Origin of the sequence: Streptomyces sp. A0642 (assembly GCF_004795105.1) — a bacterium.
GTDB lineage: Bacteria > Actinomycetota > Actinomycetes > Streptomycetales > Streptomycetaceae > Streptomyces.
Window position 1 is genome coordinate 1 of sequence record NZ_SSBL01000041.1, and the last position, 41,077, is coordinate 41,077.

Here is a 41,077-nt window from a genome sequence, read left to right on the forward strand (position 1 = left end):
GGGCCGCCGCGTAGCCGCTGGGTCCCGAGTCCTCTGATTCGGTGGTCACTTCGATGCTCGTCACCCAGCTGCCTTTCCGTGTGCGGAACAGTCGGTCAGAGTGCGTCCGGGCCGCGTTCCCCGGTGCGTACCCGGATCGCGGTCTCGACGGGGACGCTCCAGACCTTGCCGTCACCGATCTTGCCGGTCCGGGCGGCCTTCACGACGACGTCGATGAGCTGTTCGGAGTCCTCGTCCTCGACGAGGACCTCGATGCGGATCTTCGGGACCAGGTCGACGGTGTACTCGGCACCGCGGTAGACCTCGGTGTGGCCGCGCTGACGCCCGTAGCCGCTGGCTTCCGTGACCGTGAGGCCCTGGACGCCGAAGGCCTGGAGGGCCTCCTTGATCTCGTCAAGCCGGTGGGGCTTCACGACTGCGGTGATGAGCTTCATGCGTCCACCTTCTTGTTCGTCGGGGCTGCTGTGGTGCCGGGTGCGGGGGGCGTGGAGCGCGAGGCCGAGCCGCCGCCCGCACCGCTGAAGTCGTACGCGGTCTCGGCGTGTTCGACCTGGTCGATGCCGGAGACCTCGTCGTCCTCCTCGACGCGCATCCCGATGGTCTTGTCGAGCAGGAAGGCGAGGATCGCGGAGACGACCAGAGAGTACGCGAGGACCGCGAAGACGCCGACGGCCTGCTTGCCGAGCTGGTCGAGTCCGCCGCCGTAGAAGAGGCCCTTGGCGTCGGACTGGACGCCGCCGGTGGCGAAGAGGCCGATGAGGAGGGATCCGGCGACACCGCCGACGAGGTGGACGCCGACGACGTCCAGGGAGTCGTCGTAGCCGAACTTGTACTTCAGGCCGACGGCCATGGCGCACAGGACACCGGCGATGGCGCCGACGGCGATGGCGCCGAGCGGGCTGACCGCGCCGCCGGCCGGGGTGATGGCGACGAGTCCGGCGACGGCGCCGGAGGCGGCGCCCAGGGTGGTGAAGGAGCCGTGGCGGAGCTTCTCGTAGCCGAGCCAGGCGAGCATCGCGGCGGCGGTGGCGACCTGCGTGTTGACGAACATGACCGCGCCGACGCCGTCGTCGTTGCCGAGCCACGAGCCGGCGTTGAAGCCGAACCAGCCGAACCAGAGGAGACCGGCGCCGAGCATGACGAGCGGCAGGCTGTGCGGCCGCATCGGGTCCTTCTTGAAGCCGACGCGCTTGCCGATGACGAGGATCACGCCGAGGGCCGCGGCACCCGCGTTGATGTGCACGGCGGTACCGCCGGCGAAGTCGATGACTCCGAGCTCGAAGAGCCAGCCGCCCGCGCCCCAGACCCAGTGGGCGACCGGGAAGTAGACGACGGTGACCCAGAGGGTGATGAAGAGCGCCCACGAGGTGAACTTGACCCGGTCGGCGAGGGCGCCGCTGATCAGGGCCGGGGTGATCACGGCGAACATCAGCTGGAACACGGCGAAGACGTACACCGGGATCGTGTAGCCGTCCCAGAGTTCCGTGACGCCGATCCCGCTGAGGCCGACGAAGTCCTGGCTCCATCCGATGACCGAGCCGGCGTCGGTGCCGAAGGCGAGGCTGAATCCGTAGAGCACCCACAGGATCGTGACGATCCCGAGGCTGATGAAGCTCATCATCAGCATGTTGAGGGTGCTCTTGACGCGGACCATGCCTCCGTAGAAGAAGGCCAGGGCCGGGGTCATGAGCATCACCAGGGCCGAGCAGATGAGCATGAACCCGGTGTTGGCGGCAGACAGTGTCGGGGCGTCTGCTGCAAGCGTCGTGATGCCTGGGGGCATCGGCGTCTCCTCGTCGTCGGTGCGGCCGCGTGCGGGGGCGGTGGGGACGTAACCACGTGCGGGACCACTGGGGAAAAGGTGCGGGCCGGTTGGACCGCCCTCCACTTGCCGGTCGGTCCTTATGCGCCATGAGATTCGCCCAGCGCCGTTTCGGCCGATGCCGCACGATGTTTCGCCGCAGTGACTAAGAGGAGCGCCGTGTTACGTCCCCATGAACCGCCCGTGCCGTACCCACGCTCCGGCCTACTCTGCGGCCGGAGCCGCATACGGTGCGGTTACGACTCTCCGGCAGGGGAACGACCACACGAACCGGCCACGGCGACCACCCGCTGACCAGGCAATCGGGGGAGCCGAAGTCGGTCGGTGCGGGGTGGCCGTCGTGGCCGGGGCAGGGGCTGCTCAGACCGCTTCGGCGGTCTCGGGCAGTTGTTCGGTGAGGAGATCGGTGAGCCGGGCGACCTCGGGAATGTCCCCGAAGTCCCTGGCGGCGGTGTCGACGGTCTTGCGCAGCCGGGTGTTCACGCGTTCCGAGCGGACCTTCCTGGCGACGCGCAGAGCCTTCTCGGCCAGCACGGTGGACTGCTCGGGCTCGCGCTTGAGGAGGTGGACCGTGGCGAGGCCCACCAGGTTGAGGGCGTACGACCGCTGGTGCTCGTCGTCCTCGCCGAAGAGCTCGACCGCCCTGCGCATGACAGGTTCGGCCAAGGAGGCGTAGGTGGGGCTGCGCCCGGCCACATAGGCCAGGTCGCGGTAGGAGTGGGAGTTCTCGCCGTTGAGCTCGGCCTCGGAGAAGAAGCGGATCCAGTCGGGCTCGGGCTCGCCGTCCATCCCCGCGTCGAGGAAGGTGTCCTCGGCCATCCGCACGGCCCGCTTGCACTTGCTGGGCTGGCCCATGTTGGCGTAGGCGCGGGCCTCCATCGCATACAGCATGGCCTGGGTCCGGGCGGTGGCGCAGTCGCGGCTGCCGTACTGCGCGAGGTGGATGAGTTCCAGGGCGTCGTCGGGCCGGCCGAGGTGGATCATCTGACGGCTCATGCTCGACAGGACGTAGGAGCCCAGCGGCTTGTCGCCGGCCTCCTTGGAGGCGTGCAGGGCGAGCACGAAGTACTTCTGGGCGGTGGGCTGGAGACCGACGTCGTAACTCATCCAGCCCGCCAGTTCGGCCAGTTCGGCGGCGCAGCGGAACAGGCGCTTGGCGGTGGCGGCCGGCTGCGGTTCCTGGAGCAGGTCGGTGACCTCGTGGAGCTGGCCGACGACGGCCTTGCGGCGCAGTCCGCCGCCGCACTGCGCGTCCCACTGGCGGAACATCGCGGTGGTGGACTCCAGCAGGTCGAGCTCCGGACCGGAGAGCCGGGAGGGGCGGCGGGCGGCGGCGGCCGACTCCGGTTCGACGGAGCCGCCGGAGGCGACGGGCACCAGCCAGCGCTGCATGGGCTCGATGAGGGCGGGTCCGGCGGCGAGCGCGAGTGAGCTGCCGAGGAATCCGCGGCGGGCCAGCATCAGGTCGCTGCGGGAGAACTCGCTGAGCAGGGCGACCGTCTGGGGCCCGGCCCAGGGCAGATCGACGCCGGCCACGGAGGGCGCCTGGTGGGCGGTGCGCAGCCCCAGGTCCTCGACGGCGACGACGGATCCGAAGCGCTCGGAGAACAGCTCGGACAGGATGCGCGGGATCGGTTCGCGCGGCTGCTCACCGTCGAGCCAGCGCCGCACCCGTGAGGTGTCGGTGCTGATGTGGTGGGCGCCCATCTGGCGCGCTCTGCGGTTCACCTGCCGGGCGAGCTCGCCCTTCGACCAGCCGCTGCGCACGAACCATGATCCCAATTGCCCGTTGGGGCGCTTACCGGCATTCGCATCGCCTGCGCCGCTGCCACTCACTGAACGCCCCCATCCGCCGAATACTGTCGCGCGAACCTCTATCAGAATGCCGTGAACCGATGCTGTCCGTATGCGGGTTGCCCACCATCGAACAGAAAATCGGGTTGCCTCCGGCATACCCATGGGCGCACATACTTCCATGGTTCGTGTACCGACGGTAATCCTACGATCACCCGTCGGGCGAGCGTGTTTACAGAAACGCCACCATTCGCCACCCCTTCGAATGAACGCCACCTCGGCCGGGCGCGATTCACTTGACAGACAGCGATCAGCGGGAGGCGCAGAGATGCGCTCAGGGGCGCGCGCCGAGTCTCGCACCCCGGGGGCGCGCACCTTCGCCGCGACGGTCGTCAGGGCGACGGAGTGTCACGCGTCTCTCCGGTTCGTAACCACCGGCGAGCTGGACCCGTTGGAGGGGGCATGGGCTTCACGATCGGCATCCGTGAGAAGCGGTCCGGCGCACGGCGTCGCGGCCGGGCCGCCGAGGGCACCGCGGTGGCCGAGTACACGGGACTGTGGGGCTGGGCGGTCGTCCCGGGCGCCCGCGCCCGGGACGGCGCCTGCTCGTGCGGGGACGCGGGCTGCCCCTCCCCCGGGGCGCATCCGCTGGACTTCGCGCGGGAGGTTCCCGCCGGGGCCACCCTCGACGCGGCGGCGCGCGCCTGGGCCGAGGTGCCCGGCGCGTCGATGCTGCTGCCGGTCGGGCGCAGCTTCGACGTCCTCGACGTCGCCGAGCAGGCCGGGCGCCGGGCGCTCGTGCGGATGGAGCGGATGGGGCTGCCGCAGGGGCCGGTGACGGTGACGCCGGACGGCCGGGCGCAGTTCTTCGTCGCGCCCGGAGCGGCCGCCGAGCTCCCCCGGCTGCTGTACCGGACGGGCTGGGACGACACGGGCCTGGACCTGCGGGCGTTCGGCGCCGGCTCCCACATCACCGCGCCGCCCTCGGACCGGGGCGGTCTCGGCCCGGTCCGCTGGCTGCGCGCGCCGGCCCTGGACACGGCGGCGGCGCCGCCGGAGGCGCGGCTGCTGCTGGGGACGCTGGCGTACATCTGCCACCGGCTGGCCCCCTGCGGCTGAGCGACCGCAGCGAGGATCTGGGCCGATCGTCCCACGCGGCCCAGCGACCCCAGCAAGGAGCCCGGCCACTCGCCCCACGCGGCCCAGCGACCCCAGCGAGGAGCCCGGCCGCTCGTCCGATGCGGCCGGGCTCCTCGCTGTACGGAGTGGGGCTGGGGTCAGTCCCCGATCAGGGCGTCCACGAACGCCTCCGGTTCGAACGGAGCCAGATCGTCCGGCCCTTCGCCGAGTCCGACTAGCTTCACCGGCACGCCCAGCTCGCGCTGGACGGCGATGACGATGCCGCCCTTGGCGGTGCCGTCGAGCTTGGTGAGGACGATGCCGGTGATGTCGACGACCTCGGCGAACACCCGCGCCTGGACCAGGCCGTTCTGACCGGTGGTGGCGTCGAGGACGAGCAGGATCTCGTCGAGCGGTCCGTGCTTCTCGACGACCCGCTTGACCTTGCCGAGCTCGTCCATCAGCCCGGTCTTGGTGTGCAGCCGGCCCGCGGTGTCGATGAGGACGACGTCGGCGCCCTCGGCGATGCCCTCCTTCACGGCGTCGTAGGCGATCGACGCCGGGTCGCCGCCCTCGGGGCCGCGCACGGTGCGGGCGCCGACGCGCTCGCCCCAGGTCTGGAGCTGGTCGGCGGCGGCGGCACGGAAGGTGTCGGCCGCACCGAGCACGACGCTGCGGCCGTCGGCCACGAGCACCCGGGCCAGTTTGCCGGTGGTGGTGGTCTTGCCGGTGCCGTTGACGCCGACGACCATCACGACGCCGGGGGTCTCCGCCCCGCCCTCCGTCCTGACCGCACGGTCGAAGTCGGTGCCGAGCAGGGTGAGGAGCTCCTCGCGCAGCAGGGTGCGCAGCTCGTCGGGGGTACGGGTGCCGAGGACGCGGACGCGCTCCCGGAGGCGTTCGACCAGTTCCTGGGTGGGGGCGACGCCGACGTCGGCGGTGAGGAGGGTGTCCTCGATCTCCTCCCAGGTGTCCTCGTCGAGGTTGTCCCGCGACAGGAGCGTGAGCAGCCCCTTGCCGAGGGTGCTCTGCGAGCGGGCGAGCCGGGCCCGCAGCCGTACGAGACGGCCGGCGGTGGGCTCGGGGACGTCCAGCGCGGGGGCCGCGGGCGTCTCCGGTTCAGCGGTTTCCGGGGCCTCCTCGGGCGGAAGGCCGACCTCCTCGATGGTGCGGCGCGAGGTGTCGCGCGGCGTCTCGGCCTCCTCGCCGACATGGGGCTCGGCGGGAGGAGTGAGGGTCGGCGTGCTCGACGGTGCCGGGGGCAGCTGCTTCTTCTTGCGGCTGCTGACCACGAGCCCGCTGATCACGCCGACCGCGACCAGGGCGATGACTACAGCAAGGATGACGAATTCCATAACCCACCCAGTATCGGTCACGTGCGGCGGCAAGCGAGGGACGCGCGGTCCGGCAGGGGGCCGCGTGCGTGCGACGGCCTCCTGCCGCGGTGCCCGACGGCACCCCGCCCGGCGGGCGGAGGACGCGCGGCACCCCCGGACACGGAGGCGGTATATACCGTATGCCGGGAAAGGTACGATCCGGCCGTGGAAACCCGTGGGCTGGACCCCGTGCCCGACAGTGAGCGCACCGGCCGGGTACGGGCGCTCCTGCCCACCTGGGCGGCCGCCAACATGACCGTGCTGCTGCTCACCATCGGGGCGGGGTTCGTCGTCCTCGACAAGCTGGGCTTCTGGCAGGTGCTGACCGTCGCGGTCGTGGCCCCGGCCGTCGCGTTCGGCATGGTGGGACTGATCTCGGTCGCGGGCCGCAGCGGCGGCGCCCCCGGCATGGCCCTGTCCCGGGCCGTCTTCGGGCAGCGGGGCAATCTGGCGCCCGGTGCGCTGATCTGGATGGCCCGTTGGGGCTGGGAGACGGTGAACGCGGTCACCGGGGCCTACGCCCTGCTGGCCGTGCTCCGCCTGCTCTTCGGCGTCCGGAGCACCACGCCGCTGATCATGGGGACGCTCCTCGCGTTCGTCGCGGGCGGTTTCCTGCTGTCGGGGCTGGGCGTGCGGGCGCTGCGACTGTGCTGCACCTGGTCGGCGTACCTGTTCGGCGGGTTCAGCGTCCTGGTCCTGGCGCACCTGGCGGGGGCGACGGCCTGGCGGGCGGTGCTGGACCGTCCGGCCGGTCCCACTTCGGCGGTGATCGCGGGGATCGGCACCCTGGCGGCGGGCGGGATCAGCTGGGCGCCCACCGGACCGGACTTCACCCGCTATCTGCCGCGCACCGCGCCGGGCAGGGCGGTGGTCGCGGCGACCGTGGGCGGTGCGGGCATCGTGTTCGTGCCGATGGTCCTGATGGGGGCGGTGATGGCGGTCGGCGCGCCCGGGCTCGCCGTCACCCGTGATCCGGTCTCGTTCATCGGCGAGCGGCTGCCCGACTGGATCTCGGTTCCCTATCTGGGGGTCGCCGTGCTCGGCATGGTGGTGATCAACGCCATGTCGATGTATTCGGCCGGATTCACCGCGCAGACGCTGGGATTCACGGTGCCGCGCGCCTGGGCCGTCGGCGTGAACGCCGTGATCAGTCTGTTCCTGGGGGCGCTGCTGATGCTCGTGGCCAGCAGTTTCGTCGATGCGTTCGTGTCCTTTCTGCGCCTGCTCGCGGTGACGTTCTCGGCCTGGATCGGGGTCTTCGGCGTGGATCAGCTGCGAGGACGCGTGTACGACCCGGTGGCGCTCATGGACACCACGCGGAGCAGCGCCTACTGGTACGCGGGCGGTTTCGCGTGGAGCGCGGTGGCGGCCTGGGCCGCGGGCCTGGTGGTGGGGCTGCTGTTCACCGGCGTGGAGTGGTTCACCGGCCCGCTCGCGACGAGCTGGGCCGGGCGCAACGGGCTCGGCTGGGCGGTCACGATCGTCGTCTCGGGCGGTCTGTACGCGATGCTGCCGCGGCCCGGCGAGGGGGAACGGGCCGCATCCCTACACTTCTGACGCTTCGTCAGCTAGGGTCCGGCCTCCCCCGGCCCGCTCGGCGAAGGAGACAGCGTCATGGCCTTCACAGTCGTCCGGTTCAACCTCGTCGACCCGGACGCCACCCCGGATTCCCTGTCGGCCCGCTACCGTGCGGCGCTGGACATGGCCGCGTACGCCGACGAGCACGGCGTCGACACGGTCCAGACCGAGGAGCACCACGGGGCCGCCAACTCCTGGCTGCCGTCGCCCTTCGTGCTGGCGGGGGCCGTGTTCGGGGCCACCCGCCGGATCGCGGTCACGGTCTCCGCGGTCATCGGGCCGCTGCACGACCCGTTGCGCCTGGCCGAGGACATCGCGGTGCTCGATCTGCTGAGCGCCGGCCGGCTGGTGACGGTCGCGGGGATCGGTTACCGGCCCGAGGAGTACGAGCGGGCCGGCGTCGAGTGGGGCAGGCGCGGCCGGCTCCAGGACGAGGTGCTGGAGACGCTGGTGCGGGCGTGGACCGGGGAGCCGTTCGAGTTCCGCGGCCGCACGGTCACCGTCACCCCGCGGCCGTACACCCGCCCGCATCCGCTGCTGCTGGTGGGCGGCAGCTCGCGGGCGGCGGCGCGGCGGGCGGCCCGGCTCGGACTGCCGCTGTTCCCGAGCGCGCATCTGCCGGAGCTGGAGGCGTACTACCACGAGCGGCGCGCGGAGCACGGCACGGAGGGCTTCTGCATGATGCCCGCCGCCCAGACGCCGTTGCTGCACGTGTCCGAGGATCCGGACCGGACGTGGGCGCGGTACGGGGAGCACTTCCTGCACGAGGCGCGTACGTACGCCTCCTGGCAGTCCAAGGACATACGCTCGGCCGTCCGCTCGGCGGCGACGACGGTGGCGGAGCTCCGGGACGAGGGCGTCTACCGGGTGGTCGCACCCGAGGAGTGCGCGGCTCTCGCCGGGGAGCTGGACAGCCTGGTGCTGCACCCGCTCTGCGGCGGAATGCCGGTCGAGGAAGGGTGGCGCAGTCTGCGGCTGTTCTGCGGGGCACTCGGGGGCTGAGCCGCGTACGGCCCCGGTGCGCGGGTGCGCGCCGGGGCCGTACGGTTTTCGAGGAGAGCGGGGCAGCGGGGTTCAGCCCATCTCCTCCAGCGCCTTGCCCTTGGTCTCCTTGACGAACTTGATGACGAAGGGGATCGAGAGCGTGGCGAAGCAGGCGTAGATGATGTACGTGCCCGACAGGTTCCAGTCGGCGAGGCTCGGGAAGCTCGCGGTGATCGCCCAGTTGGCGATCCACTGCGCGGAGGCGGCGACGCCGAGTGCGGCGGCGCGGATCCGGTTCGGGAACATCTCGCCCAGGAAGACCCAGACCACGACGCCCCACGAGAGGGCGAAGAAGAGCACGAAGACGTGGGCGGCGACGAGGGCGACCACGCCCTGCGCGGTGGGGAGTTTGCCGTCGACCAGATCGGCGGAGAAGGCCCATGCCTCGAAGGCGAGGGCGACCGCCATGCCGCAGGAGCCGACGAGGGCCAGCGGGCGGCGGCCCACCCGGTCCACCAGGATCATCGCGATCACCGTACCGATGATGTTGATGATCGACGTCGTGAACGACCAGAAGAACGAGTCGGTCGGGTCGATGCCGACCGACTGCCACAGCGTCGCCGAGTAGTAGAAGGCCACGTTGATGCCGACGAGCTGCTGGAACACCGACAGGCCGATACCGACCCAGACGATGGGCAGGAAGCCGAAGCGGCTGCCGAGCAGGTCCCTGAAGCTCGACTTGTGCTCGCGGTGCATCGCGGTCTCGATCTCGGTGACCCGGGCGTCGAGGTCGATGTTCTTCCCTTCGACCTCTTCGAGGATCTGCCGGGCACGCTCCTTCTTGCCGACGGAGATCAGGAAGCGCGGCGACTCGGGGATCGCGAACGAGAGGAGCCCGTAGAGCACCGCGGGCACGACCATCACGCCGAGCATCCACTGCCAGGCTTCCAGCCCGCCGATCTTGCCGCGCTGGTCACCGTCGGCGAGCTGCAGGATGCCGTAGTTGACCAGCTGGGAGATGGCGATGCCGATGACGATCGCCGCCTGCTGGAAGGAGCCGAGCCGGCCGCGGTAGGCGGGCGGGGAGACCTCGGCGATGTAGGCCGGGCCGATCACCGACGCCATCCCGATGGCGAAGCCGCCGATGATGCGCCACATCGCCAGGTCCCAGAGCGCGAAGGGAAGCGCGGAGCCCACGGCGCTGATGGTGAAGAGCACCGAGGCGATCTGCATACAGCGGATGCGGCCGATGCGGTCGGCGATGCGGCCGGCTGTGGCGGCGCCGATCGCGCAGCCGATCAGCGCGATGGCGATGACCTGGGCGAGCGTGCCCGAGCCGATGTCGTACCGGCTGCGGATCGCCTCGACGGCGCCGTTGATCACGGAACTGTCGTAGCCGAAGAGGAAGCCACCCATGGCGGCCGCAGCGGTGATGAAGATGACATGGCCGATGTGGTCCGGATGAGCCGACCGGGCTCCGGACGCCGGTCCCTGCGAGGTGCTGGTCACATGAACTCCTGGGGCCTGGCCGCAACGTCAGGCGTGGGGGGTGAGCTCTTCTAGTGGCGCACAACTTCACAAGTGCCACCACTTGAAGCTAAAAACGACGTTGCAGAGACTATGCGTTCAAGTTTTGAAGTCAACAGTGGGGTCCTGACCGAGCGGATACCCCCAGTTCGTCAGGACTCACGTTGAAGACTTGAAAATTATGTGAAGCCTCAGCGCAGCCGCTGGCTGATCACCTTCGAGACGCCGTCGCCCTGCATGGAGACGCCGTACAGCGCGTCGGCGACCTCCATCGTCCGCTTCTGATGCGTGATCACGATGAGCTGGGAACTCTCCTGGAGCTCCTCCATGATCCGGATCAGACGCTGCAGATTGGTGTCGTCGAGCGCCGCCTCGACCTCGTCCATCACATAGAACGGGCTCGGCCTGGCCTTGAAGATCGAGACCAGCAACGCCACTGCGGTCAGCGACCTTTCCCCGCCCGACAGCAGGGAGAGCCGCTTGACCTTCTTGCCGGGCGGCCGGGCTTCCACGTCCACACCGGTCGCCAGCATGTTGTCCGGATCGGTCAGGACGAGCCGGCCCTCGCCGCCCGGGAAGAGGCGCGAGAAGACGCCCTCGAACTCCCTGGCCGTGTCCCGGTACGCCTCGGTGAAGACCTGCTCGACCCGCTCGTCGACCTCCTTGATGACCTGCATCAGATCGGCCCGGGTCTTCTTCAGGTCCTCCAGCTGCTCGGAGAGGAACTTGTGCCGCTCCTCCAGCGCCGAGAACTCCTCCAGGGCGAGCGGATTCACCTTCCCGAGTTGCTGATACGCCCGTTCGGCCGACCTCAGCCGCTTCTCCTGCTCGGCCCGGACGAACGGCTTCGGCTGGTTGCGCGGGTGCTCCGGGTCCTCCGGGAGCTCCTCCCCCTCGGCCGCCGGGGACGGCGGGACGAGCTGGTCCGGGCCGTACTCCGCCGCCAGGCCGGCCGGCTCCACCCCCAGTTCCTCCAGGGCCTTCGCCTCCAGCTGCTCTATCCGCAGCCTCTTCTCGGCGCCGAGCACCTCGCCCCGGTGAACGGAGTCCGTCAGCTTGTCCAGCTCCCCCTTGAGCTCGCGGCCCCGGTGGCGCTCGGCCGCCAGCTCCCGCTCCCGCTCGGCCTTCGACGCCTCGGCGGCCGCCCGCTCCTCCCCGGCCCGCACGACGGACATCTCGACGTGAGCGAGCAGCTGACGGGCGCCCGACGCGACGGCCGATGCCACGGCGGCCTCGTGACGCAGCCGGGCGCGGCGCCGCTCGGCACGGGCGCGGGCCTCACGCTCGGCGCGGGCGCCCCGGTCGAGGGAGTCGGCGCGTCCGGCGAGGGCCTTGACGCGCTCCTCGTGCGTACGGACCTGGAGCCGGGCCTCCATTTCGGTCTGGCGGGCGTTGGCGCCGTCGGCGGCCAGCCGGTCGCGCACGGCGGTGTCCGGCTCCTCGTCCGCGCCGTCCTCCGCCGCCTCCTCGGCCACCAGCAGCCGCTCGGCCAGCTCCTCGGCCTCCAGCGTCGCCCGCTCCAGGGCCTCCTGGGCGCGGGCCGCCGATGCGGTCATCCGCTCGGCCTCGCCCGCCGCGCCGCGGGCCTGCCCGGCCAGCCGGCCGAGCTGCTGGGCCACCCCGGACTTCTCCCGCTCCGCCGTCCGGCGGCGCTCCCCCAACTCCTCGACGAGCGCCGCGCAGGCGCCGCGCCGCTCCGCCGCGCTCCGCTGCGTCCCGGACAGCTCCTCGCACCGCACGGCGAGTTCGGCCAGCTCCGCCGCCGCCTCGTCCACGGACGCCTGGACCTCCAGGAGGCTGGGCGCACCCGCCGAGCCGCCGTGTGCGAAGTGCGCCGAGAGCACGTCTCCCTCGTGGGTCACCGCCGTCAGCTCCGGACGGGCGGCGATCAGGTCCTCGGCGTCCTCCAGCGTGGCGACGACCACCATGTCCCGCACCAGCCTGCGGACCGCGGCCATCAGTCCGGCCGGACCGCTGACGAGATCGGCGACGGCGGGGGCGGCCACCCGGTTGCCGGCGAGGACCAGTGCGGTCGTCCCGGCCGGCTCGGCTTCGGCCGCGGCCGATGCGCCGGAGGGGAGGTGTGCGGCGGTCTCCGGTGGCGCGGGCACCGCCCCCTGTACCGGAACATGCGCGGCCGCCGCGGAGTGCGGCTCCGGCCCCTGCTCCGGGACCTGGCCCACCGCGTCGGACCCGCCGGGCGCCTCCGCCCCCTGCTGAGGGACATGGCCCGTCCCGTCGGACCCGCCGGGCGCCGGGCCGTCCGCGCTCGCGCCACTCCCGCTCCCGCTCCCGCCGCCGAGCAGGAGGGACGCCCGCCCCGCGTCCTGCTTGCGGAGCAGCCGGATCGCCTCCGCCGCGGTCGCCGCGTCCGTCACCGCGACCGCGTCCGCCGCCGCACCCAGCGCCGCCGCCACCGCGACCTCGTGTCCCTGCGCCACCGTGAGCAGTTCCGCGGCCGGGCCGAGCAGACCCGTCAGCCGGTCCCGGGCGCCGAGCAGCGCGCCCGTGCCGTCCTTCCGGCGCAGCCCGAGTGCCAGCGCGTCGTGGCGGGCCGCGACCGCCGCGCGCTCGCGTTCGGCGGTGGTCAGGTCCTCCCGCGCCGCGGAGAGCGAGCCCTCGGCCTCCTTCAGTTCACGCCGGGCCGCCTCGTACCGCTCACCGAGCTCCGCGTCCCCTGCGTCCAGGCCGTCCACCTCGGCCTTCAGCTGCTCGTACTCCTCCTGGGCGGCGACCGCCCGCTCCCGCGCCTCGTCCCGCGAGGCGGCCAGCCGGTCGATCTCCGACTGCGCCGAACCGGCCCGGCTGCGGGCCGCGTTCACCTGGCCGTGCAGCCGGGCGAGCCCTTCGCGGCGGTCCGCGAGGGCACGGGCGGCGTCCTTGAGCCGGCGTTCCTCGGCCGCCAGTTCCCTTTCCAGTCCGGCCCGGTGGGACGCGGTGTCGTCCAGTGCGTGCTCCGCCGCCTCCAGCGCCGCGGTGAGCTCCGCCTCCTGCTCGCGGATCCGGGCCGCCTCGCGTTCCATGTCCTCGGGATCACGCCCGCGCCGTTCCTCCTCGGGCGGCGCGGTGGCGCTCTTCACCCGGGCGTCGGCGAGCGAGACGGTGCCGCGCACCCGTTCGGCCAGCTGCGACAGTTCGTACCAGGTCTGCTGGGCCCGCTGGAGCCTCGGCGTCAGCCGCCGTACCTCGCCCTCCAGTTCGGCCTCGCGCGCGAGGGCCGCTTTCAGTTCCGTCTCGGCCGCCTCCCGGCGCTGCTTCAGGGCCGCCTCGTCGGCGATCTCGCTGCGCAGCGCGGTGTGCAGGCGTACCAGGTCGTCGGCGAGGAGGCGCAGCCGGGCGTCGCGCAGATCCGCCTGGATCACGGCGGCCCGGCGGGCCACCGCCGCCTGCCGGCCGAGCGGTTTCAACTGCCGCCGCAGTTCGTCGGTGAGGTCCTGCACGCGGGCCAGGTTCGCCCCCATCGCGTCCAGCTTCCGCAGCGCCTTCTCCTTGCGCTTGCGGTGCTTGAGGACGCCCGCGGCCTCCTCGATGAAGGCGCGGCGCCCCATCGGGTCCGCGTGGAGCACGGAATCCAGCTGGCCCTGGCCGACGATGACGTGCATCTCCCGGCCGATGCCGGAGTCCGAGAGGAGTTCCTGGATGTCCAGCAGCCGGCAGGTGTCGCCATTGATCTGGTATTCGCTGCCGCCGTTGCGGAACATGATGCGGGTGATCGTCACTTCGGCGTACTCGATGGGCAGTGCGCCGTCGGAATTGTCGATGGTCAGCGACACTTCCGCCCGGCCGAGCGGGGGGCGCCCGGTGGTGCCGGCGAAGATCACGTCTTCCATCTTGCCGCCGCGCAGGGATTTCGCGCCCTGCTCCCCCATGACCCAGGAGAGCGCGTCCACCACATTGGACTTTCCCGACCCATTGGGGCCGACCACACAGGTGATCCCGGGTTCGAACCGCAGGGTGGTGGCGGACGCGAACGATTTGAAACCACGCAGGGTCAGGGCCTTGAGGTGCACGCCGCCGGACTCTACCTTTCGCTCTCGGTTTCACTGATGAAGGTGCAGGGCACATCAGACGGTAAGGGAAGGGATGTACGTCGGGGGCGGGCGCGGAAGAGCGCGGTTCGACGGGATGCGGGGGAAAAGCAAAAGGGACGCCGAAGCGTCCCCTGCACATCGCGTGCAATGCTGTGTCGCCGGATCGGCCGTCTCCACGAAGGCGTGAAGGCGCGCGTGCCCGGATCAGTGACGAGGCACATGACGAAGCAGATCAAGAGCGATTGATCTTCAATGATCCGGTGACGATCCGGCGATGTTCCCGTGCGGCTGACGCGCGCAGCCCGACCGGCCCCTGGGGGCCTTCGGTCAGGTCAGCGCCGGCTCCGCCTGAGGTACGTCGATGTCGATGCTGTCGAGCAGCGACTCTTGGTGCTGAGCGGCGGCGTTGAGCGCGTCGTTCTCGTCCTGAATCCGTACGAGCTCGGACTCAAGATCCTGGACGCGCTGCTGAAGCCGTCGCATCTCGGCGAGGAGTCGCGGGTCGGAACCGCCGACGTAACCGAGAAGCGCCTTTGCCATGATGGATGGTCCTCCACACTGAGTGACCGACCGATGCGGTGTGGGTCGTGAGGGAATCGCACCCGCGGTGCTCGGCAGTGCTCCGTGTTGCTCTGTGTTCACTGCTGTTCTGCTGCCAAACAGCTCTGCCGAACAGCTAAGGTGCGCGGGGATTTCAGCGTCTCACCAAAAAGTTTGACGGTCAACACGATCACGCGCCGCAGAGGCGGGCGTCCCGGGGGCGCGCCGCTCGACGATCATGCGGCGCGACTCTCCAGCGGGGCACTCCGGGGCGCGGAAGTCATCCTTACTGCCGCAGCCTGGCACGGCATCCGAATCTTGGCAACCATCGGTCATTCCGCAGGTCATTTCATGTGTACGCATGACCGGACCCTTCGCGGTCACGCCCCGGGGCACCTCGAACACGGCCCGAACACGAGCCGCGTTCGCCGGCCTCCCGGGGACCGGATCAGCGGATCGCGAATCCCTCGTATCCACCCCGCGGCGTGTCCCAGATCTCAGTGACTCCGTCAACGCGGCCGGGTGTGTCGTCCGAACGCAGCCAATCCAGGAGACGGTGGCAATTCTCACGCGCCCCTTCCGCCACGACCTGCACCCGGCCGTCCTCGAGATTGAGCGCGAATCCACTGAGGCCGCCGATCTCCAAAGCGTTTGCCCTGGTGAACCAGCGGAACCCTACTTGCTGTACTCGACCGCGTACCCAAGCGGTGAGTCGCACCTCTTCATTCATACCCGAACGCTAACCGGCCAATTGCTCTCGGAGCACTTCCGGCCGATGGGCCATGGCGTACAGTCCCCTCGCAATAGCTTCACTCGATCGGGTGAGTCAGGGTGCGCCGACAACGGCGTCCAGATCGTCAGAAGGGCACAGCAGATGGGACGCCATCGACGCTCCGCCGCAGCTCCCGCCGCTGAACAGTCCGCGGAGGGAACGGCGGGCCGGAACCAGGGAGCGCGCCGCAGGAAGCGGTCCGGCTTGCCGGTACGCACGGGACTGCTAGGCGTCTCCGCGGCCATGGCCGTGGGGGCCGTGGCGGTGGCCTCCGGACTGCTGCCGGGCGGCGACACGTACCACGTGAGTGGCGGCCCGGCCGCTGACCACGTGCGCTCCGAGGGCGCCCCGGACCTCCTGACGCAGGGCGGCTCCACGACCGCCCCGGCCGGCCGCGCGTCCGCGTCCGCCTCCGCGCGGGCATCCGCGTCCGCCGCGGCGAGCCGGGGTACCGACCGCACCGAGGCGCCCGCGAAGTCGGCCTCCCCCAAGGCCGGCACGCCGTCCGCTTCCCCGTCGAAGACCTCCGGGCCGGCGAGGACGAAGGCAGCGGCCGCCACCGAGCAGGCGCGGCGCTCCGCCTCGAAGACTCCCTCCGCCGCCGCACCCACGAAGAGCTCGGCCCCGGCCACCGCGTCGAGCCCGGCCGCACCCAGGACCTCGGCCTCCGCACCGGCCGCCCCCAGGCCCGCCACGTCGGCCGCCCCCACCTCGGCCCAGGCCGCCGTGCTCGCCCTGGTCAACCAGGAGCGGGCCAAGGTCGGATGCAGCCCAGTGACCGCGAGCACCTCGCTGGCCTCGCTCGCCCAGAACTTCAGCGACGACATGGCGGCCCGCGGGTTCTTCGACCACACCGACCCCGACGGACAGTCCCCGTGGGACCGCGCCGCCAAGGCCGGCGTCTCGGGCCTCGGCGGGGAGAACATAGCCCGCGGCCAGGCCGATGCCGAGGCCGTGATGGAGGCCTGGATGAACAGCGAAGGCCACCGCGCGAACATTCTCAACTGCGACTACAAGACGCTCGGAGTCGGTGTCCACTTCGGCTCCGGCGGCCCCTGGTGGACGCAGGACTTCGGCTTCTGACACGTCGCGGGACGCCCCCGGGCCCGCTCCCACCCCGTACGCCCCACTCGCTCACCCACGGAATGCGCAATCCCGTGGAAAGCGCTGTGCGGGCGTACGCTGGTTTTCATGGAAGAGACCGGCGGCAGCGCACCGGCCGGGAGCGGCCCGGACAGCACCCTCCCCTTCGACGTGTTCTCCCGGCAGTGCCCCTCGCGCGGCACCCTGGAAAACGTCACCGGTCGCTGGGGAAGTCTGACCCTGGGCGCGCTGTACGAGGGCAGCCTCCGGTTCAACGCCCTGCGGCGCCGGGTCGACGGGGTGAGCGAGAAAATGCTCTCCCAGACCCTGCACGCCCTGGAGCGCGACGGACTGGTGCACCGCGAGGCCCGGCCGACCAACCCCCCGCGCGTCGACTACGAGCTCACCCCGCTGGGGCGGCAGGTCGCCGGGCAGCTCCTCGGCCTCATCCAGCTCGTCGAGGGCCGGATGTCCGAGGTCCTGGCGGCGCGGGGGCGGTACGACGAGGCCCACACGCACCAAGGCTAAGCGCGCGGCGGTCGCTGGCAGCGGGGGCAGAAGTAGCTCGACCGGTTCATCCAGGCGCGGCGCCGCATCGGCGTACCGCAACGGTTGCAGGGCTGGTCCTCACGCCCGTAGGCGTCGAGCGAGCGGTCGAAGTAGCCCGACTCGCCGTTCACGTTCACGTAGAGGCTGTCGAAGCTCGTGCCGCCCTGCGCCAGCGCCGCGTTCATCACGTCGCAAACGTGACCGAGCAGTTCGGCCGACTTGGGGCGGGTCAGGGTCGCCGTCGGCCGGTCGTAGTGCAGCCGGGCGCGCCACAGCGCCTCGTCCGCGTAGATGTTGCCGACGCCGCTGATCAGTGACTGGTCGAGCAGGGCGCGTTTGACCGTCGTGCGCCGCAGTCGCAGCGCGGTGTGGAAAGCGGCCTCGTCGAAGGCCGGGTCCAGGGGGTCGCGGGCGATGTGCGCGATGATGTCCGGCAGTCCGTCGGCGGTGTTCTCGTGGAGGGAGAGCCCGCCGAAGGTGCGCTGGTCGACGAAGCGCAGCTCGGTACCGACCGCGTCGTCGAAGCGGATCCTGATCCGCAGATGCTTCTCGTCGGGTGCGCCCTCGGGCTGCACGAGCAGCTGACCGCTCATGCCCAGGTGGCCCAGGAGCGAGGTGGCCGCGTCATCGAGCGGCACCCACAGGTACTTGCCGCGGCGCATCGCCGTCCCCAGGCGGACGCCGCCGAGCCGGGCCGCGAAGTCCGCACCGCCCGCGAGATGCCGGCGGACCGCACGCGGGTGCAGCACGTCGACCTCGCCGACCGTGCGCCCGGCGACCCAGCGCTCAAGACCGCGCCGGACGACTTCGACCTCGGGCAGCTCGGGCACGGTGGCGCTCCTGTATCTGTGGCTGGACCTGGATGTGGACAGGAAGAACCCCCCGGCGCGCTGGGCACCGAGGGGTTCTCGAGGTCAGGCAGGAGCAACGTCCGTGGACGCCGGGTCGGCAGGGGTGTCGGCGGCCCCTCCGTCGGCAGCGGACTTCGCCGCGGCCTCCCGTGCTTCCGCGGCGGCGCTGATCTCGCGCCAGGCGGACTCGGCCGCCTGCTGTTCCGCTTCCTTCTTGCTACGGCCGGTGCCGGTGCCGTACGAGACACCACCGACGCGAGCAGCAGCAGTAAAGGTCTTCTCGTGGTCCGGGCCGGTCTCCGTGACGAGGTACTCGGGGACTCCGAGACCCTCGCTCGCGGTGAGCTCCTGGAGGCTGGTCTTCCAGTCCAGGCCGGCGCCGAGGTTCGAGGACCGGTCGATCAACGGGTCGAAGAGCCGGTGAACCAGCTCCGAGGCCACGTCGAGGCCCTGATCGAGATAGACCGCACCGATCACCGCTTCAAGGGTGTCGGCGAGGATGGACGCCTTGTCCCGGCCACCCGTGCCCTCTTCACCCCGGCCGAGCCGGATGAAGGAGCCGAGTTCGAGGCCGCGGCCCACTTCCGCAAGCGCACGCGAGTTGACCACCGCGGCCCGCAATTTGGCCAGCTGGCCTTCAGGCAGGTCGGGGTGAGTGCGGTACAGCGTGTCCGTGACCACCAGGCCGAGCACCGAATCCCCGAGGAATTCGAGCCGCTCGTTGGTGGGCAGACCGCCGTTCTCGTACGCGTACGAACGATGGGTCAGCGCACGCACCAGAAGGGCGGACTCGAGGTGGTACCCGAGCCGCCCTTCCAGAAGCGTGTGGGACGAGGCTGTGTTGACGTTGTCTGCCTGCTTCTTGGCGTGGGACAACTCAGACATCGGGCCTCTCACCAGCCGCTCAGACCTCGAGGACCTGGCGCTTGTTGTACGTGCCGCAGCTGGGGCACGCGATGTGCTGCAGCTTCGGCTCCTGGCAACGCTCGCACGAAACCAGGGTGGGGACCGCAGCCTTCCACTGCGACCGGCGGTGGCGCGTGTTGCTGCGCGACATCTTCCGCTTCGGAACAGCCACGGCTACTTCTCCTGCTTCTCGTCGGCGCCTGCTTCGGCGCCGCCCATGTTGTCCTTCTCGCCGTCCTGAACGGTCTCGGCGAGTCCTTGCAATGCCGCCCAACGAGCATCGACGACATCGTGGTGGTGGCCCGGATTCTCGTCCAGCCTGATCCCGCATTCGGAACACAGGCCGGCGCAGGTCTCCGTGCACACCGGCTGCATCGGCAGTGCGAGCACCACCGCATCACGCAGCACCGACTCGAGGTCGAACAAGCCGTCCTCGAGGAAGTACCTGTCCTCGTCGTCCTCGGCGTCGTCGACCGGGTCCGCGGTCTTGCTGCGGTTCCGGTCATCGGCGTCAGGGTACGAGAACATTTCCTGGAAATCCGCCTCGACCTCAAGGGTCAGCGGCTCCAGACACCTTACGCACTCCCCCTCGGCGGTCGCACGGGCGGTGCCTGTGACAAGCACACCTTCCATGACCGATTCGAGGCGGACGTCCAGCTCCACGGGTGCGCCTTCCGGCACACCGATGACCCCGTCGATGCCGAGGTCCTTGGGGGCGTCCGCCGAGCGGGTCAGCCGCTTGAGGGCACCCGGACGCCGACCCAGCTCGTGCGTATCGAACACGAGGGGGTTGCGGTGGTCGAGGTGGCCGTTCAGGGCTTCTCCTGCTTTCGAAATCGTGCGCATCACGCGGGGTGGGGGTGGGGCCGGCCCGTTCGGAGTCGAAGCGGGCAGCCGGGATCGCGGACATACGCGCGACCGAAGAACCAGGATACTGGACACACCGCCCAGCTCCCAATCCGGCCCGGAGGCAGGACCGGGACCCGGCTCCCGGTGGGACTCAGCGCTCCTGTTCGTACCGGCGGAGCTGCTCCAGGTCGATCATGCCGGTGTCGAACAGGCTGGTCTCGTCCAAGGCGCCCTCGCCGTGCTGCTGCGGGGGCTGCGCCGGCTGCTGCCAGGCGTCGTAGCCCTGCGCCGGCATCGGGGCCTGGGCCTGGTTCGGGTCGTAGCCCTGTTGCTGGTACCCGGCGTACGGATCGGGCTGCTGCTGGTACCCGTACGGGTCGGGCTGCTGCGTCTGATCCTGGTACGCGTCCTGCCGCGGCTGCTCCTGGTAGCCGTCCTGCTGCTCCTGGTACGCGTACGTCTGCGCGTACTGCGGCTCCGGCTGGGCCGCGTACCGCGGCTCGCCGTGCTGCCGGGGCACCGGAAGCGGTTCGGGGGCGGCGAGCTCGGCCAGCCCGGCCCAGTGGTCCTCGTCGCTGGTGTGGCCCTGGGCGCCGGCGGCGTCCTGCGCGGCCATGTGCGCGCCGAGATCGTCGGTGGCGACCCGGCCGTGCAGCTTCTGCCGGCCCCGGCCGACGGCCTCCAGCGTCTTGGCGAGCACCGCCTCGAAGGCGCCGAGCTTCGTGTCGACGTACTCGTCGGCCCGGCGCTGGAGCGTGGCCGGGTCGGAGCTGCGCTCGGGGGCCTCGGCGAAGTCCGGGTCCTCGTAGCCCTGCTCGTCGAAGCCCTGGCCGCGGCCGAGGAGCTTCTCGCGGCCCCGGTCGACGGAGCCGATCGTCTTGGTGAGGACGACCTCGAAGTTGGCGAGCTTGCTGTCGACGTACTCGTCGGCCTCGGCCCGGACCTCCTCGGCGTCCTTGCGGGCCTCGCCGAGGATCCGGTCCGCCTCGGCCTGGGCCTGCCGGGCGATCTCCGTGCCGGCGATGAGCGAGCCGCGCTCGGCGTGGGCGCTCTCGATGATCCGGCCGGCCTCCTGGCGGGCCTGCTCGACGAGCTGCTCGTGGCCGCCGATGACCTGCGCCGCCTGGGCGAGCGAGCCGGGCAGGGCCTCGCGCACCTCTTCGAGCATCGAGAGCAGTTCGGCGCGGTTGACCACGCAGGATGCCGACATGGGCATGGATCGGGCGTTCCCGACCGCTTCGACGATCTCGTCGAGCTTCTTCTGCACGTCCACCGTGTGCTCGCCACTCTCTACTGCCGATTGGAGACGGACGGGACGACTGTACGGCCAGTCGGCTCCCGCCCGACACCTGGTGACGGACCGTCAGTGCGTCACTGCTGAGCGAGGCGCCCGGTCAGTGCCTCGTGGACCAGCGGCGGTAGCAGGTGCGAGACGTCCCCGCCCCAGGCCGCCACCTCCTTGACCAGGGAGGACGACAGGAAACTGTAGGTCGGGTTGGTCGGCACGAAGAGCGTCTCGACCCCCGAGAGCCCGTTGTTCATCTGGGCCATCTGAAGCTCGTAGTCGAAGTCGCTGACGGCCCTCAGGCCCTTCACGATCGCCGGGATGTCGCGCTGCTTGCAGAAGTCGACCAGCAGCCCGTGGAAGGACTCGACCTGGACGTTGCCGAAGTCCGCGGTGACCTGGCGGATCAGCTCGATCCGCTCGTCGACCGTGAACAGGCCCTTCTTGGACTGGTTGATCATCACCGCGACATGTACGACGTCGTACAGCTTCGAGGCACGGCCGATGATGTCGAGATGTCCGTTGGTGATGGGGTCGAACGACCCCGGGCAGACGGCGCGGCGCAACTTGATTCCCTCGCTCTCCGGTCCGGTCATCGTGCGTCTTCGCACGTAGCGGCGGCGCGACCGTACCAAAGCGTTCCCTCGCCGTAGCGACGGGCCCGCAATGGCTCGAATCCCTTGGGCCAGCCGAATTCTCCGCCTCTGGTGCTGCGTTCCACCGTGACGAGCGCATCGTCTGTGAGCCACCCCTGCGTACGGAGTGTGAGCAGGATCTCGCGAAGATCGTCGTCGGTGACGGCGTACGGAGGGTCGAGGAAGACCACGTCGTACGGGTCCGCGGGCGCCGGTCCCGTCACGATCTGTTCGGCTCTGCCGGCACGGACCTCGGCGCCGGGCAGGCCCAGGGTGCGGACGTTGTCCCGGACGGTGCGGACGGCCTTGGCGTCGGCCTCGACGAGCAGGGCGTGGACCGCTCCGCGGGAGAGCGCTTCGAGGCCGACGGCCCCCGAGCCCGCGTAGAGATCGGCGATCCGGATGCCGTCGAGGGTGCCGAGGAGCGCCTGCCAGGTGGAGAACAGGCCCTCACGCGCGCGGTCGGAGGTGGGGCGGGTGCCGGTGCCGGGCGGGACGGCCAGGCGGCGTCCGCCTGCCACGCCTGCGATCACGCGGGTCATGGGTGTCTGATCCTCGGGTCGGGGCGGCGCGCAGGGTGCTGCGGGCGCCGTGCCACCCACGATATGGCGTCGGGCCTGCCGGGGCCCGGCCGGCCGCCTCCGTCGGTCACGGCCCGCCCGGCCCGGTCAGCCCTTGTCGAGGTACTCCTCACGTTCCTTGTCCAGCAGGGCGTCCAGCGCGACGCGCAGTTCGGGCAGGCGCTCCAGGTCCGGGTCGGCGGCCACGACCGTGACGGCCTCCTGGCGGGCGGCGGCGATGACCTCCTCGTCGTCGATGACGCTCAGCACCCGGAGCGAGGAGCGGACCCCGGACTGGGCCTGTCCGAGGACATCGCCCTCGCGGCGCTGTTCGAGGTCGATCCGGGAGAGCTCGAAGCCGTCGAGGGTGGCGGCGACGGCGGCGAGGCGGGCGCGGGCGGGGCTCGCCTCGTGGGCCTCGCTGACCAGCAGGCAGAGCCCGGGGGCCGATCCACGGCCGACCCGGCCGCGCAGCTGGTGGAGCTGGGAGACCCCGAAGCGGTCGGCGTCCATGATCACCATCGCGGTGGCGTTGGGGACGTTGACCCCGACCTCGATGACGGTGGTGGCGACCAGGACGTCGACCTCGCCCGCGGCGAAGCGGCGCATCACGTCGTCCTTGTCGTCGGGGTGCATCCTGCCGTGCAGCACCTCGATGCGCAGACCGGTGAGGGGCCCCTTGGCCAGCTGCTCGGCGATCTCCAGGACGGCGAGCGGGGGGCGCTTGTCCCCCTCCTCCTTCGCCTCCTTCTCCTCGGCGGTCTTCTTCTTGGCGCTCTTCTTCTTGGCGGCGTCGTCCTCGTCGTCACCGATGCGGGGGCAGACGACGTAGGCCTGGTGGCCGTTCTCCACCTCTTCACGGACGCGTTCCCAGGCGCGGCTGAGGAAGTGGGGTTTGTCCTTGGCGGGGACGACATGGCTGGCGATCGGCGAGCGGCCGGCCGGCAACTGGTCCAGGACGGAGGTCTCGAGGTCGCCGAAGACGGTCATGGCGACCGTACGGGGAATGGGGGTGGCGGTCATCACGAGCAGATGCGGCGGCTGCTTCCCCTTGGAGCGCAGGGCGTCGCGCTGCTCCACCCCGAAGCGGTGCTGCTCGTCGACGACGACCAGCCCCAGGTCGTGGAACTGCACCTTGTCCTCGATCAGCGCATGCGTCCCGATGACGATCCCGGCCTCGCCGGTGACCAGGTCGAGCAGGGCCTGCCTGCGGGCCGCCATGCCCATCGAGCCGGTGAGGAGGACGACCTTGGTGCCCTGCTCGGATCCGCCCAGCATGCCGCCCTCGGCGAGCTCGCCCATCATCTCGGTGACGGAGCGGTGGTGCTGCTGGGCGAGGACCTCGGTGGGCGCGAGCATGGCGGCCTGGCCGCCCGCGTCGACGGTGCCCAGCATGGCGCGCAGCGCGACCAGGGTCTTCCCCGAGCCGACCTCCCCCTGGAGCAGCCGGTGCATGGGGTGCTCGGTCGCCAGGTCGTCGAAGATCTCCTTGGAGACCTTGACCTGTCCGTCGGTGAGGGTGAACGGCAGCTTGGCGTCGAAGGCGTCGACGAGGCCGCCGGGGACCGGCCTGCGGGCGACGGCGGGCAGCTGGGTGTCCGCGTACCGGCGGCGGGCGAGGGCGACCTGGAGGACGAAGGCCTCGTCCCACTTGAGCCGGTCCCTGGCCGCGGCGACGTCGGCCTTCGTCTGCGGCCGGTGGATCTTCACCAGCGCCTCGGGCAGGGAGGTGAAGCCCCGGCCGTCGCGCAGGGCGGGCGGGAGCGGGTCCACCGCCTCCTGGGCGCTGGGCAGCACCGCGTCGACCGCCTTGGCGATCCGCCAGGAGTCGAGCTGCTTGCAGGCGGGATAGATCGGGAGCAGCTTGCCGGCGAAGGCGTCCACGGCCTCGCTCGCCCCGGCCTCGTCGACGGCCTCGGCGTCCAGCAGCTGGTACGTGGGGTGGGCCAGCTGCATCTTGCGGTTGAAGACGGAGACCTTGCCGGCGAACATCGCACGCCGGCCCGGCAGCAGATCCTTGTGCGGCTTGTGAACGCCGTGGCCGAAGAAGACCAGCTGGAGACGGCCGTGGCCGTCGGTCAGCGTCACCTCCAGGCGCCTGCCCCGGCCGCCGTTGAACGTCATCACGCGGGCGTCGTCGACCTGGGCGACGACGGTCACATGCTCGTCGAGCGGGAGGTCGGTCAGCGCCGTGAGCCGGCCGCGCTCCTCGTACCGCCGCGGGTAGTGATGCAGGAGATCACCGACCGTGTGCAGGTCGAGGTGCTCGGCCATCACCTTCGCGGTGGCGCCGCCGAGCAGCTTCTTGAGGGGTTCGTCGAACGCAGACACGCGATCCATTGCACACCACACCACTGACAGTTGTCCGCCGGGCAGCGCCGGAACCCCGGAATCCCCCGGCCGGCGACCGGTGACCGGTGAGCGGCGGCCGGGGGGCGGCGGCCGGCGCTACTCCACGCCGATCAGCAGCGGAGCGCACTGGTGACCGCCGCGGTAGACCACCGTGTCCACCGCCAGGTAGCCCTCGCGTACGTGTTCCTCCAGCCCCTCGGCCAGGGTGTCGGGGACGTCCTCGCCGAGGACCAGGGTGACGAGTTCGCCGCCCGCCGCCAGCATCCGGTCCAGCACCTTCCGGGCCGTTTCGGGGACGTCCTCGCCGATCACGGCCACATCACCGTCGATCAGGCCCAGGATGTCGCCGGCCTGGCAGATGCCCGCCATGGTCCAGGACTGGCGTTCGGCGACGGCCAGTTCGGCGTACCGGGTGGCGCCGGCCGCCGCGGTCATCGCGACGACGTCCTCGTCGAAGCTGCGGTCCGGTTCGTGGACGGCCAGGGCCGCGATGCCCTGGACCGCCGCCCTGGTGGGGATGAGGGAGACCCGGACGCCCTCGGCCCGGGCCTGCTCGGCGGCGGCTGCGGCGGTGTGGCGCAGGTCCCCGTCGTTGGGCAGGAGCACCACCTCGCGGGCGTGCGCGCGGCGGATGGCGTCGACGAGTTCGCCGCTGGCCGGGGGCTCACCGGGGCGCGCGAGCACCGTCGTCGCGCCGGCCTGGGCGCACAGGCCGGCGAGGCCGTCGCCCGGGACGACCACGACGACCGCCCGTTGGACGGGTTCGGGGCGGCCGTGCACCCGGTCCGCGGCGAAGTGCGTGATCCGGATCCGGTACGGCCGCCCGGCCTCGACCCCGGCCTCCACCGCCGCTCCCGCGTCGTCGACGTGCACATGGACGTTCCACAGCCCGTCGCCGCCGACCACCACGAGGGAGTCTCCGAGCCCGTCGAGGCGGGTCCGCAACCGCTCGACGGCCTGGTCACCGGCCTCCAGCAGGTAGATCACCTCGAAGGCCGGTCCGCCCTCGGGGTCGTCCGCCGCAGGGCAGTCCCCGGCCTCGGTGACGAACGCGGCGGGAGCCGCCGGTGCCTCGTACCGCCGCTCCGGGGCGCGGCCCGAGACCGCCTCCAGCAGCGCGCCGAGCACCGCCACCAGTCCCCGTCCACCGGCGTCGACGACCCCGGCCCGGCCGAGGACCGCGAGCTGACCCGGGGTCGCGTCCAGGGCCGTCCGCGCCCCTTCGTACGCCGCCCGCACCACCGCGGGCGCCCCGGCGCCGGCCGCCACCCGCGCCGCGGCCGCGGCCGCCTCGGTGGCGACGGTCAGGACCGTGCCCTCGACGGGGTGGGCGACCGCTTCCCGGGCCGAGGCCGCTGCCGTGGTGAGCGCGAGGCACAGCCGGCCGGCGCCCGACCCCTCGGCCAGGACCCCGGCCATGCCGCGCAGGAGCTGCGCCAGGATCGTGCCGGAGTTGCCTCGGGCCCCGATGAGCGCGCCGTGCGCCATGGCGCGTACCGCGTCGGCGGTGGAGGGGGCCGAGACGCCGGTCTCGTGGGCGGCGAAGACGGCCTCGACGGCGGCCGCCGCGGATTCGACGGTCAGGTAGAGATTGGTTCCGGTGTCGCCGTCGGCGACGGGATACACGTTGATCGCGTCGATGGCCTCGCGCTCCCGGCCCAGCGCGTCCAGCGCCAGTGAGCACCAGGTACGCACCGCGACGGCGTCCAGGTCGTCGGCGGTCTGCGGCACCTGATGGTCCTCCTCGAAACGCGTACCGGGGCGGCGGGCTGCACCGCAGGGTAGCCCCGGCAGACCGCCGGGACGGGTCCAGGGGCGGGGCGGGCGGCTGTGGACCCATGGTAGTTTCGTATCTCCGACGCAGCCGTTGTATGCTGCTTCGGTTGCCCGGCGAGAGTCGGGAACATTCCCCCGGTACCGCCACTTCAGTCAATGAATCCGGCGTGCCGGAATTCACTGTAAGTGCATCTGAAGTTTTGGAGTGACCCGTGGCTGCCAACTGCGACGTTTGCGGCAAGGGGCCGAGCTTCGGCAACAGCATTTCGCACTCGCACCGCCGTACGTCCCGTCGCTGGAATCCCAACATCCAGCGCGTGCGTGCCGTGGTCGGGCGGACGCCGAAGCGGCTCAACGTCTGCACCTCGTGCATCAAGGCCGGCAAGGTCGCGCGCTGACGTTCCCGTCGTAGCGCAGCCCTACCGGTTGCCCAAAAAGCCGGTCCACCTCGGTGGACCGGCTTTTTGCTGTGCCCTTCCGGGGACGCGCGGGACGGATGCGCGGGATACGGATCAGCGGCCGTCCCGCAGCCGCCACCCGTGGTCGACCGGGCCGATCCCCGATCCCAGCGGGAAGCCCGCCGCTATCGCGCCGGTGACGTAGCCCTTCGCGGCCCGTACCGCCGTGGGCACGTCCTGGCCGAGGGCCAGTCCGCAGGCGATGGCGGAGGCGAGGGTGCAGCCCGTGCCGTGCGTGTGACGGTTGTCGTGGCGGGGGGCGCGCAGCCAGTGGTCCTCCGAGCCGTTCGTGAGCAGGTCCACGGGGTCGCCCGGCAGGTGCCCGCCCTTGACGACGACCCAGCGGGGCCCGTATCCGAGCAGTACGGCGGCCGCGCGCCGCATTCCGGCCTCGTCGGTGACGGTGATGCCGGTGAGCTGTGCCACTTCGTCGAGGTTCGGGGTCGCCACGGTCGCGACGGGCAGCAGCTTCGTACGGACGGATTCGAGCGCCTCCGCGGCCAGCAGCGGGTCTCCGTGCTTGGAGACGCCGACCGGGTCGACGACGGCGGGGGCGTCCGTCCCGGCGAGGAGCGCGGCGACGGTCTCGACGAGCAGCGCCGACGACAGCATGCCGGTCTTGACCGCGCTGACGCCGATGTCGTCGACGACGCTGCGGTACTGGGCGCGTACGGCCTCCGCGGGCAGTTCCCAGGCCCCTTGCACGCCCCGCGAGTTCTGCGCGGTGACGGCGGTCAGCACGCTCATGCCGTGGACGCCGAGCGCCAGCATCGTCTTGAGGTCGGCCTGGATGCCGGCACCGCCGCCGGAATCGGATCCGGCGACGGTGAGCACACGGGGCGGTGCGGCGGAGGGTATGGGCATGTGCCGCAATCTACTGGGTCCGGGCGGGGCCCCAGGGCCTGTATTGATCACGAGCCTTGGTGACAGTCGTGATCAATACACCTAGACGTCCTCGATGTCGCCGAAGTGGTCCCAGCCGCCCTTGGCCGTCCAGGGCGCCCCGTCGACCGTGACCTGCGGCAGCGCCGAGGGGTTGAGGACCTCGCCGATCACCTTCCAGCGGGCCGGGAGCTTCACGTCGGGCGGGAACGTCGCGACGATCGCGTGGTCCTCGCCGCCGGTGAGCACCCACTGGAGCGGGTCCACGCCGACGGCCTGCCCGATGTCGGACATCTGGGACGGGATGTCGATGAGGCCGGAGCGCAGGTCGATGCGGACCTTGCTGGCCTCGGCGATGTGGCCGAGGTCGGCGACGAGCCCGTCGCTGACGTCCGTCATCGCGGTGGCGCCGAGCCCCGCCGCCGCGGGACCCGCGTGGTAGGGCGGTTCGGGGCGGCGGTGGGCCTCCACGAAGGCGCGCGGCGACCGGAATCCGCGCGAGAGGACGGCGAACCCGGCGGCGGACCAGCCGAGCCAGCCGGTCACGGCGACGACGTCGCCGGGCTGGGCGCCCGCCCTGGTGACGGGTTCGTGGTTGCGCAGATCGCCGAGCGCGGTGATCGCGACGGTGATGGTCTCGCCGCGCACGACATCCCCGCCGACGACGGCCGCCCCCGCGACCTGGCACTCGTCGCGGATGCCGTCCATCAGCTCCCCGGCCCAGGTGACCGGGAGTTCGGCGGGTACGACGAGGCCGAGGAGCAGTGCGGTGGGCACGGCCCCCATGGCGGCGATGTCGGCGAGGTTCTGCGCGGCTGCCTTGCGGCCGACGTCGTACGCGGTCGACCAGTCACGCCGGAAGTGCCGGCCCTCCAGCAGGATGTCCGTGCTGGCCACGACCCTGCGGTCGGGGGCGGTGACGACCGCGGCGTCGTCGCCGGGCCCCAGCCGTACCGCCGGAGTGGTGGTGAGCCGGGAGGTCAGCTCTTTGATGAGCCCGAACTCCCCCAACTCGCCCACGGTTCCCTTCACCGAGTCTCACCTCTCATCTATGGGGCCGGACGTGCGTCCGGCCTGCTTCAGCGGCCGGGTGCCCGCCCCGGCCGTGGAGCGCGGCCGCCTGCGGGAGCGGTCCGTCCTGCTGGTCACGGGCATGCCTGTCCCCCGTCCGCCCCGCTGAGCTTGCGGTCGCGGGCCGTCACTGCTGTCGGTACTGTCAAGAGATACGTCAACTTGTGCCTTCTGTACGCCACGCTGCGGGCGTCATCCGGCCCGCGGGTCTCCCCGCGGCCCGCGGCAACGCGATAACGTGGCGTCCCTTTCCCCCACATGATCCTCGTGGCCGCCCTGGAGGTTCCGTGGTACAGGCGTACATCCTTATCCAGACCGAGGTGGGCAAGGCGTCGACCGTCGCCGAGACCATCGCCAAGATTCCGGGAGTGATGCAGGCAGAGGACGTCACCGGCCCCTACGACGTGATCGTGCGGGCCCAGGCCGACACGGTCGATGAACTCGGACGCATGGTGGTCGCCAAGGTCCAGCAGGTGGACGGCATCACCCGAACCCTGACCTGTCCGGTCGTTCACCTGTAGCCCCCGTCTACGCTGGGCCGGTGACATCTTCCTGCCGCCGGCTCCTCCACCCCGTGCTCCTCGGTCCGTCCGCCGCCCTGCTGCTCCTGGCCGCGGTGGGCTGTACTTCCACGGATCCGTCGGCATCGGTCCCGGTGCCCGAGCCGTCCCCGGAAGCCGCAGCCTACTGCCGCGCGCTGCACAAGGAGCTGCCGAGTTCCGTCGCCGGGCTGGAGCGCAGTGATCCCACGCCCCGTTCGGATCTGACCGCCGGGTGGGGGGACGGGGCGATCGTACTGCGCTGCGGTGTCGCGCGCCCCGCGAAGATGGACGACGCCCAGTCGAAGGCGGCCGACGCCGACGGCGTCAACTGGCTGCTGGAGCAACGGAAGGACGACGGACCGCGGTTCACGACGACCCTGCGCAGAGCGTACGTCGAGGTCTCGCTCTCGCCCGCCTACGCGCACGACGCGACCCCGCTCGCGGCGTTCGCGAAGGTGGTCAAGAAGACGGTTCCCAGCAGCCTGTAGCCGGGCGGCGGGACATCGGGGACACGGCTCCCGGCAGGCGCGGGGAGTGCGCCGGAGCGCACTCCCCGTTCCGTGCCGGGTGTCCCTCAGCGCAGCCCGGTCGGCCGGTCCAGCGCCGCCTGGATGAGCCGGTCCACCAGCTGCGGGTAGCTGACGCCGCTCTCCTGCCACATGCGCGGGTACATGGAGATCGGGGTGAACCCCGGCAGGGTGTTGATCTCGTTGATGACGAAGCCGCCGTCCTCGGTGAGGAAGAAGTCGGCGCGCACCAGCCCCTCGCAGGAGGCGGCCTCGAAGGCCTCGACCGCGAGCCGCTGGACCTCGGCGGTCTCCTCGGCGGTGAGCGGGGCGGGCACGATGCCGGACGCCGCGTCGATGTACTTGGCCTCGAAGTCGTAGAAGTCGTGCGAGGTGACCGGCGGGATCTCGGCGGGCACGCTGGCGCGCGGACCGTCCTCGAACTCCAGCACCCCGCACTCGATCTCGCGGCCCCGCAGCAGCGACTCCACCAGGAACTTGGGGTCGTGGCGGCGCGCCTCCTCGATCGCCTCGTCGAGCCCGGAGACGTCGTCGACCTTGGTGATGCCGATGGACGAGCCGGCCCGGGCGGGCTTGATGAAGAGCGGCCAGCCGTGCTCGCCGGCGAAGTCGGTGATGCGCTTGCGGGCGCCCTGCGGGTCGTTGTCCCACTCGCGGGGGCGCACGACCACGTACGGGCCGACGGGGAGGCCGAAGGAGGTGAAGACGCGCTTCATGTACTCCTTGTCCTGGCCGACGGCGGAGGCGAGGACGCCGGCGCCGACGTACGGCACGCCCGAGAGCTCCAGGAGACCCTGGAGCGTGCCGTCCTCCCCGTAGGGACCGTGCAGGACGGGGAAGACGACGTCGACCTCGCCGAGCGCCTTGGGGACCGACCCGGGCTCGCTGTAGACCACTTCACGGCTGCCGGGATCCACGGAGAGCACCACGCCGCCCTCCTCGGACTCGGCCAGCTGCGCCACGTCGGGCATCGTGCGGTCCGTGATGGCCATGCGTTCGGGTTCGTCGGCGGTGAGCGCCCAGCGGCCGTCCGTCGTGATGCCGATCGGCAGGACGTCGTACTTGGTCCGGTCGATCGCGTTCAGGACCGCACCGGCCGTGACCACCGAAATGCCGTGTTCGGAACTGCGGCCGCCGAACACGACGGCCACACGCGGCTTGCGGAGCTGCTGCTCCGTGCTCTGGGGGAGGTTCTCGCTGCTCATATCGCGATGAGCGTACCTGCTGGTACAGATTGCGTCAGCGCGGCCGGGGCCGTCCGGGGCCGAACGGGTCAGCTGCCCGGGACCGGCCGGCCCCGCGACCCCGGTCCCATGTGCCGGTCGGTTCAGGGCCTTTCGTCCGGATCGCGCCGGGTCGGGGAGGGGGCTCCGGTGCGTGCGGCCGCACGGCGACCGACGACAACGCGGCAGATGTGCGTGCCCGACCCCGCGCGCCCGGCATGACCCGGTCGAGAGGCCCTAACTCCGTTCGGCCTTGGCGCTGCGCGACATCAGCTCCTTGAGCGCCACCAGGGGCGGCTTGCCCTCGTGCACGATGCCGACGACCGTCTCGGTGAGGGGCATCTCGACGTCGTGCCGACGGGCCAGGTCGAGCACCGATTCGCACGACTTGACGCCCTCGGCGGTCTGCTTGGTGACGGCGATGGTCTCCTGGAGCGTCATGCCGCGGCCGAGGTTGGTTCCGAAGGTGTGGTTGCGCGAGAGCGGCGACGAGCAGGTCGCCACCAGGTCGCCGAGGCCCGCCAGACCGGAGAAGGTCAGCGGATCGGCGCCCATGGCCACGCCCAGCCGGATGGTCTCCGCGAGGCCGCGCGTGATGAGCGAGCCCTTGGTGTTGTCGCCGAGGCCCATGCCGTCGGCGATGCCGACGGCCAGCCCGATGACGTTCTTGACGGCGCCCCCGAGCTCGCAGCCGACGACGTCGGTGCTGGTGTAGGGGCGGAAGTACGGGGTGTGGCAGGCGGCCTGGAGGCGGCGCGCGACGGACTCGTCCCGGCAGGCGACGACGGCCGCGGCGGGGCGGCGTTCGGCGATCTCCTTGGCGAGGTTGGGACCGGTGACGACGGCGATCCGGTCGGCGGAGATCTTCGTGACGTCCTCGATGACCTCGCTCATCCGCTTCGCGGTGCCGAGTTCGACGCCCTTCATCAGCGAGACCAGGACCGTCTGCGGCTCCAGGTGCGGGGCCCAGCCGGCGAGGTTGGCGCGCAGCGTCTGGGACGGCACGGCGAGCACCGCGAAGTCGGCGCCGCGCAGTGCTTCGGCGGCGTCCGTCGTGGCCCGGACCGAGGCCGGGAGTTCGATGCCCGGCAGGTAGTCGGGGTTGGTGCGGGTGGTGTTGACGGCGTCGGCGATCTCGGCCCGGCGTCCCCAGAGGGTGACCTCACAGCCGGCGTCGGCGAGGACCATGGCGAAGGCCGTACCCCATGAGCCGGTTCCGAAGACGGCTGCCTTTACGGGGTGCGTCACTTGGTTCCCTCTCCTTCGGCCTTGCGCCGTTGTTCCGCACGGGCCTTGCGGTGGTCGTACAACCCGGCGGGGGCCGGCAGCCCCCGTACGTCGGCCAGCTGCTCGGTGATCGCGCGCATGATGACCTCGGTCGCCTCGCGCAGCACGTCGGGCGTCGGCTCCTTGCCGTAGAACCGTGAGAGGTCGACGGGCGGACCGGCCTGGACCTGGAGGGTCTTGCGGGGGAAGAGCCGCAGCTTCCTGTCCTTCGCATAGGGCGGCATCGCCAGGTTGGCGCCCCACTGGGCGACCGGGATGACCGGGGCCCTGGTCATCAACGCGACGCGGGCGGCCCCGGTCTTGCCGGCCATCGGCCACATCTCGGGGTCGCGGGTGAGGGTTCCCTCGGGATAGAAGGCGACGCACTCGCCCCGCTCGATGGCGTCCACGGCGGCCCGGAAGGCGTCCAGCGCGTTCGTCGTCTCGCGGTACACGGGGATCTGCCCGGTGCCGCGCAGCATCATTCCGACGAAGGGGGTCTTGAAGAGGCCCGCCTTGGCGAGGAGCCGCGGTACGCGTCCGGTGTTGTACTGGAAGTGCCCGTACGAAAGCGGGTCGAGGTAGGAGTTGTGATTGACCGCGGTGATGAATCCGCCGTCGGCCGGAATGTGTTCCATTCCCCGCCAGTCGCGCTTGAACAGAATCACCAGCGGCGGCTTCGCGATGACCGCTGCCAGGCGGTACCAGAAGCCGATTCTGCGGCGGGACACTCGGACACCTTCCTGTATGGCCTGCTGGAGGAGCCGACTGCCGACCGACTACCGACGGTCAAGTCTGGCCCCAGGCCCCTGCTCTGTCGAGGAACACCGTACGCCTCGCCCCGGGGACCGACCCTCCGGGTTGTCGCACCGGCAGGCGAGAATAGGCGGCCATGCGCATCGAGGGGGAGACCGCCACGAACACCGACCCGACCGGTCCCTGGTCCCTGGTCGTCCCGTTGAAGCCCTTGGCGCTGGCGAAGAGCAGGCTGGCGCCCGCTTCCGGCGCCCTGTTGCGGCCGCGGCTCGCCCTGGCGTTCGCCCGGGACACCGTGTCCGCCGCGCTGTCCTGCCCGGAGGTCGCCGATGTGGTGGTCGTCACGGACGACGCGGCGGCGGGGGCGGCGCTGGCGGCCCTGGGGGCCCTGGTCGTGGCCGATACCCCGGCCGCCGGGCTCAACGCCGCCCTCGCACACGGTGAGCGGGTCACCCGGTCGCGCCGGCCGGGGGCGGCGGTCGCCGCGCTCAACGCCGATCTGCCCGCTCTGCGGCCGGCGGAATTGTCCCGCGTACTCGAATTTTCGGCCGCTTTTCCCCGGACTTTCGTGACCGATTCCGCGGGAATCGGAACGACATTTCTCGCCGCTGGGCCGGGAGTGGAATTGCGTCCCGCTTTCGGCGGCCCGTCCAGGGCCCGGCATCTCGCGTCGGGGGCGGTGGAGGTCACGCTGGCCGGTATCGATTCGGTACGCCGGGACGTGGACACGGGCGACGACCTGCGGGCGGCGCTGGCGCTGGGCGTCGGCCCGTTCACGGCGGGGCGCTGGGCCGCGGGAGTGCGCGCGGCGGACCGATAGGCTGCCGCCATGCAGGCGACCTCGTACACGTACGACCCCGAGACCCGCACCGGCAGCGTGCTGCTGGACGACGGCACCCCCGTGGACTTCGACGCCCCGGCCTTCGACGCCGGCGGCCTGCGGCTGCTGCGGCCGGGCCAGCGCGTGCGGATCGAGGGGCAGGGCGAGGGCGCCGGGCTCCGGATCACCCTGGTGACGCTGCAGACCTTCTGAGCCCTCGCACGCCCCCGGAACAGCCCGCGGGCCGGGCTCCCCTCGGGGAGCCCGGCCCGGCGCGTGTGAGGAGCCCTGCGGTTCCGGTCCTCACTTCTTGCGTGCAGTGGCCTTCTTCGCCGTGGTCGTGCGCGCGGTGGTCTTCTTCGCGGGCGCCTTCTTCGCCGTGGCCTTCTTGGCGGGCGCGGTCTTGCTCGCGGCGGCCTTCTTGGCGGGCGTGGCCTTCTTCGCCGCCGCCGGGGTGGCCTTCTTCGCGGCCGCCGGGGTCGCCTTCTTCGCGGCCCCCGTCGTCTTCTTCGCCGCCGCGGACGTCTTCGTCGGCGTGGCCTTCTTGGCGGTGGCGGTGGTCTTCTTCGCCGTCGCCGCGGTCTTCTTGGCGGTGGCGGCCTTCTTGGCGGTGGCCTTCTTCGCGGCGGCCTTGGCCGTCGTACGGGTGGAAGAACCGCCCGAGAGGCTTCCCTTGGGGGCCTTCTTCACGGCCACGTCGTTCTTGGGGAGCTTCTTCGATCCGCTCACCAGGTCCTTGAAGCCCTGACCCGCACGGAAGCGGGGCACCGAGGTCTTCTTGACCCGTACGCGCTCACCCGTCTGCGGGTTGCGGGCGTAGCGGGCGGGGCGGTCGACCTTCTCGAACGAGCCGAAGCCGGTGACCGAAACCCGGTCACCTGCGACAACCGCACGAACGATCGCGTCGAGCACCGCGTCGACGGCGTCCGCGGCCTGCTGACGGCCGCCGACCTTGTCGGCAATCGCTTCTACGAGCTGCGCCTTGTTCACGTCTTCCCCTTCGGAGACATTGCCCGAACGAAACTGTCCAGGCTTTTTCGCACGTTAGGCAGATATATACCGCAAATCAAACACGAAACGGGCTAATCACCCTAGTGCCGCAACGAAGTCGACCGCTGCGCAGTTCCGCAGAGTCAGTCACCTTCGGGGAATCGGCCCTCATCGAGGTCCTTCATCAACCGGTCCAGACGCCTTGCCGCATCCGGGAGATCGTGCTTCGCCGCGGCCGTGACGACCAGCAGCTTCCGGTTCAGCGCCATCCGTACGCCCTCCGGGACTTGCAGTGCACGCACTCGTGAGTGCGCTTCCTTCAATTGGTCGGCGACTTGGCCGTAAAGCTTGAGTTGGCTGTCGCGTTCCATGCACCGATTGTGCCATCTGGGGCGAGTTGTCGCCCGACGGGGTCTCAACAAGCGACTGCGCCCCCTACCAGATGGCAGGGGGCGCAGTACGGGAAACGTGCTGCTCAGGCGTTAATTGTACGTGGCTTGTGGGCCGGCCTGGCCGCCTCGTAGGCCGCGATGTCCGCTTCGTTCTGAAGGGTGAGGCTGATGTCGTCCAGACCGTTCAGCAGCCGCCAGCGGGCGTTCTCGTCCAGCTCGAAGTCGGCGGTGATGCCCTCCGCGAGGACCTGCCGCTTCTCCAGGTCGACGGTGACCTCGGCCGTCGGGTCGGCCTCGGTCAGCTCCCAGAGGGCGTCGACGACCTTCTGGTCCAGGACCACGGTCAACAGCCCGTTCTTCAGCGAGTTGCCGCGGAAGATGTCGGCGAACCGGGAGGAGACGACCGTCTTGAAGCCGTAGTTCTGGAGGGCCCAGACGGCGTGCTCGCGGGACGACCCGGTGCCGAAGTCGGGGCCGGCCACCAGGACCGACGCGCCTTGGCGCTCCGGGCGGTTGAGGACGAAGTTCTCGTCCTTGCGCCAGGCCTCGAAGAGCCCGTCCTCGAAGCCGTCCCGGGTGACCTTCTTCAGCCAGTGGGCGGGGATGATCTGGTCGGTGTCGACGTTGCTGCGGCGCAGCGGGACGGCCCGGCCGGTGTGTGCGGTGAAAGCTTCCATGATTCTCAGACTCCGGCGGGCGTACGGACGTCGGACAGATCGGCCGGCGAGGCCAGATGACCCAGCACGGCGGTGGCGGCGGCGACCTGCGGGGAGACCAGGTGCGTACGGCCGCCCTTGCCCTGCCGGCCCTCGAAGTTCCGGTTCGAGGTCGAGGCGGAGCGCTCGCCGGGGGCCAGCTGGTCGGGGTTCATGCCGAGGCACATCGAACAGCCCGCGTGCCGCCATTCGGCGCCGGCGGTGGTGAAGACCTTGTCCAGGCCCTCCTCCACGGCCTGCAGGGCGACCCGGACGGAGCCCGGGACGACCAGCATCCGTACGCCGTCGGCGACCTTGCGGCCGTCCAGGATCGCGGCCGCGTTGCGCAGGTCCTCGATCCGCCCGTTGGTGCAGGAGCCCACGAAGACGGTGTCGACGTTGATCTCGCGCAGCGGCTGCCCGGCGGTCAACCCCATGTACTCCAGGGCCTTTTCCGCGGCGTTGCGCTCCGAGGCGTCCTCGTACGAGGCGGGGTCGGGGACGTTCGCCGACAGCGGCGCGCCCTGGCCGGGGTTGGTGCCCCAGGTGACGAACGGCGCCAGCTCGGCGGCCTCGATGACCACCTCGGCGTCGAAGACCGCGTCGTCGTCCGTGCGCAGCGTCTTCCAGTACGCGACGGCCGTGTCCCAGTCCTCGCCCTGCGGGGCGTGGTCCCGGCCCTGCAGGTAGTCGAACGTGGTCTGGTCCGGAGCGATCATGCCCGCCCGCGCGCCGGCCTCGATCGACATGTTGCAGATGGTCATCCGGGCCTCCATCGAGAGCTTCTCGATGGCGGAGCCGCGGTATTCGAGGATGTAGCCCTGGCCGCCGCCGGTGCCGATCCGGGCGATGATCGCGAGGATCAGGTCCTTGGCGGTGACGCTGTCGGGCAGTTCGCCGTCGATGGTGATGGCCATCGTCTTCGGGCGGGCCAGCGGCAGCGTCTGGGTGGCGAGCACGTGCTCGACCTGACTGGTGCCGATACCGAACGCCAGGGCGCCGAACGCACCGTGCGTGGAGGTGTGGGAGTCGCCGCACACGACCGTGGTGCCGGGCTGGGTCAGGCCCAGCTGCGGGCCGACCACGTGCACGACACCCTGCTCGACGTCACCCAGCGGGTGCAGCCGGACGCCGAACTCCGCGCAGTTCTTCCGCAGCGTCTCGAGCTGGGCGCGGGAGACCGGGTCGGCGATCGGCTTGTCGATGTCGAGGGTCGGAGTGTTGTGGTCCTCGGTGGCGATGGTGAGGTCGAGGCGCCGCACCGGGCGTCCGGCCTGCCGCAGACCGTCGAAGGCCTGCGGGCTGGTCACCTCGTGCAGCAGGTGCAGATCGATGTAGAGGAGGTCGGGCTCGCCTTCGGCGCGCCGGACGACATGGTCGTCCCAAACCTTCTCCGCGAGTGTCCTACCCATCGCTTTCCCTCCGGCCGGCGTCGTCGCCGGCCCAACTAGAGATTCGGTGCGCCGCCGTCCGGCACCCCCGTGCGGGGCGGTGGCTACGGGCCGTTGTGGGGCCGCACGTACAGGTTCGCAACTTCCCTGGAAAATTGAACTTGCGTTTCACAGAGTGAGACGCGAGTATCGTCGTATGGACAACTCTAGCGGCGTCGGCGTTCTCGACAAGGCAGCTCTGGTATTGAGCGCCCTGGAGTCCGGGCCGGCCACCCTCGCCGGGCTGGTCGCGGCGACCGGGCTCGCACGACCCACGGCTCACCGGCTGGCCGTGGCTCTGGAACACCACCGCATGGTGGCAAGGGACATGCAGGGCCGGTTCATTCTCGGCCCCCGCCTGTCGGAGCTCGCCGCTGCGGCGGGCGAGGACCGGCTCCTGGCCACGGCCGGACCGGTACTCACGCATCTGCGCGACATCACGGGCGAGAGCGCCCAGCTCTATCGCCGGCAGGGCGACATGCGTATCTGCGTGGCGGCGGCGGAACGGCTGTCCGGCTTGCGGGACACCGTGCCGGTCGGCTCCACGCTCACCATGAAGGCGGGCTCCTCCGCCCAGATCCTGATGGCGTGGGAGGAGCCGGAGCGCCTGCACCGCGGCCTCCAGGGCGCCCGCTTCACCGCGACGGCGCTCTCCGGCGTACGGCGCCGGGGCTGGGCCCAGTCGATCGGTGAGCGCGAACCGGGCGTGGCCTCGGTCTCCGCCCCGGTGCGCGGCCCCTCGAACCGGGTGGTCGCCGCGGTCTCGGTCTCCGGACCGATCGAGCGGCTGACCCGGCACCCGGGCCGGATGCACGCCCAGGCCGTCATCGACTCGGCCGCCCGCCTGAGCGAGGCCCTGCGCCGCACGGGCTGAGCCGCCTCCCCCGTCCTTCTTCAGCAAGTGCCGCCCCAGCGTCGTGGCGGCCCCTCCGTACCGCGCACCTCAGCGCCTCATTTCTCCGGCGAGCGGTGGGCCAGCCGATCCGCCGCCCGGCGCCCGCGCTCCTCGACCGGCAGCGACCCGGTCGCCGCCGCCAGTCCGTACGCCGGCATATCAGCGTAGATGGACTCGTAGCCGCCCTCGGGCACCACATAGGTCTCGTGCCACAGCCCCACGTGCTGCCGGGACTTCTTCTCCTTTCGGTTGATCATCGCCCACGCCTTGCGGTGGAGCATGTCCGGCGCCACGGCGTACGCGTAGAGCTTCTCCTTCGACTCCCAGTACTGGACGACGTAGTACGTCCTCGGCGAGCCGGCCAGCAGTTGGTACCGGAGCAGCCCCCTGCTCCTGTCCTTGCTCAACTCCCGCAGCAGACGCGGCATCGCGAGGAGGACGGGGAGCCAGTGGTGCACTCCCCGGAAGTGGTTGATGCGCATCCCGATCAGCAGGATCACCACCTCCCCCTCGGCCGCCGCGGTCATCCGTCCCGGAATCGGTCGCGCGAACATGCGGGTCCCCCTGGGTTCGTTGGAGAGTGGAACTATCCAATGGTTGGATCGTGGCACCGCCCCCGGGGCGGCGCAAGGGAGGGGACGGAATGCGGCTCTCGGAACTGAGCGAGCAGAGCGGCGTGAGCACGGCGACGATCAAGTACTACCTACGCGAAGGGCTGTTGCCGCCGGGGCAGCGGGTGAGCGCGACGCAGGCCGAGTACGACGACAGCCATGTGCGCCGACTGCGGCTGATCCGGGCCCTCCTCCAGGTGGGCCGCCTCCCCGTGGCCACGGCACGCGAGGTGCTGAACCACGCCGACGACGCGTCCTTGAGCCGTACGATCCGGCTCGGCGCGGCCCTCTGGTCGCTGCCGCACGGCCCCGAGCCCGACGAGGAGGCCCCGGAGACGGCGATCGCCACCGCGGAGGTCGACCGGCTCCTGGACCGGCTGGGGTGGTCGACCGCGCGGGAGATCGGCGCCCTCTCCCCCTCCCACCGCTCACTGGTGGCGTCCCTGGCCACCCTGATCCGCCTCGGCTACCCGTGCCGGGGCGATTATCTGGCGGACCACGCGCGCCTCATGCACGAGGCGGCGGCGCGCGACCTGGACATGATGGAGACGTATCCCACACAGTCCGAGCAGGTGGAGATGGCCGTGGCCTCCGCGGTGCTGTACGAGCCGCTGCTCGCGGCGTTGCGGCGGCTGGCGCAGGAGGAGGAGTCGGCCCGGCGGTACGGACTGTGAGCGGGGCGCCGTACGGAGCGCGTCCGCGCCGGAAGGCCCGCGTGCACAAGCAGCCGAACGGCCCCCGTACACAAGCGGAAGGCCCCTCACCGGAGTGAAGGGCCTTCGCCTGTTGCTCTGTTGTACCCCCGACCGGATTTGAACCGGCGCTACTGCCGTGAGAGGGCAGCGTGCTAGGCCGCTACACAACGGGGGCTTGTTTACTGCGACTTGCTGGTGTTGCTGTCTTGCGCTGGGCTACCAGGACTCGAACCTAGAATGACGGTACCAGAAACCGTAGTGTTGCCAATTACACCATAGCCCATGGTGTTGCAAGTACCCCCGACCGGATTCGAACCGGCGCTACTGCCGTGAGAGGGCAGCGTGCTAGGCCGCTACACAACGGGGGCCCTAGCGATCCTGCATCGAGAGCGTGGGTGCGACCCAGATGTTCTCGCGGGAAGGATCTGTACCCCCGACCGGATTCGAACCGGCGCTACTGCCGTGAGAGGGCAGCGTGCTAGGCCGCTACACAACGGGGGCTTGTTCCTGCAACTTGCTGGTCTTGCTGTCTTGCGCTGGGCTACCAGGACTCGAACCTAGAATGACGGTACCAGAAACCGTAGTGTTGCCAATTACACCATAGCCCACTGAAACGCAACCCCTGAGGGCCTTGTCTCTGTCTGCGCTTCCCGTCCGGATCTTTCGTTCCGCTCGGGCGGCGCAGGAAGAACATTACCCGAAGGTGTCCGGCGCTCCAAAACGGGTATCGGCCGACAGCAGGCCGGGGAGCTGGTCAAGGGCCGTGATCCGGACCAGTTCGGGCCGCCCGCCCCGTCCGCGCCGGTCCAGCCAGATGCCCGCGAGCCCGGCGGCCACCGCGCCGCTGGCGTCGATGTCCGGCTCGTCGCCCACGTACGCCACCTCGTGCGGATCGAGGGCCAGCGCCTCGCAGGCCGCGTGGAACGCTCCCGCGTCCGGCTTGGAGACGCCCAGCTCGACGGCGCACAGCACCACCTCGAAGCGGTCCCGCACCCCGAGCGTGCGCAGCTTGCGGTCCTGGTTGTGGATGCTGGAGTTCGACAGGACGGCGTGGCGGTATCCGTCCGCGAGCCGGTCCAGGGCGGGCAGGGCGTCCGGGAACAGCTCCCAGGCCGCCTCGTAGTGCCCGGCGTGCCGGCCGAACCAGCCGTCGGCCTCCCCGTCGCTCAGCCGCCGCCCCAGGAACGCCCGCACGCGCTCCCTGCGCTGCCCCTGGAAGTCGACCTCGCCGGCCGCGAACCGTGCCCACTGCACGTCCGTGATGGCCTTCCACGCGTCGAGGGCCTGCTCCAGGGAGGCGTATCCCTCGGGCAGGCCCTCGGCCTCCAGGTGCTTGCGCATGCCGATGCGGTCGGCACCGGAGTAGTCGAAGATCGTGTCGTCGATGTCCCAGAGCACTGCGCGGATCGGCATGATCCGACTCTACGCGCGCCCG

The 41,077-nt window shown here is 71.0% G+C and carries 40 protein-coding genes and 5 tRNA genes; 12 read left to right on the plus strand and 33 right to left on the minus strand.

What is annotated here, in order from left to right; translation table 11 throughout:
* Positions 1–95: 95 nt before the first annotated feature.
* The 3 genes from E6R60_RS34560 to E6R60_RS34570 form a co-directional block, all read right to left on the minus strand.
* Positions 96–434, minus strand: coding sequence for a P-II family nitrogen regulator (locus E6R60_RS34560; protein WP_136330688.1), 339 nt, complete (start codon positions 432–434; stop codon positions 96–98).
* Complete coding sequence (locus tag E6R60_RS34565) at positions 431–1,783, minus strand: ammonium transporter (RefSeq protein WP_136330689.1); 1,353 nt, start codon at positions 1,781–1,783, stop codon at positions 431–433. The genes E6R60_RS34560 and E6R60_RS34565 overlap by 4 nt, the downstream gene beginning before the upstream one ends.
* Before the next feature lie 399 nt (positions 1,784–2,182).
* Positions 2,183–3,658, minus strand: coding sequence for a hypothetical protein (locus E6R60_RS34570; protein WP_136330690.1), 1,476 nt, complete (start codon positions 3,656–3,658; stop codon positions 2,183–2,185).
* A 420-nt stretch (positions 3,659–4,078) separates the two neighbouring features.
* On the opposite strand from E6R60_RS34570, the gene E6R60_RS34575 reads away from it, so the two are divergent.
* A complete protein-coding gene (locus E6R60_RS34575) occupies positions 4,079–4,735 on the plus strand; it encodes a bifunctional DNA primase/polymerase (RefSeq protein ID WP_136330691.1) in 657 nt (218 codons plus the stop codon).
* A gap of 158 nt (positions 4,736–4,893) precedes the next feature.
* On the opposite strand, the gene ftsY is transcribed toward E6R60_RS34575, so the two are convergent.
* A complete protein-coding gene (ftsY, locus tag E6R60_RS34580; protein ID WP_136330692.1) occupies positions 4,894–6,090 on the minus strand; it encodes a signal recognition particle-docking protein FtsY in 1,197 nt (398 codons plus the stop codon).
* Between the two features lie 186 nt (positions 6,091–6,276).
* Here ftsY and E6R60_RS34585 point away from each other — a divergent pair, with 186 nt between their 5' ends.
* Entirely contained in the window at positions 6,277–7,668 is a 1,392-nt protein-coding gene (locus E6R60_RS34585) for a cytosine permease (RefSeq protein WP_136330693.1), read from the plus strand.
* 57 nt (positions 7,669–7,725) lie between these two features.
* A complete protein-coding gene (locus E6R60_RS34590) occupies positions 7,726–8,691 on the plus strand; it encodes an LLM class flavin-dependent oxidoreductase (RefSeq protein WP_136330694.1) in 966 nt (321 codons plus the stop codon).
* A 72-nt stretch (positions 8,692–8,763) separates the two neighbouring features.
* On the opposite strand, the gene E6R60_RS34595 is transcribed toward E6R60_RS34590, so the two are convergent.
* The 4 genes from E6R60_RS34595 to E6R60_RS34615 form a co-directional block, all read right to left on the minus strand.
* Positions 8,764–10,182, minus strand: coding sequence for a sugar porter family MFS transporter (locus tag E6R60_RS34595; RefSeq protein ID WP_136330695.1), 1,419 nt, complete (start codon positions 10,180–10,182; stop codon positions 8,764–8,766).
* Between the two features lie 209 nt (positions 10,183–10,391).
* Complete coding sequence (locus E6R60_RS34600) at positions 10,392–14,210, minus strand: AAA family ATPase (protein WP_136330696.1); 3,819 nt, start codon at positions 14,208–14,210, stop codon at positions 10,392–10,394.
* Between the two features lie 348 nt (positions 14,211–14,558).
* Positions 14,559–14,771 carry a hypothetical protein gene (locus tag E6R60_RS34605; protein WP_018551753.1) on the minus strand — a complete coding sequence of 71 codons (213 nt, stop codon included), beginning with the start codon at positions 14,769–14,771 and terminating at the stop codon, positions 14,559–14,561.
* A 448-nt stretch (positions 14,772–15,219) separates the two neighbouring features.
* The gene (locus tag E6R60_RS34615; protein ID WP_136330697.1) at positions 15,220–15,501 is read right to left on the minus strand and encodes an acylphosphatase; all 282 of its coding nucleotides are present in this window, start codon (positions 15,499–15,501) and stop codon (positions 15,220–15,222) included.
* 144 nt (positions 15,502–15,645) lie between these two features.
* Here E6R60_RS34615 and E6R60_RS34620 point away from each other — a divergent pair, with 144 nt between their 5' ends.
* Both E6R60_RS34620 and E6R60_RS34625 read left to right on the plus strand, forming a co-directional pair.
* Complete coding sequence (locus E6R60_RS34620) at positions 15,646–16,626, plus strand: CAP domain-containing protein (RefSeq protein ID WP_136330698.1); 981 nt, start codon at positions 15,646–15,648, stop codon at positions 16,624–16,626.
* A gap of 108 nt (positions 16,627–16,734) precedes the next feature.
* Positions 16,735–17,154, plus strand: coding sequence for a helix-turn-helix domain-containing protein (locus E6R60_RS34625; protein WP_136330699.1), 420 nt, complete (start codon positions 16,735–16,737; stop codon positions 17,152–17,154).
* On the opposite strand, the gene mutM is transcribed toward E6R60_RS34625, so the two are convergent.
* The 9 genes from mutM to E6R60_RS34670 form a co-directional block, all read right to left on the minus strand.
* Positions 17,151–18,005: a bifunctional DNA-formamidopyrimidine glycosylase/DNA-(apurinic or apyrimidinic site) lyase gene (mutM, locus tag E6R60_RS34630; RefSeq protein ID WP_136330700.1), complete on the minus strand. Its 855-nt coding sequence runs from the start codon at positions 18,003–18,005 to the stop codon at positions 17,151–17,153. The two genes, E6R60_RS34625 and mutM, sit on opposite strands and share 4 nt — an antisense overlap.
* An 84-nt stretch (positions 18,006–18,089) precedes the next feature.
* On the minus strand, positions 18,090–18,911 hold the full coding sequence (gene rnc / locus E6R60_RS34635) for a ribonuclease III (RefSeq protein WP_136330701.1): 822 nt from the start codon (positions 18,909–18,911) through the stop codon (positions 18,090–18,092).
* A gap of 19 nt (positions 18,912–18,930) precedes the next feature.
* Entirely contained in the window at positions 18,931–19,104 is a 174-nt protein-coding gene (rpmF, locus tag E6R60_RS34640; protein WP_003965982.1) for a 50S ribosomal protein L32, read from the minus strand.
* A gap of 2 nt (positions 19,105–19,106) precedes the next feature.
* Positions 19,107–19,715 carry a DUF177 domain-containing protein gene (locus tag E6R60_RS34645; RefSeq protein WP_206309598.1) on the minus strand — a complete coding sequence of 203 codons (609 nt, stop codon included), beginning with the start codon at positions 19,713–19,715 and terminating at the stop codon, positions 19,107–19,109.
* Positions 19,716–19,932: 217 nt separating this feature from the next.
* Complete coding sequence (locus E6R60_RS34650; protein ID WP_136330702.1) at positions 19,933–21,054, minus strand: ATP synthase F0 subunit B; 1,122 nt, start codon at positions 21,052–21,054, stop codon at positions 19,933–19,935.
* Between the two features lie 98 nt (positions 21,055–21,152).
* A complete protein-coding gene (gene coaD, locus E6R60_RS34655) occupies positions 21,153–21,632 on the minus strand; it encodes a pantetheine-phosphate adenylyltransferase (protein ID WP_206309599.1) in 480 nt (159 codons plus the stop codon).
* Between the two features lie 26 nt (positions 21,633–21,658).
* Positions 21,659–22,243 carry a 16S rRNA (guanine(966)-N(2))-methyltransferase RsmD gene (gene rsmD / locus E6R60_RS34660; protein WP_136330704.1) on the minus strand — a complete coding sequence of 195 codons (585 nt, stop codon included), beginning with the start codon at positions 22,241–22,243 and terminating at the stop codon, positions 21,659–21,661.
* 126 nt (positions 22,244–22,369) lie between these two features.
* A complete protein-coding gene (gene recG / locus E6R60_RS34665; protein WP_136330705.1) occupies positions 22,370–24,601 on the minus strand; it encodes an ATP-dependent DNA helicase RecG in 2,232 nt (743 codons plus the stop codon).
* Positions 24,602–24,709: 108 nt separating this feature from the next.
* Positions 24,710–26,344 (minus strand): DAK2 domain-containing protein, encoded by a 1,635-nt coding sequence (locus E6R60_RS34670; protein WP_136330706.1) that lies wholly within the window; start codon positions 26,342–26,344, stop codon positions 24,710–24,712.
* Positions 26,345–26,601: 257 nt separating this feature from the next.
* Here E6R60_RS34670 and rpmB point away from each other — a divergent pair, with 257 nt between their 5' ends.
* The gene (gene rpmB / locus E6R60_RS34675; protein WP_003965989.1) at positions 26,602–26,787 is read left to right on the plus strand and encodes a 50S ribosomal protein L28; all 186 of its coding nucleotides are present in this window, start codon (positions 26,602–26,604) and stop codon (positions 26,785–26,787) included.
* Between the two features lie 114 nt (positions 26,788–26,901).
* On the opposite strand, the gene thiD is transcribed toward rpmB, so the two are convergent.
* Together thiD and E6R60_RS34685 are read right to left on the minus strand one after the other, a co-directional pair.
* Positions 26,902–27,711, minus strand: coding sequence for a bifunctional hydroxymethylpyrimidine kinase/phosphomethylpyrimidine kinase (gene thiD / locus E6R60_RS34680; protein WP_136330707.1), 810 nt, complete (start codon positions 27,709–27,711; stop codon positions 26,902–26,904).
* Between the two features lie 81 nt (positions 27,712–27,792).
* Entirely contained in the window at positions 27,793–28,761 is a 969-nt protein-coding gene (locus E6R60_RS34685; RefSeq protein WP_136330708.1) for a thiamine-phosphate kinase, read from the minus strand.
* A 326-nt stretch (positions 28,762–29,087) separates the two neighbouring features.
* Here E6R60_RS34685 and E6R60_RS34690 point away from each other — a divergent pair, with 326 nt between their 5' ends.
* Positions 29,088–29,321: an Lrp/AsnC ligand binding domain-containing protein gene (locus E6R60_RS34690; protein ID WP_136330709.1), complete on the plus strand. Its 234-nt coding sequence runs from the start codon at positions 29,088–29,090 to the stop codon at positions 29,319–29,321.
* Between the two features lie 20 nt (positions 29,322–29,341).
* A complete protein-coding gene (locus tag E6R60_RS34695) occupies positions 29,342–29,830 on the plus strand; it encodes a DUF3515 domain-containing protein (RefSeq protein ID WP_206309597.1) in 489 nt (162 codons plus the stop codon).
* 86 nt (positions 29,831–29,916) lie between these two features.
* Here the strand turns inward: E6R60_RS34695 and E6R60_RS34700 are convergent, their stop codons facing one another.
* From E6R60_RS34700 to E6R60_RS34710, 3 genes are all read right to left on the minus strand, one after another.
* Positions 29,917–31,074: a D-alanine--D-alanine ligase family protein gene (locus tag E6R60_RS34700; protein WP_136330710.1), complete on the minus strand. Its 1,158-nt coding sequence runs from the start codon at positions 31,072–31,074 to the stop codon at positions 29,917–29,919.
* Positions 31,075–31,329: 255 nt separating this feature from the next.
* Positions 31,330–32,340 carry an NAD(P)H-dependent glycerol-3-phosphate dehydrogenase gene (locus E6R60_RS34705; RefSeq protein WP_136330711.1) on the minus strand — a complete coding sequence of 337 codons (1,011 nt, stop codon included), beginning with the start codon at positions 32,338–32,340 and terminating at the stop codon, positions 31,330–31,332.
* Positions 32,337–33,089, minus strand: a complete 753-nt coding sequence (locus E6R60_RS34710; RefSeq protein ID WP_136330712.1) for a lysophospholipid acyltransferase family protein — start codon at positions 33,087–33,089, stop codon at positions 32,337–32,339. Before E6R60_RS34710 ends, E6R60_RS34705 begins: the two co-directional genes overlap by 4 nt.
* Before the next feature lie 161 nt (positions 33,090–33,250).
* Here E6R60_RS34710 and cofC point away from each other — a divergent pair, with 161 nt between their 5' ends.
* Together cofC and E6R60_RS34720 are read left to right on the plus strand one after the other, a co-directional pair.
* Positions 33,251–33,934: a 2-phospho-L-lactate guanylyltransferase gene (gene cofC, locus E6R60_RS34715; protein WP_136330713.1), complete on the plus strand. Its 684-nt coding sequence runs from the start codon at positions 33,251–33,253 to the stop codon at positions 33,932–33,934.
* 9 nt (positions 33,935–33,943) lie between these two features.
* Positions 33,944–34,147, plus strand: coding sequence for a hypothetical protein (locus E6R60_RS34720; protein WP_136330714.1), 204 nt, complete (start codon positions 33,944–33,946; stop codon positions 34,145–34,147).
* 90 nt (positions 34,148–34,237) lie between these two features.
* Here the strand turns inward: E6R60_RS34720 and E6R60_RS34725 are convergent, their stop codons facing one another.
* From E6R60_RS34725 to leuC, 4 genes are all read right to left on the minus strand, one after another.
* A complete protein-coding gene (locus tag E6R60_RS34725) occupies positions 34,238–34,924 on the minus strand; it encodes an HU family DNA-binding protein (protein ID WP_136330715.1) in 687 nt (228 codons plus the stop codon).
* A 143-nt stretch (positions 34,925–35,067) separates the two neighbouring features.
* Positions 35,068–35,295: a hypothetical protein gene (locus E6R60_RS34730; RefSeq protein WP_136330716.1), complete on the minus strand. Its 228-nt coding sequence runs from the start codon at positions 35,293–35,295 to the stop codon at positions 35,068–35,070.
* Positions 35,296–35,399: 104 nt separating this feature from the next.
* The gene (gene leuD, locus E6R60_RS34735; RefSeq protein ID WP_136330717.1) at positions 35,400–35,993 is read right to left on the minus strand and encodes a 3-isopropylmalate dehydratase small subunit; all 594 of its coding nucleotides are present in this window, start codon (positions 35,991–35,993) and stop codon (positions 35,400–35,402) included.
* A gap of 5 nt (positions 35,994–35,998) precedes the next feature.
* Positions 35,999–37,423 (minus strand): 3-isopropylmalate dehydratase large subunit, encoded by a 1,425-nt coding sequence (gene leuC / locus E6R60_RS34740; RefSeq protein WP_136330718.1) that lies wholly within the window; start codon positions 37,421–37,423, stop codon positions 35,999–36,001.
* Positions 37,424–37,598: 175 nt separating this feature from the next.
* Here leuC and ndgR point away from each other — a divergent pair, with 175 nt between their 5' ends.
* Positions 37,599–38,315 (plus strand): IclR family transcriptional regulator NdgR, encoded by a 717-nt coding sequence (gene ndgR, locus E6R60_RS34745; protein WP_003966003.1) that lies wholly within the window; start codon positions 37,599–37,601, stop codon positions 38,313–38,315.
* Positions 38,316–38,392: 77 nt separating this feature from the next.
* On the opposite strand, the gene E6R60_RS34750 is transcribed toward ndgR, so the two are convergent.
* Positions 38,393–38,890 (minus strand): DUF4188 domain-containing protein, encoded by a 498-nt coding sequence (locus E6R60_RS34750; RefSeq protein ID WP_136330719.1) that lies wholly within the window; start codon positions 38,888–38,890, stop codon positions 38,393–38,395.
* 89 nt (positions 38,891–38,979) lie between these two features.
* On the opposite strand from E6R60_RS34750, the gene E6R60_RS34755 reads away from it, so the two are divergent.
* Positions 38,980–39,621: a MerR family transcriptional regulator gene (locus tag E6R60_RS34755; protein WP_136330720.1), complete on the plus strand. Its 642-nt coding sequence runs from the start codon at positions 38,980–38,982 to the stop codon at positions 39,619–39,621.
* A gap of 123 nt (positions 39,622–39,744) precedes the next feature.
* Here the strand turns inward: E6R60_RS34755 and E6R60_RS34760 are convergent.
* The 6 genes from E6R60_RS34760 to E6R60_RS34785 all read right to left on the minus strand — a co-directional run bounded on the left by E6R60_RS34760 (position 39,745) and on the right by E6R60_RS34785 (position 41,055).
* Positions 39,745–39,817: transfer RNA gene (locus E6R60_RS34760), tRNA-Glu, on the minus strand.
* Between the two features lie 36 nt (positions 39,818–39,853).
* Positions 39,854–39,925, minus strand: a tRNA-Gln gene (locus tag E6R60_RS34765).
* Between the two features lie 12 nt (positions 39,926–39,937).
* A tRNA-Glu gene (locus tag E6R60_RS34770) sits at positions 39,938–40,010 on the minus strand.
* Between the two features lie 60 nt (positions 40,011–40,070).
* Positions 40,071–40,143: transfer RNA gene (locus E6R60_RS34775), tRNA-Glu, on the minus strand.
* A 35-nt stretch (positions 40,144–40,178) separates the two neighbouring features.
* Positions 40,179–40,250 (minus strand) — tRNA-Gln (locus E6R60_RS34780).
* An 85-nt stretch (positions 40,251–40,335) separates the two neighbouring features.
* Positions 40,336–41,055: an HAD family hydrolase gene (locus tag E6R60_RS34785; RefSeq protein ID WP_136330721.1), complete on the minus strand. Its 720-nt coding sequence runs from the start codon at positions 41,053–41,055 to the stop codon at positions 40,336–40,338.
* Positions 41,056–41,077: the final 22 nt, after the last annotated feature.

Coding starts and splice junctions, on each gene's coding strand:
- E6R60_RS34560 (WP_136330688.1), bottom strand. CDS start 434: ATGAAGCTCATCACCGCAGTCGTGAAGCCCCACCGGCTTGACGAGATC.
- E6R60_RS34565 (WP_136330689.1), bottom strand. CDS start 1,783: ATGCCCCCAGGCATCACGACGCTTGCAGCAGACGCCCCGACACTGTCT.
- E6R60_RS34575 (WP_136330691.1), top strand. CDS start 4,079: ATGGGCTTCACGATCGGCATCCGTGAGAAGCGGTCCGGCGCACGGCGT.
- ftsY (WP_136330692.1), bottom strand. CDS start 6,090: ATGGAATTCGTCATCCTTGCTGTAGTCATCGCCCTGGTCGCGGTCGGC.
- E6R60_RS34590 (WP_136330694.1), top strand. CDS start 7,726: ATGGCCTTCACAGTCGTCCGGTTCAACCTCGTCGACCCGGACGCCACC.
- E6R60_RS34605 (WP_018551753.1), bottom strand. CDS start 14,771: ATGGCAAAGGCGCTTCTCGGTTACGTCGGCGGTTCCGACCCGCGACTC.
- E6R60_RS34615 (WP_136330697.1), bottom strand. CDS start 15,501: ATGAATGAAGAGGTGCGACTCACCGCTTGGGTACGCGGTCGAGTACAG.
- E6R60_RS34620 (WP_136330698.1), top strand. CDS start 15,646: ATGGGACGCCATCGACGCTCCGCCGCAGCTCCCGCCGCTGAACAGTCC.
- E6R60_RS34625 (WP_136330699.1), top strand. CDS start 16,735: ATGGAAGAGACCGGCGGCAGCGCACCGGCCGGGAGCGGCCCGGACAGC.
- rnc (WP_136330701.1), bottom strand. CDS start 18,911: ATGTCTGAGTTGTCCCACGCCAAGAAGCAGGCAGACAACGTCAACACA.
- rsmD (WP_136330704.1), bottom strand. CDS start 22,243: ATGACCCGCGTGATCGCAGGCGTGGCAGGCGGACGCCGCCTGGCCGTC.
- recG (WP_136330705.1), bottom strand. CDS start 24,601: ATGGATCGCGTGTCTGCGTTCGACGAACCCCTCAAGAAGCTGCTCGGC.
- thiD (WP_136330707.1), bottom strand. CDS start 27,711: ATGCCCATACCCTCCGCCGCACCGCCCCGTGTGCTCACCGTCGCCGGA.
- E6R60_RS34700 (WP_136330710.1), bottom strand. CDS start 31,074: ATGAGCAGCGAGAACCTCCCCCAGAGCACGGAGCAGCAGCTCCGCAAG.
- cofC (WP_136330713.1), top strand. CDS start 33,251: ATGCGCATCGAGGGGGAGACCGCCACGAACACCGACCCGACCGGTCCC.
- E6R60_RS34720 (WP_136330714.1), top strand. CDS start 33,944: ATGCAGGCGACCTCGTACACGTACGACCCCGAGACCCGCACCGGCAGC.
- E6R60_RS34730 (WP_136330716.1), bottom strand. CDS start 35,295: ATGGAACGCGACAGCCAACTCAAGCTTTACGGCCAAGTCGCCGACCAA.
- leuD (WP_136330717.1), bottom strand. CDS start 35,993: ATGGAAGCTTTCACCGCACACACCGGCCGGGCCGTCCCGCTGCGCCGC.
- leuC (WP_136330718.1), bottom strand. CDS start 37,423: ATGGGTAGGACACTCGCGGAGAAGGTTTGGGACGACCATGTCGTCCGG.
- ndgR (WP_003966003.1), top strand. CDS start 37,599: ATGGACAACTCTAGCGGCGTCGGCGTTCTCGACAAGGCAGCTCTGGTA.
- E6R60_RS34750 (WP_136330719.1), bottom strand. CDS start 38,890: ATGTTCGCGCGACCGATTCCGGGACGGATGACCGCGGCGGCCGAGGGG.
- E6R60_RS34755 (WP_136330720.1), top strand. CDS start 38,980: ATGCGGCTCTCGGAACTGAGCGAGCAGAGCGGCGTGAGCACGGCGACG.
- E6R60_RS34785 (WP_136330721.1), bottom strand. CDS start 41,055: ATGCCGATCCGCGCAGTGCTCTGGGACATCGACGACACGATCTTCGAC.